This is a genomic window from Gilvimarinus sp. 2_MG-2023 (assembly GCF_030547685.1).
Taxonomy (GTDB): domain Bacteria; phylum Pseudomonadota; class Gammaproteobacteria; order Pseudomonadales; family Cellvibrionaceae; genus Gilvimarinus.
The window spans coordinates 1-55,330 of record NZ_JAUOQM010000025.1; the positions used below are offsets into that span (position 1 = coordinate 1).

Annotated in this window: 58 protein-coding genes; 36 read left to right on the top strand and 22 right to left on the bottom strand. The window is 51.4% G+C overall.

Translation table 11 applies throughout. The annotated features are described in order from the left end of the window. Window positions 1-48 precede the first annotated feature (48 nt). Window positions 49-798 carry a twin-arginine translocase subunit TatC gene (tatC, locus tag Q4526_RS05780; RefSeq protein ID WP_215976024.1) on the top strand — a complete coding sequence of 250 codons (750 nt, stop codon included), beginning with the start codon at window positions 49-51 and terminating at the stop codon, window positions 796-798. A gap of 16 nt (window positions 799-814) precedes the next feature. Here tatC and Q4526_RS05785 read toward each other — a convergent pair whose 3' ends face one another. Continuing rightward, window positions 815-1,027 carry a DUF2061 domain-containing protein gene (locus tag Q4526_RS05785; protein ID WP_215975974.1) on the bottom strand — a complete coding sequence of 71 codons (213 nt, stop codon included), beginning with the start codon at window positions 1,025-1,027 and terminating at the stop codon, window positions 815-817. Window positions 1,028-1,377: 350 nt separating this feature from the next. On the opposite strand from Q4526_RS05785, the gene Q4526_RS05790 reads away from it, so the two are divergent. Genes Q4526_RS05790 through Q4526_RS05800 form a run of 3 tightly spaced genes read left to right on the top strand, consistent with a single transcriptional unit; the run spans window position 1,378 to window position 4,619 of the window. Then, window positions 1,378-2,979, top strand: a complete 1,602-nt coding sequence (locus Q4526_RS05790; protein WP_215975975.1) for a methyl-accepting chemotaxis protein — start codon at window positions 1,378-1,380, stop codon at window positions 2,977-2,979. A 25-nt stretch (window positions 2,980-3,004) separates the two neighbouring features. Beyond that, on the top strand, window positions 3,005-4,201 hold the full coding sequence (locus Q4526_RS05795) for a hypothetical protein (RefSeq protein WP_215975976.1): 1,197 nt from the start codon (window positions 3,005-3,007) through the stop codon (window positions 4,199-4,201). 13 nt (window positions 4,202-4,214) lie between these two features. Next, on the top strand, window positions 4,215-4,619 hold the full coding sequence (locus Q4526_RS05800; RefSeq protein WP_215975977.1) for a phosphate ABC transporter substrate-binding protein: 405 nt from the start codon (window positions 4,215-4,217) through the stop codon (window positions 4,617-4,619). A 97-nt stretch (window positions 4,620-4,716) separates the two neighbouring features. Here Q4526_RS05800 and Q4526_RS05805 read toward each other — a convergent pair whose 3' ends face one another. The 7 genes from Q4526_RS05805 to Q4526_RS05835 form a co-directional block, all read right to left on the bottom strand. Continuing rightward, window positions 4,717-6,441, bottom strand: a complete 1,725-nt coding sequence (locus tag Q4526_RS05805) for a bifunctional protein-serine/threonine kinase/phosphatase (RefSeq protein WP_215975978.1) — start codon at window positions 6,439-6,441, stop codon at window positions 4,717-4,719. 45 nt (window positions 6,442-6,486) lie between these two features. Then, window positions 6,487-7,299 (bottom strand): formate/nitrite transporter family protein, encoded by an 813-nt coding sequence (locus Q4526_RS05810; protein ID WP_215975979.1) that lies wholly within the window; start codon window positions 7,297-7,299, stop codon window positions 6,487-6,489. Window positions 7,300-7,587: 288 nt separating this feature from the next. Beyond that, the gene (locus tag Q4526_RS05815) at window positions 7,588-11,130 is read right to left on the bottom strand and encodes a translocation/assembly module TamB domain-containing protein (RefSeq protein WP_215975980.1); all 3,543 of its coding nucleotides are present in this window, start codon (window positions 11,128-11,130) and stop codon (window positions 7,588-7,590) included. After that, entirely contained in the window at window positions 11,127-12,854 is a 1,728-nt protein-coding gene (locus Q4526_RS05820) for an autotransporter assembly complex family protein (RefSeq protein ID WP_215975981.1), read from the bottom strand. The genes Q4526_RS05815 and Q4526_RS05820 overlap by 4 nt, the downstream gene beginning before the upstream one ends. Window positions 12,855-13,106: 252 nt before the next feature. Then, a complete protein-coding gene (locus Q4526_RS05825) occupies window positions 13,107-14,843 on the bottom strand; it encodes a SulP family inorganic anion transporter (protein ID WP_215975982.1) in 1,737 nt (578 codons plus the stop codon). Beyond that, entirely contained in the window at window positions 14,843-15,322 is a 480-nt protein-coding gene (locus tag Q4526_RS05830) for a TIGR01244 family sulfur transferase (RefSeq protein ID WP_215975983.1), read from the bottom strand. The genes Q4526_RS05825 and Q4526_RS05830 overlap by 1 nt, the downstream gene beginning before the upstream one ends. Window positions 15,323-15,353: 31 nt before the next feature. Further along, window positions 15,354-16,256, bottom strand: a complete 903-nt coding sequence (locus tag Q4526_RS05835) for an MBL fold metallo-hydrolase (protein WP_215975984.1) — start codon at window positions 16,254-16,256, stop codon at window positions 15,354-15,356. Between the two features lie 191 nt (window positions 16,257-16,447). Here Q4526_RS05835 and Q4526_RS05840 point away from each other — a divergent pair, with 191 nt between their 5' ends. Further along, window positions 16,448-17,758 carry a sigma-54-dependent Fis family transcriptional regulator gene (locus tag Q4526_RS05840; RefSeq protein ID WP_215975985.1) on the top strand — a complete coding sequence of 437 codons (1,311 nt, stop codon included), beginning with the start codon at window positions 16,448-16,450 and terminating at the stop codon, window positions 17,756-17,758. Here Q4526_RS05840 and Q4526_RS05845 read toward each other — a convergent pair. Next, the gene (locus Q4526_RS05845; protein ID WP_215975986.1) at window positions 17,755-18,171 is read right to left on the bottom strand and encodes a DUF6691 family protein; all 417 of its coding nucleotides are present in this window, start codon (window positions 18,169-18,171) and stop codon (window positions 17,755-17,757) included. The two genes, Q4526_RS05840 and Q4526_RS05845, sit on opposite strands and share 4 nt — an antisense overlap. 9 nt (window positions 18,172-18,180) lie before the next feature. Next, window positions 18,181-18,591, bottom strand: a complete 411-nt coding sequence (locus Q4526_RS05850) for a YeeE/YedE family protein (protein ID WP_215975987.1) — start codon at window positions 18,589-18,591, stop codon at window positions 18,181-18,183. A gap of 171 nt (window positions 18,592-18,762) precedes the next feature. Between Q4526_RS05850 and Q4526_RS05855 the strand changes: the two genes are divergently transcribed. From Q4526_RS05855 to Q4526_RS05880, 6 genes are all read left to right on the top strand, one after another. Then, a complete protein-coding gene (locus Q4526_RS05855) occupies window positions 18,763-19,230 on the top strand; it encodes an RDD family protein (RefSeq protein ID WP_215975988.1) in 468 nt (155 codons plus the stop codon). 60 nt (window positions 19,231-19,290) lie between these two features. Continuing rightward, complete coding sequence (gene ubiE / locus Q4526_RS05860) at window positions 19,291-20,040, top strand: bifunctional demethylmenaquinone methyltransferase/2-methoxy-6-polyprenyl-1,4-benzoquinol methylase UbiE (RefSeq protein ID WP_215975989.1); 750 nt, start codon at window positions 19,291-19,293, stop codon at window positions 20,038-20,040. Then, the gene (locus tag Q4526_RS05865) at window positions 20,040-20,666 is read left to right on the top strand and encodes an SCP2 domain-containing protein (protein ID WP_215975990.1); all 627 of its coding nucleotides are present in this window, start codon (window positions 20,040-20,042) and stop codon (window positions 20,664-20,666) included. Before ubiE ends, Q4526_RS05865 begins: the two co-directional genes overlap by 1 nt. Before the next feature lie 3 nt (window positions 20,667-20,669). Further along, window positions 20,670-22,328 (top strand): ubiquinone biosynthesis regulatory protein kinase UbiB, encoded by a 1,659-nt coding sequence (gene ubiB, locus Q4526_RS05870; RefSeq protein ID WP_215975991.1) that lies wholly within the window; start codon window positions 20,670-20,672, stop codon window positions 22,326-22,328. A 107-nt stretch (window positions 22,329-22,435) separates the two neighbouring features. Further along, the gene (locus Q4526_RS05875; RefSeq protein WP_215975992.1) at window positions 22,436-24,103 is read left to right on the top strand and encodes a S41 family peptidase; all 1,668 of its coding nucleotides are present in this window, start codon (window positions 22,436-22,438) and stop codon (window positions 24,101-24,103) included. Next, entirely contained in the window at window positions 24,100-24,483 is a 384-nt protein-coding gene (locus Q4526_RS05880) for a hypothetical protein (protein WP_215975993.1), read from the top strand. Before Q4526_RS05875 ends, Q4526_RS05880 begins: the two co-directional genes overlap by 4 nt. A 46-nt stretch (window positions 24,484-24,529) precedes the next feature. On the opposite strand, the gene Q4526_RS05885 is transcribed toward Q4526_RS05880, so the two are convergent. The 5 genes from Q4526_RS05885 to pip all read right to left on the bottom strand — a co-directional run bounded on the left by Q4526_RS05885 (window position 24,530) and on the right by pip (window position 27,469). Beyond that, window positions 24,530-24,889, bottom strand: coding sequence for a glutaredoxin family protein (locus tag Q4526_RS05885; RefSeq protein WP_215975994.1), 360 nt, complete (start codon window positions 24,887-24,889; stop codon window positions 24,530-24,532). A gap of 33 nt (window positions 24,890-24,922) precedes the next feature. Continuing rightward, window positions 24,923-25,102, bottom strand: coding sequence for a hypothetical protein (locus Q4526_RS05890; RefSeq protein WP_215975995.1), 180 nt, complete (start codon window positions 25,100-25,102; stop codon window positions 24,923-24,925). A gap of 24 nt (window positions 25,103-25,126) precedes the next feature. Then, window positions 25,127-25,999, bottom strand: a complete 873-nt coding sequence (locus Q4526_RS05895; RefSeq protein WP_215975996.1) for a TraB/GumN family protein — start codon at window positions 25,997-25,999, stop codon at window positions 25,127-25,129. A 61-nt stretch (window positions 26,000-26,060) separates the two neighbouring features. Next, entirely contained in the window at window positions 26,061-26,498 is a 438-nt protein-coding gene (gene dtd / locus Q4526_RS05900; protein ID WP_215975997.1) for a D-aminoacyl-tRNA deacylase, read from the bottom strand. Beyond that, complete coding sequence (pip, locus tag Q4526_RS05905) at window positions 26,498-27,469, bottom strand: prolyl aminopeptidase (RefSeq protein WP_215975998.1); 972 nt, start codon at window positions 27,467-27,469, stop codon at window positions 26,498-26,500. The genes dtd and pip overlap by 1 nt, the downstream gene beginning before the upstream one ends. Window positions 27,470-27,742: 273 nt before the next feature. Here pip and Q4526_RS05910 point away from each other — a divergent pair, with 273 nt between their 5' ends. Further along, window positions 27,743-28,873: a PQQ-dependent sugar dehydrogenase gene (locus Q4526_RS05910; RefSeq protein WP_215975999.1), complete on the top strand. Its 1,131-nt coding sequence runs from the start codon at window positions 27,743-27,745 to the stop codon at window positions 28,871-28,873. A gap of 3 nt (window positions 28,874-28,876) precedes the next feature. On the opposite strand, the gene Q4526_RS05915 is transcribed toward Q4526_RS05910, so the two are convergent. Next, on the bottom strand, window positions 28,877-29,245 hold the full coding sequence (locus Q4526_RS05915; protein ID WP_215976000.1) for a thiol-disulfide oxidoreductase DCC family protein: 369 nt from the start codon (window positions 29,243-29,245) through the stop codon (window positions 28,877-28,879). A gap of 381 nt (window positions 29,246-29,626) precedes the next feature. On the opposite strand from Q4526_RS05915, the gene hemH reads away from it, so the two are divergent. Continuing rightward, the gene (gene hemH / locus Q4526_RS05920) at window positions 29,627-30,637 is read left to right on the top strand and encodes a ferrochelatase (protein ID WP_215976001.1); all 1,011 of its coding nucleotides are present in this window, start codon (window positions 29,627-29,629) and stop codon (window positions 30,635-30,637) included. On the opposite strand, the gene Q4526_RS05925 is transcribed toward hemH, so the two are convergent. Together Q4526_RS05925 and Q4526_RS05930 are read right to left on the bottom strand one after the other, a co-directional pair. Further along, on the bottom strand, window positions 30,638-31,432 hold the full coding sequence (locus Q4526_RS05925) for a sulfite exporter TauE/SafE family protein (protein ID WP_303609552.1): 795 nt from the start codon (window positions 31,430-31,432) through the stop codon (window positions 30,638-30,640). Beyond that, complete coding sequence (locus tag Q4526_RS05930; RefSeq protein ID WP_215976002.1) at window positions 31,429-31,635, bottom strand: peptidase S14; 207 nt, start codon at window positions 31,633-31,635, stop codon at window positions 31,429-31,431. The genes Q4526_RS05925 and Q4526_RS05930 overlap by 4 nt, the downstream gene beginning before the upstream one ends. An 83-nt stretch (window positions 31,636-31,718) precedes the next feature. On the opposite strand from Q4526_RS05930, the gene trmH reads away from it, so the two are divergent. The 3 genes from trmH (at window position 31,719) to Q4526_RS05945 (ending at window position 33,790) form a co-directional block, all read left to right on the top strand. After that, the gene (gene trmH / locus Q4526_RS05935; RefSeq protein ID WP_215976003.1) at window positions 31,719-32,411 is read left to right on the top strand and encodes a tRNA (guanosine(18)-2'-O)-methyltransferase TrmH; all 693 of its coding nucleotides are present in this window, start codon (window positions 31,719-31,721) and stop codon (window positions 32,409-32,411) included. Between the two features lie 106 nt (window positions 32,412-32,517). Next, on the top strand, window positions 32,518-32,850 hold the full coding sequence (locus Q4526_RS05940) for a hypothetical protein (protein WP_215976004.1): 333 nt from the start codon (window positions 32,518-32,520) through the stop codon (window positions 32,848-32,850). A 244-nt stretch (window positions 32,851-33,094) separates the two neighbouring features. Further along, the gene (locus Q4526_RS05945; RefSeq protein ID WP_215976005.1) at window positions 33,095-33,790 is read left to right on the top strand and encodes a hypothetical protein; all 696 of its coding nucleotides are present in this window, start codon (window positions 33,095-33,097) and stop codon (window positions 33,788-33,790) included. Between the two features lie 112 nt (window positions 33,791-33,902). On the opposite strand, the gene Q4526_RS05950 is transcribed toward Q4526_RS05945, so the two are convergent. Then, on the bottom strand, window positions 33,903-35,165 hold the full coding sequence (locus tag Q4526_RS05950; RefSeq protein WP_215976006.1) for a hypothetical protein: 1,263 nt from the start codon (window positions 35,163-35,165) through the stop codon (window positions 33,903-33,905). A gap of 188 nt (window positions 35,166-35,353) precedes the next feature. Between Q4526_RS05950 and minC the strand changes: the two genes are divergently transcribed. From minC to minE, 3 genes are read left to right on the top strand one after another with little or no spacing between them, the layout of a single operon-like run. Continuing rightward, window positions 35,354-36,058, top strand: coding sequence for a septum site-determining protein MinC (gene minC, locus Q4526_RS05955; RefSeq protein ID WP_215976007.1), 705 nt, complete (start codon window positions 35,354-35,356; stop codon window positions 36,056-36,058). Window positions 36,059-36,086: 28 nt separating this feature from the next. After that, a complete protein-coding gene (gene minD / locus Q4526_RS05960) occupies window positions 36,087-36,896 on the top strand; it encodes a septum site-determining protein MinD (RefSeq protein ID WP_215976008.1) in 810 nt (269 codons plus the stop codon). After that, the gene (gene minE / locus Q4526_RS05965; RefSeq protein WP_215976009.1) at window positions 36,896-37,150 is read left to right on the top strand and encodes a cell division topological specificity factor MinE; all 255 of its coding nucleotides are present in this window, start codon (window positions 36,896-36,898) and stop codon (window positions 37,148-37,150) included. The genes minD and minE overlap by 1 nt, the downstream gene beginning before the upstream one ends. 83 nt (window positions 37,151-37,233) lie before the next feature. Here the strand turns inward: minE and Q4526_RS05970 are convergent, their stop codons facing one another. Both Q4526_RS05970 and Q4526_RS16470 read right to left on the bottom strand, forming a co-directional pair. Continuing rightward, on the bottom strand, window positions 37,234-38,217 hold the full coding sequence (locus Q4526_RS05970) for an integron integrase (RefSeq protein WP_215976010.1): 984 nt from the start codon (window positions 38,215-38,217) through the stop codon (window positions 37,234-37,236). Window positions 38,218-38,598: 381 nt separating this feature from the next. After that, window positions 38,599-38,814, bottom strand: a complete 216-nt coding sequence (locus Q4526_RS16470) for a DUF2798 domain-containing protein (RefSeq protein ID WP_190332756.1) — start codon at window positions 38,812-38,814, stop codon at window positions 38,599-38,601. Window positions 38,815-38,917: 103 nt separating this feature from the next. On the opposite strand from Q4526_RS16470, the gene Q4526_RS05975 reads away from it, so the two are divergent. The 5 genes from Q4526_RS05975 (at window position 38,918) to Q4526_RS05995 (ending at window position 42,027) form a co-directional block, all read left to right on the top strand. After that, window positions 38,918-39,805, top strand: a complete 888-nt coding sequence (locus Q4526_RS05975) for a LysR family transcriptional regulator (protein WP_190332757.1) — start codon at window positions 38,918-38,920, stop codon at window positions 39,803-39,805. Window positions 39,806-39,919: 114 nt separating this feature from the next. Continuing rightward, entirely contained in the window at window positions 39,920-40,279 is a 360-nt protein-coding gene (locus tag Q4526_RS05980) for a hypothetical protein (protein ID WP_215976011.1), read from the top strand. A 132-nt stretch (window positions 40,280-40,411) separates the two neighbouring features. Next, the gene (locus Q4526_RS05985; protein ID WP_215976012.1) at window positions 40,412-40,816 is read left to right on the top strand and encodes a helix-turn-helix transcriptional regulator; all 405 of its coding nucleotides are present in this window, start codon (window positions 40,412-40,414) and stop codon (window positions 40,814-40,816) included. 60 nt (window positions 40,817-40,876) lie between these two features. Further along, the gene (locus Q4526_RS05990; protein ID WP_303609553.1) at window positions 40,877-41,266 is read left to right on the top strand and encodes a VOC family protein; all 390 of its coding nucleotides are present in this window, start codon (window positions 40,877-40,879) and stop codon (window positions 41,264-41,266) included. Window positions 41,267-41,448: 182 nt separating this feature from the next. Then, entirely contained in the window at window positions 41,449-42,027 is a 579-nt protein-coding gene (locus Q4526_RS05995) for a glutathione S-transferase family protein (RefSeq protein WP_215976013.1), read from the top strand. A gap of 534 nt (window positions 42,028-42,561) precedes the next feature. On the opposite strand, the gene Q4526_RS06000 is transcribed toward Q4526_RS05995, so the two are convergent. Beyond that, the gene (locus tag Q4526_RS06000) at window positions 42,562-44,043 is read right to left on the bottom strand and encodes an amidohydrolase family protein (protein WP_215976014.1); all 1,482 of its coding nucleotides are present in this window, start codon (window positions 44,041-44,043) and stop codon (window positions 42,562-42,564) included. A gap of 122 nt (window positions 44,044-44,165) precedes the next feature. Between Q4526_RS06000 and Q4526_RS06005 the strand changes: the two genes are divergently transcribed. From Q4526_RS06005 to Q4526_RS06050, 12 genes are all read left to right on the top strand, one after another. After that, entirely contained in the window at window positions 44,166-45,182 is a 1,017-nt protein-coding gene (locus Q4526_RS06005; protein WP_215976015.1) for a helix-turn-helix domain-containing protein, read from the top strand. 150 nt (window positions 45,183-45,332) lie between these two features. Further along, complete coding sequence (locus Q4526_RS06010; protein ID WP_303603775.1) at window positions 45,333-46,535, top strand: MFS transporter; 1,203 nt, start codon at window positions 45,333-45,335, stop codon at window positions 46,533-46,535. A gap of 164 nt (window positions 46,536-46,699) precedes the next feature. Next, window positions 46,700-47,275 carry a YdeI family protein gene (locus tag Q4526_RS06015; RefSeq protein ID WP_215976016.1) on the top strand — a complete coding sequence of 192 codons (576 nt, stop codon included), beginning with the start codon at window positions 46,700-46,702 and terminating at the stop codon, window positions 47,273-47,275. Window positions 47,276-47,393: 118 nt separating this feature from the next. Beyond that, the gene (locus Q4526_RS16475; protein ID WP_368411095.1) at window positions 47,394-47,657 is read left to right on the top strand and encodes a GNAT family N-acetyltransferase; all 264 of its coding nucleotides are present in this window, start codon (window positions 47,394-47,396) and stop codon (window positions 47,655-47,657) included. A gap of 173 nt (window positions 47,658-47,830) precedes the next feature. Further along, window positions 47,831-48,967, top strand: a complete 1,137-nt coding sequence (locus tag Q4526_RS06020) for a DUF748 domain-containing protein (protein WP_215976017.1) — start codon at window positions 47,831-47,833, stop codon at window positions 48,965-48,967. A gap of 168 nt (window positions 48,968-49,135) precedes the next feature. Next, window positions 49,136-49,813, top strand: a complete 678-nt coding sequence (locus Q4526_RS06025; protein ID WP_215976018.1) for a hypothetical protein — start codon at window positions 49,136-49,138, stop codon at window positions 49,811-49,813. 97 nt (window positions 49,814-49,910) lie between these two features. Continuing rightward, entirely contained in the window at window positions 49,911-51,584 is a 1,674-nt protein-coding gene (gene ilvD, locus Q4526_RS06030) for a dihydroxy-acid dehydratase (protein ID WP_215976019.1), read from the top strand. 731 nt (window positions 51,585-52,315) lie between these two features. Beyond that, window positions 52,316-52,564, top strand: coding sequence for a CopG family ribbon-helix-helix protein (locus Q4526_RS06035; RefSeq protein ID WP_215976020.1), 249 nt, complete (start codon window positions 52,316-52,318; stop codon window positions 52,562-52,564). Window positions 52,565-52,699: 135 nt separating this feature from the next. Then, on the top strand, window positions 52,700-52,798 hold the full coding sequence (locus tag Q4526_RS16480) for a hypothetical protein (RefSeq protein ID WP_368411096.1): 99 nt from the start codon (window positions 52,700-52,702) through the stop codon (window positions 52,796-52,798). A 517-nt stretch (window positions 52,799-53,315) separates the two neighbouring features. Then, window positions 53,316-53,888 (top strand): hypothetical protein, encoded by a 573-nt coding sequence (locus Q4526_RS06040; protein WP_215976021.1) that lies wholly within the window; start codon window positions 53,316-53,318, stop codon window positions 53,886-53,888. A 145-nt stretch (window positions 53,889-54,033) separates the two neighbouring features. Then, window positions 54,034-54,765 carry a DUF4145 domain-containing protein gene (locus Q4526_RS06045; protein ID WP_215976022.1) on the top strand — a complete coding sequence of 244 codons (732 nt, stop codon included), beginning with the start codon at window positions 54,034-54,036 and terminating at the stop codon, window positions 54,763-54,765. A gap of 9 nt (window positions 54,766-54,774) precedes the next feature. Then, window positions 54,775-55,287: a hypothetical protein gene (locus Q4526_RS06050; protein ID WP_215976023.1), complete on the top strand. Its 513-nt coding sequence runs from the start codon at window positions 54,775-54,777 to the stop codon at window positions 55,285-55,287. Window positions 55,288-55,330: the final 43 nt, after the last annotated feature.

The window sequence follows — 55,330 nt, forward strand, 5'->3', positions numbered from 1 at the left end:
ACCCGTAACACGCGACTCAGAACACGCAACCACAGACAGCGAAAAATCATGAGCAACTCAAACGATCAGGAGCTACCGCTGGTTCAGCATTTAATTGAACTGCGCAACCGCCTGCTCAAAGCTCTGCTCGTGATCGGCGTAGTCTGTGCCTGCTTGCTGCCCTTCGCCAGTGAAATTTATCAGTTTGTCTCGGCGCCGCTGCAAGCTTATTTGCCCGACAACAACAGCATGATCGCCACAGATGTGGCCTCGCCTTTTCTGACCCCGTTTAAACTGACGCTGTTTACCGCCTTTATTGTGAGCGTGCCCTTTGTGCTCTATCAAATATGGGCGTTTATAGCGCCGGGCTTATACCGACATGAAAAACGCCTGGCTTTACCCATTTTGGCTTCGTCGGTGATGTTGTTTTATCTGGGTATGGCTTTCGCGTATTTTGTGGTCTTTCCATTGATATTTGGTTTTTTCACGTCGGTGGGACCGGCCAATGTCGCCATCATGACCGACATAAGCCGCTATTTAGATTTTGTATTGAAGATATTTTTTGCCTTCGGCGTAGCCTTCGAAATACCCATCGCCACTATCTTATTGATACTCGCAGGCGTTATCTCTGCCGACGGCATGGCTCGCAAACGACCCTATGTCGTGGTGGGCTGTTTTATCATCGGCATGCTTCTCACCCCGCCCGATATCATTTCCCAAACTCTACTGGCCCTACCCATGTGGGTATTATTTGAAGCCGGTATATTCTTTGGTCGTATTTTGCAAAAAAAGCGCGAAAATCCAACATCCCCGTCATAGCAGAAGCTCACACTCTTTACGCTATACGTTGCGCAAACACCTCTGCCACTACGGCTCGATTTTCCACCCAGCGCTGCCATACCTGCTCGTGAAAATAAAACGCTACCGTATTAATAGCCGGCTCAATTAAAGCAACAGCACTGCCAATCAAAAGATCGCCGGTCAGGGCGTAGGTCACCAAAAAGGCGACGCTAAAGTGTAAAACGGCAAAAGTCATTGTCTTGGTCATATCAGTTCCTCCACCTCATTAAGCATTAAGCATTAATGCACTAAGGAAATAATAACCATTCTCAAGACGCTAGTTAAGACAATCAAACCTATAATCTTGATAGCTTAGAGCTATTCGCGACAAATATGTAAATGAGCCTATATGTCACAGTAACACTATAGACTTCCTATATTTGGTCGATAACGAATCAATCGCACACTGCGCCGAGTAAGACGACGTTGATGATATAGAACAGAGCGAAGGGCCGTTTAGAGCAATATTGTTATAAACAAACGCACATTTATTGCCTTTCTTGACTATTCTATAATCAGGGCGCGTCTTATATAGGCATAACCACAAAGGAAGTTAGCGTGTTTGGTTTAAAAATCTCCCATAAATTACTGCTTATTGTCGCTATTGCGCTGCTGGCCTTTGTTATTAGCCAGGGCTATTCACTATTTGTCGAACGCAACAATGCCGAGCGATTAGCCGAGGTGCAAGACAACCTCTACCCCTCACTGGAACTGACCACTATCAACTTAGGCACCTTGCTGTCGATGGAGCAGAATATTAACTCGGCCGTAACCACGGGCGATCCAGATATTTTGGAGCAAGCCCAAGAGCAGCGCGAGCTAATTTCAGACAATTTATATCGATTGGGTCAGCTGGGCACCGCTGGGGTCAATCAGGCCGAAAGCCAATTAACCAGCTGGTTTAATACCGCCACCGAAATTGCCACAGGCTTTATCAATGGTACGGTGGATTTCTCCAAGGTCGCTAACGATGCCAAACAAAATGCGCAGCGGTTGCAAACACTCAGGGCCTCGCTGGAGAGCATGAAAGCCAGCACCGAGAGAAGCTTTACCAACACCATTGCCGATACTCTGACCAGTGCATCCAGCGCGTCGCGTATCTCTCTAGCCATTGCCGTTATTGCCATCATAGTCTTGATAGTGATGAGCCTTATTATTGGCCGCTCTATCACCCGCAACTTAAATCAAGTCACCCAATCTTTGCACGACATGGCATCGGGCGAGGGGGACTTAACGTGCCGCATTGATTACCCAGGCCAAGATGAAATTCAGCCGCTGGCCGAAAACTTCAATCGCTTTGTCGAAAAGCTGCACAAGTCTTTCGGGGAAATTTTGCAAGACGTGCAGGCACTATCACAAGTATCCGCCCGGCTAACCGATACCAGCGGCAAGAATGTCAGCGAAATTAGCGCTCAGGCACAAGCCATTTCAGCCACTCGCAATGCCATTGAAGAGTTAATGAGCAGCGTGCAAGAAGTTGCTCAACTGTCCAGCAGTGGTTCGGAAAAAGCCACCGAAATTAATGCCACTGCCGCACAGGGCAAAGCCACCCTAAACAGAAATGTCGATACGATTACCGCTCTGGCCGAAGATGTAAAATCAACAGCCCTGGTGGTCAATAAGTTCGATACTTTCAGCACCGATGTCGGACAATTGCTCAACACCATTCAAACGGTGGCCGAACAGACCAATTTACTCGCCCTCAATGCCGCCATTGAAGCCGCCCGCGCCGGGGAGCACGGTCGGGGTTTTGCCGTGGTGGCCGATGAAGTACGTGATTTAGCAGTGAGAACCCGCCAGGCCACCGAAGAAATTCACTCGGTGATCAGTGAGCTGCAAAGCGTTTCACAAAGTGCGGTTGAGTCCATGGAAAACAGTGTAGACCGCGTCAATAGCGGTGTCGAAGCCACACAAGAATCAGAAGTAGCACTGGCAACCATTCTATCCAGCGTGCAAGAAATCAGTGCTTTTAACGATCAGATCGCCCGCGCCACACACGAACAAAGTTCGACGTTCGATCAGGTGCTACAACACGTGACCGACATCCATAAAAATACCGAAACCGTCACCGAAAGCACCGGTACTACGAATTCTATTTGTCAGGATATAGACAATATTTCCAAACGACTGGGAGATGTCGCCTCTCAGTTTAAGGTGTAATCATTATGCTTCTTAGGAGAGAGCTATGACCCTTAACCACCCTAAATTCTTGATTGCCAACGCGTGTATCGCAGGGCTCACTCTAGCCTGCGGTCAAGCTATGGCCGACGATCAAGCCCGTTTAGATAACCTGGAGCAACAGATTCAGGTGCTGCAGCAACAAGTGAACAAACCTATTCAAGAGCGTTTGCGTTTTAATGGTTTTATGAGCCTCGCCTATGGTGTTGCCAGTAACGACAGCGGTTTCGCCGGTTACACCGAAGACGGCACTTTTTCCAACGAAAGCTTGTTTGGCTTACAGGGCAGCTTCACGATCTCGGACACCACGGATATCACCATGCAATTGGTTGGCCGTGGCAATGATGAGTGGGATCCGAATTTTGAGTGGGCCTACATTAGCCACCAGTTTTCTCCCAATTTAAAAATGCGCGCCGGCAAAATGCGCCTGCCGCTTTTTATGTACTCCGACTCGCTCGAAGTGGGTTACGCACAGCCATGGGGCCGCCCACCGATTGATGTTTACGGCGGCATTCCCATTACCAGCTATACCGGGGTTGACGCACTGTACGATATAAATTTCGACACATCGACTCTAAGCCTACAGGGGTTTGGTGGCGAAACCGACGACAGTGTGGATATCGCCGGACAACTGGTTGATGTCAATGTTGACAACCTGTACGGCGGCGCTGTTAGCTGGACCGATTTTATTTGGACTGTGCGCAGTAACTATGCCACAGCAGAATTAGCGGTTAGTGGCGATACCTTTGACACTCATTTTTACGGTGTTGGCTTAAGCTTCAATAATGGCACCTGGCAAGTTATCTCCGAGCTGACCCGCTTTGAAGTGGATGGCCCGATTGTCGATAGCGACTCGGCCTATATTACCGTGGCCCGTACCTTTGGCAGCTTTAGCCCTTATGTAACACTCTCAGTAAAAGAGTCCATCGATGACGAAGAGCGCCCGCTTACCCGGGCACAAGTCACCACACCCGGCAGCCCGGTATATGGGTTAGTCGTCGCCTCAGACATTCAAAATATCGAGCGCACCTCGCAAAGTGTCGGCGTGCGTTGGGATGCAATGAGCAATATCGCGATTAAGTTTGACTTGAGCCGTGTATCTGGCTTCGGTGATACCGGAGGCAATTTAAATGGCAACATTGGCCCAGTGATTAATTATGACGATGCCGATATATTCTCGATTAAACTCGACGCAGCCTTTTAAGGGAGGATCAGCCATGAAATATTTTCTACTGACATTGTTGCTAGCATCCTCTGCGGCTCTAGCCGAGGTAGTGGTCATTGTGCACCCCTCCGGCCCCGACAGCATGGAGAAAAATCAGATACGCGACCTATACATTGGCCGCAGCAAACAACTGCCCGGCGGACAAACGGCCGACCCGATTGATCTTGCTCAGGGGCAGCAACTGCGCGATGAGTTCCACACCAAAGTCACTGGTCGCTCACAGGCTCAGCTCAATGCGTTTTGGTCTAAGCAGGTTTTTACCGGCAAGGGTCAGCCACCGCGTATGCTCGACTCTTCCGCCTCGGTAAAAGCGGCGGTAGCCAGCACACCAGGCGCGATTGGTTACATTGAAGCCAGCGAAGTAGACGGCAGCGTTAAGGTGACCTTCACCCCCTAGCCTCCTACAATGTAACAGTGCCATTAATAAAAACGGCGAGCCAATGCTCGCCGTTTTTATTTCCACGCAAAAACTTCCAGTTCCTGTTAACTTGCCTTCAGAGGTAATCCCCACCCCACTGCCAGAGTAAAAGAATTAACAACAAAAGTGATACCCCTTGCCAAAACCTGACCGGATTACGCTCAATAAACGGGCGCTGGGTTTGGCGTAAAAACTCTGGATTAGGGCGCTGTAAATCTAAGGCAAACTCGCTCAACTCGGCGTAGCGTTTGAGCGGTGTAATAGCGACTGCCCGCTTAAGCGTTTCATCCAACCAGCTAGGTAGATCTGGCCGGTGCGAAAGCAAGCTGGTGTATTTTAATCGCCTTTGCGCGGTCACTGAATGCGCCCTGGACACACTCGCACCATAGGGCAAATGGCCACCACTTAACATTTGATAGGCAATCACGCCCAGAGCAAAAATATCTGAGCGCTGGCTCGCTCTGGCCTGAATAAAGTATTCCGGCGCTGTGTATTGCGCCGTACCAACAATCTTTTGTGATGCTTGTGTTAACTCTTGCACACCGGCCACTCGCACCGCGCCAAAATCGATGATTTTTACCATGCCTTGATTATCGACCATGATATTCGCAGGTCTTAAATCCTGATGCAGCATCTCTTGCCGGTGAAAAGCCTGCACACCCCGTATTGCTTGCTCGAGTATATTCCGCACATCGACGGGGCTGGGCGAAGGGTGATCTTGCATCCACTGGGTCAATGTCTGACCTTCGATATACTCGCTCACTAAATATAAATATTGTCGAGCCCGAGTCGGCGTAACGCACCGCAACACATGGGCATTATCGATACGCTGTGCTATCCAATCTTCCGTTAAAAAACTTTCTAAATAAAGCGGATCAGTGCGCATTTCTTGCGATGGTGTTTTAATCACAACGCGCTCTTGCGTATCCATATCTTGCGCTAAAAACACATGACTGCGACTACTGATATAAAGCTCACGCAAAATTTTGTAGCCATCAAATTCCATGCGCGCTTGCAACCTAGGCGGCGGTCGCAATTGCGTGACTTGCTGCTGAACCTCAGACAACTGTCGTTCGGGAAGGTGTTCAATCTTTATCAATTGGGCACTGAGATTATCCTGACTACCACGCGAAAGCGCCAACTCGGTTAATGCCCGTGCCGCTGCATTCAAATCCGACTGCTCATCAATAGCACGGCTCACATCACCCGTCTCTATATATTCATACACCCCATCAGTGGCCAGAAAAAATATATCACCCACGGCTAAATCCCGCTCACAATAATCTAATTCAACATGATCATGAATGCCTAAAGCTTTAGTTAAATAACTGTTGTTGCGTGATTCATAGCGGCGGTGGTCTTGAGTTAACTGCTCTAGGGCACCGCTAGCAACCCGATAAACTCGACTGTCGCCACTGTGAAAAATATGTGCGCTGTGTGACTTAAGAATAAGAGCGGCAAAAGTGCAGACGTACCCTTTGTCTTTGTTATAGCGATGGGGGCTGTTATAGGTTTGGCCGTGCAGCCATGAGTTGGTTGCCTGCAGAACACGCACTGCCGACTTTTTTACCGACCAGGCCTCTGAAGTGCAATAGTAATCGGTAAGAAAACTGGTGACTGCCATATCGCTGGCGATCTGGCTGACATCGCTACTGCTGATGCCATCGGCAATCGCAACCACCACACCTTTATAGCCTAGTAACGGCTCTTTAGGTATGCAGGCACCCATCGCATCTTGATTAACCGACTTAGCCCCGGCGCACGTGTATTGGCCGAGGCTTATCTTTAATTGTTTTGGCATGCTAATAAGCGCTTACTGCATTCATCGGGCAAGCGCTTAAGCTCCTTATACAAGCTGCCTTTCAGGGCTGGTTTTAACGTGAGTTAGGTAGAGCGGTAAGCCCACCAATAAGAGGCCACCAGCCAAGTTCCCCAAAACCGTGGGCAATTCATTCCACAGCAGGTAGTCACTAACGGTAAAGTCGCCGCCCATAATCATTGAGAAGGGGAATAAGAACATATTAACGATTGAGTGTTCAAAGCCCATAAAGAAGAAGAGCATAATCGGCATCCACATGGCGACCATTTTACCGCCAGCCGAGCTGGAAATCATGGCACCCACAACACCCATGGATACCATCCAGTTACACAACATGCCGCGAATAAAGATAGTTAACCAACCGGTAACGCCGTGCGCCTGATAGCCTACCGTACGCGATTCGCCGATAGCACTAACTTTCGCCGCGAGTAAACCACCATCCACTTTGTACCCATAGGTCAAGATAAACGACATAAAAAAGGCGACCATCATAGCGCCGGCAAAGTTACCAATAAACACCAACCCCCAGTTGCGCATCACACCGGCGAAGCTAACGCCTGGGCGCTTATCCAACAACGCCAGTGGCACCAAGGTAAACACACCGGTTAACAGGTCGAACTTCATCAGATACAACATGATAAAACCCACTGGGAATAATAACGCCCCAACCAGTGGCGAGCCGGTTTTCACGGTAACGGTGATCGCAAACATGGCCGCCAGCGCCAAAATGGCACCAGCCATAATGGCCCGTATTAGCGTGTCTTTGGTGGACATAAATACTTTTTGTTCGCCCGAATCAACCATCTTGGTAACGAATTCGGAGGGTTCTATATAGGCCATTGTCTTTTCCTTAGAAGTTTGCTCAGAGTTGCAATGACGTTAGCAACGGCTATGCCAAGCTCCGAAAAAAACAGCCAACCTATTGTTATTATTAAATTTTGCTAACACGTCAGGCAGCTAACAGGCATATAAAAACGGCTTAATGGCACCAACTTAACGCACAATGCACCACCAAACGCCTCACTACTAACCCGACAATAATTTGAACCCAACCAATAAGCACCACTTTGGGGCTTGCGCGTGCACCAAAATATTTTACCAACCCAATATAGGGCAATCTCACTGGGATTAGCGCTCTAATGTGTAAATTAGATCCGCACTTTGAACCACCCCAGACTCTGCCTCAATTTGAAAATTATCGGATATAAAATAGGTCAGCCCTAAAGTCGAGACACTATCAAATAATCCGATGGCGTAATGAATGTAGATGTCTTTCGTCAAATACTTCCCCAGCCACAACTGACTGTTATCAACACTGTCTTCGGATTTGATGGTCAACTCATCCAGCCCAAATTTATTGGCAATGTCATCTGCCAAGAATTGGCCCTGCTTGACCCCCAATTTCGCTACTGCATTAATCAACATGCCTGCTTCACCCGATGAGGCAGAATTCAGTTTTTTGCCCGTGAACAACATCGACAACGCATTGCTTTCGGTTTGCTGAGGGCTGGAATAGATTTCAGTCGCTGGCTTTTGCAATGTGCCACCGATGACGATACCGACCTCTACATCCTCAACTTTGCGTGTAGCCGTGACGTTTAGCCCAGGGTTGTCCAGCGGACCTTGAAATGAGACCGTGCCTCGCTCAATAGCAAGCTGTTGACCATAAGCTTCGTATTTCCCATCGAGCACAACAATATCGCCTGTGGCGTAGAGTGCTCTTGTCGGCGTTTTATTTAAGGTTAACTTCCCTCCCAGCCCCGCTTTAAAACCGCTAGCCTCCACCTCAATTTCATCCCCAAGTGCAACTTGCAGGTTCATGTTAATAGGTAGACTCGAGCCTGTTGACGCCTCATCATCCAACACCACAACATCATTCGATACTTTAACCGCCCCCGTAGGCAGTGTCTTAATCACCGCTTTTGCTTTAGGAATAGTGGCAGAACCTTTGATGTTCACCGACTGCTCAGACGCGACAAGGGTGATGTCAGGGCTGACCCATAAATTTAATTCAGGCAACTGAACGACTTTGGCACGCTCGCCATTTAACTCGCCATCAATTTTCCAGTCACTGCCCAATGGATTTTCCACTTGAGCATGCAACTTCAAAGCCCCCTCACTAGGGCTGGCACTGGCATCGAGCATTAAACTATTTTGATCGCCGCGCAGACTGGCATTAACGGCTGATAACTGAATACCCAAGGGCGGCAAATCCATCGAGGCTTCGTTAAGATCAACAGTGAGTGCCAGCTCTGGCTGAGACAAAAGCCCGGTAAGGCTGGCGTCAACCATAAGCTCACCGCGCAAATTTCTCACCCCAGGGGCGAACGCCATAAAGGGTCGCAAGTTATCAACATTGGCATCCAACTGGGCCTCGACTTTACCCGAGGCCAGCTCATAATTAGCCAGAGCTTTAACCTCGGCAAAACCCTCCACCGTGGTTATTGCCTTAGCCGCTATGGAGGTGTCGTCGCCTTGAATATCAGCTCGAATTTGACCCAACTTATAACGCTCGGCCTTACCTTCACTGGCAACGTGAATTATTTCTGCCTCAAAAGAATCAACGTGGACACTCACTTGGTTCTCATCACCCAGCCAATCAACTTCACCAGCACCGTGCAGATACCCAGCTAGACTCATGTCTTTTTGTACCCAAGGGTCAAACAGCGATAGCGCCAAGCGCTCCAAATTGAAATGCGCTTTTATACCTGAGGCCGTCTGCCAGCTCCCTTCAAAGCAGGCGGCCAAAAGCTTGTTGTTGGCTTGAGTGTTAGCCGCATCACTGGCAGGTAGCATTTGCAAACATAAGGCTTCCAGTGATGCCTGGGTAGAAGAAAGCTCAATGGCGGCTGGTGCTGCTAGAGTGACATCTTCAACATAGGGAGAGCGCAAGCGCAAGGACTGCAAGTTACCAGCCCACTGAGATTGTTGCCACGCACCTTGCACACTGACCTGCAGCTGATTATCGAGATTGGTTTCCAGCTCTAGATCAAGTTGATGCTGACCGGCATCACCTTGCGCATTGAGTGATGCCGACTGTAACTTTCGACCATTTAAGTTAATGCCAAGGGCGCGAGCTTGCAGCCTCAAAGACTGAGCACTTACATCATCTGAGCCCGACTGCAACTGTAAAGACTCAACCGAATATCCCTGCCAACGAACATTTTCTGCATTGGCTTCACCGGTAAATGTTAGGCTGGGAAATGTTCCTGACAGCTGACCATTCGCTTGCAATTGACCGCCGAGGGCGGGGTCTATTTGAGCAAGCAATGGAGCGTTAATATTCCCCGTCAATTCAACAGTTTCCCCCCAAGCACCCTCAATATTCAATTGATTACCACCCAGAGATGCCATTAGGTTTTGTATCTGCCACTGGCCAGAAGCAAACTCAACCTGCCCTGCCCCCGCGACCATTAATGAGCGAAGCCGTCCCTCCAAATTTTCGATGTTGGCCGACATCGATAAGGCTTGCTCAGTCTTATGCCCTTGCGACTGCAAGGCAAACTGAATATTGCCCGGCCAGTCACTGACGTATACGCCGGGGTTTATATTTTCACCTTGCACGTTTAGTTGCCAACGAACGCCTTGCTGCCAACCTAGCTCGCCGGTTGCCGACAGCGACGCCTGCCCCAAGGACAACTCAAATAATTGCGCAGTCATTCGCTCAAGGTTACCGTTAGCGCTTACCTGCAGCTGCAATGGGTCGAGTTCGGGCAAGCTTGCATTAACATCGGCGTTTATTTGGTAGGCAGGCAGCCAGCCTTGCAGTTGAACCTCGCCCGCTATTAAGTCCGGTTGCTGCTCACCTAAGTCAATAATCGTTTGGGGTAGACGTTGTTCAGGCAAGCTCAACTGAGCTGCCAGCTCAGGATTAAATTCGATCTTATGTTGGCTCGCCGCCGTCATTAAATCGCCCGATAAATTGGCAACAAGCGGCATGCGGGTATTCACCGAATATTGTAAATTGCGCAGGTCACCACCGAGCGTTAGCTCTCCTTGCCAGATATTATTGTTCACAATCTCTGGCAGCTTTGAACGCCAAGACTCAACATCGGCGTCAAGCGATGGCAACTGCCACTCTAGGCTTGCATCCAAAGCATAGGGAAAGGCCAATTGAACACTCCCGTCCAACTGGATATGGCTCTTATCAATCTCGATACGCAATCGCCTGACGTCAAGCTCGCCGACGCCGTAACTTGCCTCAGCCGCGATATGATCAACCACAACAGCATCGGCCTCGGCACTTTGCACACTTAGCTCACGGACATTGAGTTGTTTTAAGATAACTTTAAACGGCAGGTCTGGTTCGGGCCATTGCGCACTAGGCTCAGACGACGACTCGGTTGCACTGAGTTTTATTGCCACACCATGGACATCGAGCTGATCGATATACAGTGCGCCCCAAAAAATTCTATTAGGATGCCAATCCAGCGTGAGCTTTTGCAGCGAAAGATCCAAGCCCGGCGTTTGATAACGAACATCGCTTAAGCGCACCCCTCGAATCAAAGCCCCACCTTGGTAGGTAAACTGTACACCGGTAAAGCTTTTCACCTGTGTTAACAACCAGTGTGTACCGAGCTCAGTCGCCAGCACAGAACCAATAATAAGCAGCGTCGACATTAAGAATAATGCAACACTCAGCAGGACACGCTTCAACCAACGTTTAATCATAAATCCGGCCCCACACTTAAGTGCAATCGCCAGCCTTTATGACCATCAAGTGCTTTGGCGATGTCCGCACGCACTGGCCCAACAGGAGACAACCAACGCACCCCCATCCCCACACCGCGATAGGACTCGACATAGCTTCCATAAAAAGCACTGCCTTCATCCACAAATGCCGCCAAGACAACATCACCATAAACTTTGCGGTCGTACTCAATTGAGCCCGTCAGCAAGCGCGAACCACCGATGACGATATCATCGTCGTTGAGCGGCCCCACATTTTTGTAGTCATAACCGCGAATACTGGCATCGCCACCAGCAAAGAAACGCTGCGATATAGGTAACTTCGAAAAATCATCAACCTCGGTTATGCCCCCATCAAGTCGGAATAACAACCGCCCCTCCCCCGCGGGCAATATAAATTTGAAGCGGCCAAATGCCTGTGCAAAGTTAGTGCTCGAACCCGTTGATTCACTGGCGCCTTTTAAGCGAACAAATACACTCCAGCCCCGCCGAGGGTACTTCACACTGTCAGTTGTTGTGGTGTAGGTGGTGCTAAACATAGGAATGATCAGCTCCGATGTCGTGATGGGGCCATCACCAAAATAGAATTCTTCTTCCTCTACGCTCAAGCCATAATGATTAAACCAATCGCTGTTATTCCAGCTAGAGTAATTGACGCCACTGGCCAAACGATTACTCACACTCTGATTAATATCCTCTTGGCTAAAACCGGTGTACAAGCGTAATGTCTGATAAGCTGGGCGCCACATCGGGATAGAGTAATCCACCTGATAAGTGGTAATCACCTCCGATGCATTTACATTAAGGTTTAAATGGTGACCTGCGTCGTTTATGTATCGATTTTCATAACCTAAACGCACTCTTGCCCCAGTGTCGGACGAATAACCGGCACCAACTAAATAGTGGTGTTTAGCGCCGGATTGCAAATCAATATTGATAGGTACTTTACCGTCGGCCAGCTCATCCAACTGCGGCTCTACAGCCACCGAAGAAAAATACTGACTGGCTTGAAACTCACTTTTTAAATCCACCAAGTCGCCGGACCGATACGCCTGGCCGGACTCTAAATTCACATAGCGGTCGATTAACGAGCGGCTGAGAATGTCGTGCGAAATAGAAATATCACCAATACGGTAGCGCGGGCCGGTGTCCAGCACCAGACTGACCCGGGCACTGTTATCCTGCTGAGACACCAGCGCTTGCGCACTAACAAACGAGGCATCGAAAAAGCCCTGCACGCTGGCCTGTTGCAACAAAGCACTTTTAAAACTTTCGTATTGGCCGTGATGGAAATAACCACCCTCCACCATAGGGTTGGATGCCAGCGCTCGCTGCATAGCAGCATTCGTTTTACCTTCACCTTCAAGCTGAGCCGTCACACTGGCATAAGTAACGCGCGGCCCGGGTGTCACCTCTACCTGCATCACCCAACAATCATCGGTTTGCTCAATCTGCATTTGAGACGTGAGCTGGTAATAGCCTAAAGCTCGGCCGGCATCCCGTATTTCTGTATCGGCTTGATTTGCGTAAGAGGCTAAACGCCAAGAGGTCGCCTCGCAGTCCTGCCCACTGATACCAAGATAAGCGTGGATATTATCGCGCAGCGATCCTTCGGCACCGGTCAATTCGAGAGAGGGGGTGGCGGCCAGAGCGCAGAGCGGCATCAAAAAAGCGAAAATCAAACTGCGGGAAAACGCTGGCGACATATAACTCCGAAACCCTGCTTATAAAAACGATAAATGGCGAGAGGCACTTGCAAGAGTTGCGCATTGCAGGCGAAATCCACACACTCACGACTGCCCGGGAAAACACGACGATAACACCTCGCCCAGCCGATAATACGTTGCACAACACAGGTAGGATCAACGCCAAACAGGGTTGCATGATAACACCCGGCCTCTGTCCTCGCCCAGCGCCGTATGATTGTTGGATCAGACCGCCCACTCAGAGTTCAATGCTTAAATAACAAAGTCCTCCTCATCCAGCGCCGCTACCGCTTGGTGATGTGACAAATAAACATTGCCAGTTAAAGCCGTTAAAAAGTGACTGCGCTGCAATCGATCCATCACCGGCCCCTTAACCTCAGACAAATGCAGCTTAATGCCGCCGTCCGCCAGCCGCTGGTTTATCGCCTCCAGCGACTCCAGCGCGCTTAAGTCCACCGCATTCACAGCGTTGCACTGCAAGATAACGTGGCGAATCTGCTGGTTGTCCGCCACCTTGCGATAAATCTGCTCTTCCAAAAAGCGAGCGTTGGCAAAAAACAAACTCTCATCGACCCGAATGGACAACACATGCGGCTGAGTAATCACCTGATGGCGCTCGACATTGCGATAATGCTCGGTGCCCGGCACCTGACCTACCACCGCCAAATGGGGACGCGAGGCTTTTATTAAGTAGACGCCTATGGAACTCAGCACACCGACACTTACCCCCCACTCCACGCCGGCCAACAAAGTGATCACAATGGTCGAGGCGACCGCGAGAAAGTCGGCCCGCGAAAAACGCCAGGCACGGCCTAAAATCGACAAATCCACCAGTGATAAAACCGCCACCACAATGGTGGCCGCCAGCGTGGCTTTAGGTAAAAAGTACAACGCGGGGGTTAAAAACAGCACCGCCAACGCCATCCCTAGTGCGGTAAAAATACCCGCCGCCGGGGTTTGTGCGCCGGCGTCAAAATTGACCACGGAACGGGAAAAGCCACCGGTAACCGGAAAGCCCTGACTGAGGCCGGCGGAGATATTAGCCGCCCCCAACGCCATTAATTCCTGGTCGGGATCGATGCGCTGGCGCCGCTTGGCCGCCAGTGTTTGTGCGACAGAAACCGACTCAACAAAACCGATTACCGCAATCAAGATGGCGGGCACAGCTAACTGCTGCCACAGTGCCCAATCCAGTTGCGGCCAACTCAGAGCAGGTAAGCGCGCGGGCACCTCACCCACCAGAGCCACCCCCTGGGAAGCCAAGTCAAACCATCGGGCACACACCACCCCGGCGACCACCGCAACCACTGGGCCGGTCTTGGCCAGTATGGCAGCACTGCGCGCGCTCAAACCCCACTTTTGCAGCAGTGGGGCGAGCGCTGCGCGCACCCAAAATAAAAACAATAAGGTTGCGCTTCCCAGCAACAACGTCGCCAAATTGATTTGATTTCGGGCCAGCCATAGCCCCTCCAGCAACTCCGGTAAGGTGTCACCGGCGACACTTGCCCCAAGCAAATGCTTCACCTGGCTCAAAGCAATCAGTATTCCCGAGGCCGTTATAAAGCCGGCAATCACAGGGTGAGATAAAAAATTGGCTAAAAAGCCCAACTTAAGCAAGCCCAATAACAATAAGAAGCCACCGCTGGCCAGAGCCAAGACAGCGGCCGCGGCAAGCTTTTGCTCAAGGCTAGCCAAGCCCAAACCACCCACTGCGGCTGCCGTCATCAGTGACACGACCGCTACGGGGCCCACAGCCATGGTGCGACTGGTGCCCAACAAACCGTAGCAAAGCAGTGGCAATAACGAGGCGTACAACCCCACCTCCGGCGGCAAACCCGCTAGCAGCGCATAGGCTAACGACTGCGGGATCAACATAACGGTGACAATACTGGCCGCCAGCATGTCATCCATCAGCGTCGCTTTGGTGTAGGTGCGCGACCAATCCAGAATCGGCAAATAATGCCCAATGGTTTGCAACAAGCCCCCCATTACGATTGCCGGCCCGGTGTTTTAGAGGCAGACACTTCTGCCGCTTCACACCCTGTAATGTCATCCCGATTAAACAAGGTCAGCACCTGGCTTAAGTCAAACCCTGCCCTCTGCCCCAGTTCTTCCAGCTCGCACTGATTAACACCTCGCAACAACTGGTCGATTGCCCATAAATGGCTACTGCGATTACCGGTGCGACAATAACCCAGCACCTTGCCCTTTGCACTGGCAATGATACGGCCAACACTAATAGCATCCTCGGCTTTAAATTGTCCGGGGGTTACGGGTACATAGTGCACAGTCAGGCCACAATCCGCTGCACTCGCCGCTATTTGTTCCGCACTTGGCTGCTCGTCAGACTCACCGTCCGGCCGATTGCAAATAACATCGCTGAAGCCCTGCCCAACCAAAGCGGCTAGGGTATTGCTGTCAATTTGACCACTGACAGCGAAGTCCGAACTCAGAAATTGATAGCTCATATGATGACGCCTTTTATGATTATCGATCGATTTACGACAGCGTGTTAAGTGGCACTTTTAAAAACACCTGGCCGCTGTCTTCCGCCGGTGGTAAGTGACCGGCCCGCATATTGACCTGCAAACTGGGCAAAATCAGTTTGGGCATACCCAAGGTTGCATCGCGCTCTTCACGCATGGCGACAAACTGGTGCTCACTAATACCCTCTTTAACATGGATATTGTACGCACGCTGCTCTCCCACTGTGGTCTCCCAAGCCACCGAGCGGCCGTTGGGCATATAGTCGTGACACATAAACAGCCGCGTATCATCGGGCAATGACAGGACCCGAGCAATGGAGCGATAGAGTGTTTTGGCATCGCCACCGGGGAAATCGGCTCGCGCTGTGCCGCCGTCGGGCATAAATAACGTATCTCCGACAAAGGCGGCATCACCAATCACATGGGTCATGCACGCAGGAGTATGGCCAGGCGTATGCATCGCGTAGGCAGTCATGCCGCCAATCGTGTAGGCATCGCCATCGGCAAACAGGCGATCGAACTGCGAGCCGTCGCGGGCGAATTCGGTGCCCTCGTTAAAGATCTTGCCAAAGGTTTCCTGCACCACCGTGATTTGATTACCGATGCCAAGCTTGCCTCCCAGCTCGCCCTGAATATAAGGGGCCGCCGATAGGTGATCGGCGTGAACATGCGTTTCGATAATCCACTCCAATGTCCAACCGTTATCGCGAATATAATCGATAATCTTATCCGCGCCATCGAAATTGGTCCGGCCCGAGGCGTAGTCGATATCCATCACCGAGTCCACCACTGCGCAGTAATCCGAATCCGGATCTTTAACGATATAAGAAAATGTATTGGTGGGCTCATCAAAAAAGGCGATCACCACCGGATGAACTTGCCTATTAGCCGCAAAGGGCAGGGTGACTTTTTCCATGTTTGCCTCCTGTTGATTCTGTTTAGTGTCGTTACTACAACTATATTGCAACCCTCAGGCCAAGATTCAGGCTCGCAAATGAAACAGCAACTCTTTGATTTTTATAGACTTTAACTATTCTCGCTTTTAGCTGCAGGAAAAACCCACCGCCTTCTGCCATAATTGACATAAATTCAGTCAGGTTTGACACAATGCAGATAATCGCTCGCGACACCACTCAGGATATAGCCCGTATGCTGGAGGGCTACGACTGCCCTGCTATTTTAATGAGCGGAGAGTATCGGGTACTGGCCGCCAATGATTTATACACCTCCACCTTCGGCGCGATAGACCCAGATCGTACACCACACTGCTATCAAGTATCCCACGGCTATGATCGCCCCTGCGACCAGGCGGGCGAATCCTGCCCGCTGACTGCCTGCAAGGAATCTGGGCGCAAGGAGCGAGTGCTGCACATTCACAATACTCCGCGCGGGCGCGAACATGTCGATGTCCAGATGATTCCCATCAAGGGTGATAACGGCCAGCTCAAATACTTTATCGAGCTGTTAAAGCCGATCTCCACCGCCAGCGTCGACACCACCACAAGCAAAATGGTGGGTACGAGCGCCGCCTTTAACAATGTAGTGGACTTAATTAACCGTGTCGGCCCCAGCGATGCGTCCGTATTGCTACTGGGTGAGTCCGGCACGGGCAAGGAGCTGGCGGCGCGCGCCGTACACGACGCCAGCAACCGGCACGACAAACCCTTTGTCACTGTTGAGTGCTCCGGGCTGACCGACACCTTGTTTGAAAGTGAATTATTTGGCCACCTTAAAGGCGCCTTTACCGGTGCCAGCTATCGCAAGCAGGGGCTTGTAGAGGCGGCCCAAGGTGGCACCTTGTTTTTGGATGAGGTGGGCGATATTCCGCTGCACCTACAAGTGAAATTGCTGCGTCTGATAGAGTCCGGCACCTATCGCCCCATTGGCAGCGTGCAACCCCAGGCGGCTAATTTTCGTCTGGTGTGTGCCACCCACAAAAATTTAAAAACACTGGTGGCCGAAGGCCAGTTTCGCCAAGACCTGTACTTTCGCATCAATGTCTTTCCGATTTGCCTGCCGGCGCTGCGCGACAGGCGCGAGGACATTCCGCTGATTGCCCGCGCCCTGTTGCACAAACTGCACCCCCAGCTAACCCTTAACGCCAAGGCGGAGGCATGGCTGCAGGATCATCCCTTTGCCGGCAATATTCGCGAATTGCGCAACGTACTGGAAAGGGCCAGCTTGCTGGAAACCGACCGCACCATCAGCATCGCAACGCTGGAGCGATCGGTCGCGGCCGACCGCGCCTGCGAGCGCCACCACCAGCAGTCTGATCCAACTGCGCAGCAAGGCTTTAAATCCCTGCAGGCGCGGCACTTAGAACAATTACTGCAAGAACACGGCGGCGACAAAAAAGCCGCCGCCCAAGCGGCGGGTATCAGCGTGCGCACACTCTACCGCAAACTTAAAGAGCGCTAGCGCGCAAGTCTCTGCACTAGCGCCACTGAGGCCATTCCCACCAGCATGGCCGCCACAAACGCGAAGGTCTGGACGTCCAGATACACCAGTGCCGAAAGCGCAGGCCCGGGGCAATAGCCATAAATGCCCCAGCCCACACCAAACAGAGCGGCCCCGGCCAACAGCTTGCCGTCAATCTGGCGATTACTCGGCAGCATAAAGCGGTCTTCACACACCGGGCTGCGACATTTGAGCACAAGGGGAAAACCCACCACAGTGGCGGCTACAGCGCCTCCCATCACAAACATTAAAGTCGGGTCCCAGGCGCCAAACAAATCCAAAAAGCCCAGCACTTTAGCCGTATCGGTCATACCAGAGATAGCCAGCCCGGCACCAAACAGCGAACCACACAACAACGCCAATACATTTTTCATAATCGCTCCTTACCAGACGTGGCGAATCAAATAGACCGCGACAATACCGGTGGCCATAAACACTGCGGTGGCGACAATAGAGCGCGGCGACAAGCGGCCAATGCCACAGACTCCGTGCCCACTGGTGCAGCCGCTGCCAAGCTTTACGCCCACACCGACCACCAGCCCACCCAAAATGGCCTGCCATAGCGGCAACTCACTCGGTGACGGGTAAGCGACGCCGGTCAAACGATGCCCCAGCCAGGCACCCATCAACAAACCGGCGACAAACAGCCAGCGCCAAAGCGTATCGCGCGCGCTGCTAAGCGCACCCCATAAAATACCGCTGACCCCGGCAATACGGCCCAACCAGTAAAGTAGGCCCACCGCCGAAGCGCCAATTAACAAACCGCCAAGCAAAGCGGGGATAAATTGCGTCATAATGTTTTCCTAGTAAATCGTGTAACACCCATCCCTAAGGGTAGAGCAACTTTAGGGCCAATGCGTCAACCCCCATAACGACAGGGCTGGCGGGGCGCTATACTGCCGATCTTGGCCAATAGCGACACAAGCGCGACAGACCGACTGACAAAACTGACAAACGAGATATCTATGACCGACCCGACTCCAGCCGCCGCAACTCCGACCTACACAGGCTTTGGCCTGCGCCTGCTCGCCTCTATCATTGACTCGCTAGTCATTACCCCTTTGCTTATCGCCCTTGCTATTGGCCTGTATCAACACTCGGGCAGCTGGCTCAATATGCTGATGGCGAGCGCCGAAAACCCCTGGCTCAACTATGGCGTACCGGCCGCGTTTACGCTGTTGTTTTGGCTGGTGAAATCCGCAACGCCGGGTAAAATGCTGTTGGGCGCGGTCATTGTCGATGCAGCAAGCCTGCAGCCACCCCAGCGCTGGCAACTGGCGGTGCGCTACCTGGGCTACTATGTATCCCTCATACCGCTGGGCCTCGGCTTTATCTGGATCGCTTTTGATTCAAAAAAGCAGGGCTGGCACGACAAGCTGGCGCGCACGTTGGTGATTCAAGCCGCCTCACAAACACCGTCCAGAGAAAACTGACGCTCGGGCGCAGTCAATGTACAATAGCCTCCCCACAAAGAAGCCCAACACAGGCGAGTTATGAGCGAAAAGAAAACCACCCACTTTGGGTTTGAAACCGTCGACATCGACCAAAAAGCCGAGCGAGTAGCCGGGGTTTTTCACTCGGTCGCGGGCAAATACGACCTGATGAACGACTTAATGTCGGGTGGCGTACACCGCCTGTGGAAACGCTTAACCATTGAAAAAGCCGCGGTACGCCCCGGCCACAAGGTGCTCGATATCGCCGGGGGCACGGGGGATTTGTCCTACCAGTTTGCCCGTCAGGTGGGTAAAGACGGGCTGGTCATTCTGGCCGATATTAACGATTCCATGCTCAAGGTGGGACGCGACAAACTGCTCGACAAAGGCGTGGCCGGCAACCTCGAAGTAACCCAGGCCGATGCGCAATTCTTGCCATTTGCCGACAACACCTTCGACCGCATTACCATCGCCTTTGGTTTGCGCAACGTTACCGATAAAGACTTGGCGCTAGCCTCCATGCTGCGCGTGCTCAAACCCGGTGGTAAATTATTGGTGCTGGAATTCTCCAAGCCCGGCAACCCGCTACTGCAAAAAGCCTACGACACCTACTCGTTTAAGCTTTTGCCCAACATGGGCAAATGGGTTACCGGCGATGCCGATAGCTACCGCTATCTGGCCGAGTCGATTCGCATGCATCCGGATCAAGCCACCTTACAAGGCATGATGGATAACGCCGGTTTTGCTCTGACCGAATATCACAATATGACCGGCGGTATCGTCGCGCTGCACACCGGGATTAAGCCCTGATGCTCGACCGCACCGCGATCGCCGCTCTGGCGGTAGCCTTTGAGGCCATCACGCACAAAGCGCTCGCCTACGACCCGGCCAGCCGACAGCGCTTAGCCGCTATGCAGGGCCAGTGTTTGGCCATTCACTGTACAGCGCCTGCGCTCACTCTTTTTATTCTGCCGGGCGAAACGCTCAAACTGGCCCAGTTTTACGACGGCCCGGTCAGCTGCGCACTGCACGGCAGCGCCAATGACTTATTAAAAGTCGCGGCCGCCAGCGATGCCCACAGCCTGTATGGCACCGGCGTTAGCCTAGAGGGTAGCCCACAGCTGCTGGCCGATTTACAGGCTATTTTCCAAACCTTAGACGTAGACTGGGAGATGTGGCTGGCCGACACTATTGGCACCCTGCCCGCGCACTTTATCGCCCAGCGCTTTCGCCAGGCCATGCAGTGGAGTCGCGATCGCGCCCAGAGCGCCGCCCATTTAGGCGCCGAATATGTACGCGAGGAAAGTGGCGCTGGGCTCAGCCGCACCGAGTTTGACCTGTTTGCCGATGATGTTAACCAAACCCGTTTGGCGCTCGATCGCTTGCAAGCGCGCGTAGACCAACTAAGTCTTGCTCACCCTAAGGAACAGCCCTGAGTCATGAGCCGCTTTTTTCGCCTGATAAAAATCATTGCCACCCTAGCGCGTTTCCGTCTGGATCTATTACTGCCACGTCAGAGCTTGCCCTGGTGGCTGCGTTTATTATTGCTACCGCTCAGTATCATCCCCCGTGGTGATTACAGCCGCGGCCAACGCCTGCGCCTGGCAATGGAAGCCCTGGGCCCCATTTTTATTAAATTTGGTCAACTGCTTTCCACCCGCCCCGACTTAGTCCCCGAAGACATCGTACGCGAACTAAGCGCACTGCAGGATCGGGTGCCGCCCTTTGCCAAAGAAGAGTTTTTAGCACTGGTAGAGAAGTCACTGGGCGATAACGTCCATACGATATTTCAACAGTTTGATCGCGAGCCACTGGCCTCGGCCTCAGTCGCGCAGGTCCATGCAGCCGTTTTACACGACAACCGCGAAGTAGTGGTCAAAGTGGTGCGCCCGGGTATCGAGCGGGTGATCGCGCAGGACACCAGCCTGCTCGGCCTATTGGCCGAACTTATAGAAAACCACAGCGCCGATGGCAAGCGCTTGCGCCCGGTCGAAATTGTCGATGACTACCGCACCACCATTTTTGACGAGCTGGATTTACAGCGCGAAGCGGCCAACGCCTCGCAGTTGCGGCGCAACTTTCTGCACTCGCCGCTGCTCTACATTCCCGAGGTCATGTGGGATTACACACGCAACAATGTCCTGGTGCTGGAGCGCATCTCCGGTATTCCGGTGACCAATTTAGATCAGTTGCGCGAACAAGACACCGACATGAAAAAACTGGCCGAACGCGGGGTAGAGATTTTTTTCACCCAGGTATTCGACCACAACTTTTTTCACGCCGACATGCACCCGGGCAATATTTTTGTCGCCCGTGAGCACCCCGCTCAACCCAAATACATCGCCGTGGATATGGCCATTGTCGGCTCACTCAACCGCGCCGACCAATACTACCTAGCGCGCAATATGCTGGCCATGTTCCGCCGCGACTACCGCCAAGTGGCAGAACTGCACATTCAAAGCGGCTGGGTACCCGAAGACACCCGCACCGAAGAGCTGGCCGCTGCCGTGCGCACGGTGTGCGAGCCCATTTTCGAACGCCCCTTAAAAGAGATTTCATTCGGCCACGTACTGCTCAACCTGTTTCGCACCGCGCGCCGCTTTAATATGGAAGTGCAGCCGCAGTTAGTGTTGTTGCAAAAAACCCTGCTCAACATCGAAGGCTTGGGGCGCCAGCTCTATCCCGACCTCAATTTGTGGGAAACCGCCCACCCCTTCCTGGAGCGCTGGCTCAAACAGCGTTTTCACCCCAAAACCCTTTGGGCCGACTTTAAGCGCTACGGGCCGGAGTGGATGGAAAAATTCCCCGAAGTACCGCACTTGGTGTTTAACGCCCTGCAACAAGTGCAGCACCTGGATGAATTGCGCCTGGAGCTTGCCGATCAGCGTGAATTGCAGGCTAGGCAGGCCCGTCGGGCCAGTGTCAGGCGCCGCCTCACACTGGCCAGTATCGCCGCGTTTAGCGGCGCAGCGCTCTGCTTGCTGCCATACTGGCCCCATATTACCGCCCAAGCCGACCCGGTAAATCTTACGCTCGTCCCCACGGCGAGCTGGCTACTGGCCACGACCGGAGTCCTACTCTTGGTTTTCAGACGCTAAAACGGCCGATATTTCCATCATTATCAGGTGTTCAATGCATCGACATCTGATAATGTTAGAAGTACCCCCAACTCATACAGTTTCTGCGGCAAGGAGAATAGCGCGCTATGCTGAAATCAGCCCCAACACTGGCCCTAAGGCACTTAACCTCATGGGGCGTTTTTGCAGCGCTCACCCTAACAGCCTGTGGCGGTGGCGACAGCGGCTCCCTTAACGATGTGATCGGCACTGTCAGTTCATCCAGCTCGGTCAGCAGCGCGGCAAGCTCAATCAGTAGTAGCAGCGCCAACACCGGTGACACATTCGTCTGGGAAGAAGGTGTTTTTCCCAATTTGGAAGACTATTGGTCACTGTGTGAAAACCCACGCCAAGGCATTGCGCCCTACAACGGCCAGGCCTACCCAGACATGGCCGGCAGCTATATCGATGAGAATGTCTTCCTGCGTTCGTTCAGTAACGAATACTATCTCTGGTACGATGAGATTGATGATCGCAACCCGATTCTGTTCGATACCCCAACGTATTTTGACTTGTTGGTGACGCAAGAGCGCACGCCATCGGGTGCCTTGAAAGATCAATTCCACTGGTCGGAAAATACCGATACCTACCGCGCCCGACAGGACTCCGGTATCGCCGTCGATTACGGTATGGAGTGGGTGATTCTGTCCAGTGTGCCGCCGCGCGAAGTCGTAGTGGTTTACACCGAACCCAGCTCTTCGGCCGGCCTGGCGGGGGTAAGCCGCGGCGCCAGCATTGTCAGTATTGACGGCATTGACTTAATTAACGATGACAGCGCCGAGGGCATCAACCTTCTCAATATGGCGCTAATTCCTACCGTGGCCAACCAAAGTCACACCTTTACTTTCCAGGAGTTGGGCAGCACTGAAACCCGTGATGTCGTGCTCACCGCCACAGAAGCGGCCATTGCTTCTGTCAACAAAACCAACATTATTAACACCGCTACCGGGGATGTGGGCTATATGCTGTTTAACAGTCATATTGCCACCGCCGAGACCGAACTCATAAACGCAATTGAAAGCTTTGCCAATACCGGCGTTAGCGACTTGGTTTTAGACTTGCGCTATAACGGTGGCGGATTTCTCGATATTGCCAGCGAATTGGGTTATATGGTGGGCGGCACCAATGTTGCTGATAAAGACTTCTACTTTTTGCGGTTCAATGACAAGCATCCGGAGACAGACCCCTTTAGTGGCGAGAGCCTGGCGCCTATTAAATTTCATTCAACCACGCAAAATTTCTCTGAACCTGAAGGACAACCTCTGCCAACACTGAACTTAAATCGTGTTTATGTGCTTACCGGTAGCGGCACTTGCTCGGCATCTGAGGCTGTAATCAACGGTTTGGCCGGGGCGGATGTAGAGGTTATACAAATCGGTAACGCCACTTGCGGCAAGCCTTACGGGGCCTATGTCATCGACAACTGCGGCAAGTCTTACTTTACTACTCAGTTTAGTGGTACTAACGCCAAAGGTTTTGGCGACTATGCCGCAGGCTTTTTCCCAGGCGCCGCCGATAGTGCCGACGCCTCTGAACTGCCCGGCTGTATGGTGAATGATGATTACACCCACGCACTGGGCGATAGCAATGAAGCCCGGTTAGCCGCGGCACTTTATTATCGCGATCATGGCAGCTGCCCGGCCGATACCGCCGCCAAAACATCGGTCTCTGCCAAAACACATCTAAACACACCCAACGACGGCATTATGTTCCACCCGCCGGGCATGGGTGATGCGATTTTACGCACTGAGCCTTGAAAATAGCGGCCACTAGCACGGCGCCCAAAGGGCTGTGCCTGATCGCCGTCTGGCTGCTCACAGGCTGCCAACACTTACCAGGTGGGCCACAACCGGCCCGGCTGGTATCGCCGGAGCAATCTGTTCAGCAAGCCTTGCAAGAGCGCGTATCCTCTGCCCTGGGCACGCCTGTGGTTTTGTCCCCCCGCGCGCTGACCGAAACGAGCCGGTTGATTGTTGAGGCCCCGCCAAGCCCACGAACCAGCGAGCAAAACAAAGCGTTCAAGCTGGGCCGGCCCGATCACTTTACGCTGTGGAAGAAAAAACAACAGTGCTGGTTAAGACATGAAAAAAGCGGGCGGGAATGGGTACTCGCTAATGCTCGCTGCGCACCCAAGTAGACTGGCGTAAGGCTGCCTCCGATTCAGTGAAAGCTAGCACTAAGACTTAAAGGTCGCGCTGCTTTTGCACCGCCAGAGCACTTTGCAAAATAAGGTCGGGCTTATAGCCGCGAATAACCTCACCGTCGATCACCATCAGTGGAATACCTTTGCCCTCTAGCGCATTAAATTCACGCGAACCTCGCGCCGAATTTTCCACATCATACTCAGTGAATTGAATATTGTTATCGCGCAACAGCTTTCGAGTTTTCTTGCAGTAACCACACCATGAGGTTGCGTATAGCACCACCTCATTAGGGTATTGATTTACCTGCTCGGGAGCAGCATTAGCTGACGGGTCTCCACCCAGAAATTTAACACCTAACAGCACCGCAAGCGCCACTGCAAACCACAATCCACCTTTCATACATCACACTCCTAAACTTTACGTGCGCCGCGTTTAACCGCCACCTAACTTGCGGGTGACCTCTTTAATAAGATCGACCAAATCCCGCAATGGGTCGAACGCTTCGGTGGGCGATAATTCATCACTGGAAAATTGTTGCACAAATTGTGGACCGCACAGCCTGATAATCGCCAACATAATTATAAAAGTGGCGAGTATAATACGTACGGACATCAATCATCCTTAACAAATGCGTGTTTAAAACCGTTTAACAGTAATCCCTTTTTGGGCCAGTAGCGCCGGCAAACCGTCCGGGCCGGCCAAATGCAGAGCCCCAACCATCACTAACTCGGTTTCCGGGGTTGTTAAATACCCCTCAATGTCGGCCACCCAGCTTTGGTTACGCTCGGTCAGAAGCGTATCGTAGAGTGCGCGAGAATAATCAATCATCGGCTCTGCCCCCAATCGATACAGCATCTCGGCGTCACCCGTTTTAAAGGCGCTGACCATCTGCCCCATCAGCTCGGGCAGGGTTGTGATATCGGCTAAGGAATAACGCATAAAATCATTGGCATCGAGCTCGGCCATGGCCAACATAAAGCCCAGCTGCTGCTCGGGCGTCTCTAACGCGGCCAACACTTTGCCCGCCTCGCTCGCTTTGTTTGCGTATTTTGCATCAACACCTTCGGCAAACCCTAGTGTCTGCAATTCCATAACATAGAGCGTTAATGCCACAAAAGCTGGTTGATAGTTAGCGAGCGCCTGCAGCGGTAGACCGCGTTTTTCGGCGGCAGCCTGCACCTGAGCGTAGACCTCTTCATTGAGCACAGTAGACAGTGACTGTCCGGCGGGCAGGCGCATTTTTTGCGACATTAGCATGGCAAACTCAGGCGATTGAGTGGCCTGCATATCTGTTTCCAGCACAATCGTATCGGCCTTGGCAAAGACTTGCTCATACTCTTCGGGTAAAGGGTAATCACTGGGTTTGAGCATATGAATGGTGCCGGCTAAATACACCGTTTTATCACCCAAGCTTGCCTGCCAAACTAGGGCGTCGGCCAAACTCAGTGGCGCCACGGCAAGAGCAGCCAGCATCAATGTGTTCGACACGATTTTTTTCAAGGTTTTCATCGTAGATCCCTTACTCATAGTTCGTATTATTTGCAAAACTCTCAGGCTTTTATTATGAATATTAACCTTGCAGCAAAAAAGTGACCGGCCCGTCATTGACTAAGGATACCTGCATGTCGGCGGCAAATTCGCCCGTGGCTACGATAGGGTGAACGGCGCGCAACTGCGCGACAAAATACTGATATAGCTCAAGGGCTAGATCGGGACTGGCAGCGCTGGAAAAGCCGGGCCGCAAACCTTTGCGAGTATCGGCGGCCAAGGTGAATTGCGAAACCGCTAGCACGCCGCCGCAGACCTGCCCGACGTTCAAGTTCATCTTGCCCTCGGCATCGGAGAAAACCCGATAGGCCAGCATTTTTTTCAGCAGCTTATCAGCGTTAATTTCACTGTCTTCACGCTCCACCCCCAGCAGCAGCAATAAGCCCTGATCGATAGAACCAATACACTTGCCATCGACCTCAACAGCCGCACGCTGTACGCGTTGAATCAGACCTTTCATTACGCCATCTGGTCGGTATCATTGCGCAGCTTGCGCGCCATGGCATCGGTGGCGCGAATGAGAGCATCGACAATGCCCGCCTCACGTGAGGCGTGACCGGCGTCGCGAATAATTTGTAACTCGGCCTCGGGCCAGGCTTTCTGCAAGGCAAAAGCATTATCCAGCGGGCAAACCATATCGTAGCGGCCGTGCACAATCATGCCGGGAATACCCGATAACTTATCGGCGTTAGCCAGAATCTGGTTGTCTTGTAAAAATGCTTTATGGGTAAAGTAATGGGCTTCGATTTTCGCCAGAGCCAAAGCTTTAAAAGGGTTGGAAAAAGCATCCACCACGTCTTGGTTGGGACGCAAGGTAGCGCAACGGCCCTCCCACAGTGACCAAGCCTTAGCCGCCGACATCATTTGCAACTCGTTATCGCTGGTCAAACGCTGGTAATAGGCGCTCATTAAATCGCCGCGCTCGCCTTCGGGAATGGGGGCCAGGAAATCTTGCCAGTAATCGGGAAAAATCGAACTGGCACCATGCTGATAAAACCAGTGCAGATCCTGATCGCGACACAAAAATATGCCCCGCAAAATTAAGCCAAGCACATGCTCGGGATAGGCTTCGGCATACACAAGACTTAACGTTGACCCCCAAGAACCACCGAACACGACCCACTTATCCACCCCCAGCTGAAGACGAATTTTTTCAATATCCGCAACCAGCGCTTGGGTATTGTTGCCGCCCAGCTCGGCGTGCGGCGTTGATCGGCCGCAACCGCGCTGATCAAACAAGATGATGCGATAGAGTTCGGGGTCAAAAAAGCGCCTGTCATACTTGCCGCAACCCGCCCCCGGGCCACCGTGAACAAATAACACCGGAATTCCATCGGGATTACCGGATTCATCCACATAGAGTTCATGGGGTGCATCAACCGCAATTTGGTGACGCGCATAGGGTTTGATTTCAGGATAAAACATCAACATGTGGGCTTAACCTAACCTCTACTTTTGAAGATCCCAAGTTAGCATACATGCCCAAGCGGTACGACCGTTTTGTAGCGGTTTTTACGACCTTTAGCGGCACCGGCAGCATGGCCCGAGACAGGCTAAGCTCATTGCCAAATCTCCTTAGCAAGCCCAGTGGGCCAAACAAGCACCGGGCAGGCAGGCACAGCAACAAAACGGCCAGCGCTGCGTTGCTCGCTTAGGCTGCTCTTGCTACTCTTGCCATACCATCCTTATTTACAGGAGTATCCCATGGGTTTTCGCACTCTCTGCGCCGCAGCCTTCGCGGCCTCGCTGGCTTTTTCACCCGCTATTGTCGCCAAGACCATTGAAAGTGACCGGGAGGATTTTAAACTCGAAATCCTCACCGACGATCTAACCAATCCGTGGGGGCTGGCATTCTTACCCGACGGCTCCATGCTGGTGACCGAAAGAGTTGGCAATATTCGCCGCGTGAACACGGACGGCACACTGAGCGAGCCTCTGACAGGCCTGCCGGAAATCGTCGTTAAGGGGCAGGGTGGCTTGCTCGACATCGCCACCGACCCCAACTACAACGACACCGGTTATATCTATTTTAGTTATGCCGAACCCGGCCCCAATGGCACCAGCAGTACCGCTCTCGCCCGCGCCCAACTCCAAGACAACGCCCTGCAGAACCTTGAAGTGATTTTCAGCCAAAAGCCCAAATTTAAAAGTAACTCCCACTTTGGCTCGCGCATTGTGTTCAAAGGCGATGGCACCGTGTTTTTAACCTTGGGCGATCGCTATTCACGCATGGATGACGCCCAAACGCTGGATAACCACCACGGCAAGGTAATCCGTATTAACACCGACGGCAGCGTACCGGCCGACAACCCCTTTGTGGACACCGAAGAGGCCCTGCCCGAGATTTGGTCTTACGGCCACCGCAATATGCAAGGCGCGGCCTTGCACCCGGATACCGGTGAGCTTTGGAGCGGTGAACACGGCGCCCAAGGCGGTGACGAGGTCAATATCGATCGCGCAGGCCTCAACTACGGCTGGCCGGTGGTTACCTACGGTGAAAACTACGGTGGCGGCAAAATCGGTGAAGGTTTTAAGAAAGAGGGAATGGAAACACCGGTATATTACTGGTTACCGTCTCTGGCCACCGCGGGTATGACCTTCTACACCGGGGATAAATTCCCCGCTTGGCAGGGCGATCTATTTGTCGCCAGCTTGCGCGCCGAGACATTGTCGCGGCTCGATGTGGAAAATGAACGCGTTATCTACGAAGAGCGTATGCTGGCCGATGATTTGGAAGAGCGCATTCGACACGTCACTCAGGGCCCCGACGGCTACCTCTATCTGCTGACCGACCAGCGCGGTGGGAAAATTATACGCATTGCCCCGGCAGATTAACGATCACTCACCGCCTCGTTTTGGACGAGGCGGTATAGCCGGAACCCAGTCGCAGCGTTGGCTGCGCCGCCACGCCCAATGATTGTAAGCCCGCCTTGCCAGCGGCCGTATAACCGGCCAGCGCAAGGGCGCCCACAAGAAGCCCAATGCCGTGTATTGCCAGGCGCCGACATTGGCCTCCAGCCCCGTTAACCAAGTTCCATCTGGTTGCTTTAGGTGCAGCCACTGCAGCATCGCCGTGCGCTCCGTTTCTGACACAAGCGCACGGTGAACATCGACAAACTCGAGCCTGTCGCCCGCCAGTGCCTTTAACCAGCGAACTTCGCGCCGACACAGAGGGCACTTACCGTCAAAATACAATTGTGGCTTCATAAAACCCAACATCCCCCGGACTGATCGTTTTATGCATTACGACGTACCACTACAGGGCGATCACCACAGCCCCGAACTTGTTACACTAGGGCCTGCTCACACGAATGAATACAACCTGTCGCGATTAAAAATTCGCCAACCAAGGCGCCAGGTGAGAGATTTGGTTACCCCAAATGAAAAACGAGTAACGCACAGCGGTGGATTTTTAGCCCCCCGAAAGGCTGGAATCAGTTTTGCCACCAGCGTTGTTGCCACTCGTTTAATTGGAATAACCAAACAGCACTAACCGCGCCTAGTTGAAAGCAAAACTGGCTTCCAGCAGGTGGATTCCATTAATGTGAACAGGTTCTGGCGACAATTACACACGGAAACAGTCCCTCTATGGCCAAGTACTCTGCCCTCACCGACAACGCTCATGATACGGTTAAACAATCTCCCAAAGTCGGTGTGCTGCTCACCAACCTGGGCACCCCCGATGCGCCCGACGCGCCCGCACTGCGGCGCTATTTAGCGGAGTTTTTATCGGACCCGCGCATTGTGGAGATCCCCCAAACTCTGTGGAAGATTATTCTGCACGGCATTATTTTGCGTGTGCGGCCGAAAAAATCGGCTGCGCTCTATGCCAGCATTTGGACAGACGAAGGCTCGCCACTGCTCGCCATCGCGCAAAAACAACAGCGCAAAATTGCCGAATCTCTGGCCGGTAGAGCCCAGGTCGCCCTCGGCATGCGCTACGGCAATCCATCAATCGCCTCGGCCCTGCAGCAGCTGCAACAAAACGGCGTACGCAAAATTATTGTCTTACCGCTCTACCCGCAGTACGCCGCCGCGACCGTAGGCTCCACCTTCGATGCACTGGCGCGCGAACTTACCCGCTGGCGCTGGGTGCCAGAGTTGAGTTTTATTAGCGGCTATGCCGAAAACGACACCTACCTAGAGGCACTGGCCGCCACTTTGCGCGAACATCAAGCGCAGCACGGCACACCGCAAAAGTGGGTATTCTCCTATCACGGCACCCCCAAGTTCAGCTTAGAAAAAGGCGATCCCTACTACTGTTTTTGCGTAAAAACCACGCGTCAGGCCGCTGCTCGCGCCGGGCTCAACCCGGATGACTGCCTCACTACCTTTCAATCGCGCTTCGGCAAAGCCGAATGGCTTAAGCCCTACACGGACCAAACCTTGACTGAGCTGCCACAAAAGGGCGTAAAAAATATTGCCATTCTCAGCCCGGCGTTCAGCGCCGACTGCCTGGAAACGCTCGAAGAGCTAGAAGAGGAAAACCGCGAAACATTTATTGAGGCGGGCGGCGAGCAGTACCACTATATTGCGGCACTGAATGATCGCGACGACCATATTCGCGCACTGGTGGAGGTGATTGAACAGCGCTTGTAACTACCAAACGCCATGCAGCATTTTGGCCGCCAGCGCGACCATCACCAACGCAAAAATCTGCTTGAGCCGCCGCACCGGTAAACGGTGCGCCAAGCGAGCCCCCAGCGGCGCGGTCATAAAACTCATACTGGCCATAGCCAACACTGCGGGCCACACCACGTAGCCAACCGTCGGCAACGCCGAGGCCGCCTGCCAGCCGTTGACCATATAACCCAGGGCCCCGGCCGTCGCAATGGGAATACCGAGAGCGGCCGATGTGCCTATGGCCCGCTGCGGCGTTTGGTTACACCACACCAAAAAAGGCACCGACAGCGAGCCACCACCAATCGCCACCAGCGACGAAACTCCGCCAATCCCCGCCCCTGCGGCTGCTAACCCGGGCGCGTGCGGTAAGGCTCGATCGGGCCTGGGGGGGCGGCCCCAAATCATGTAACCGGCAATACCGGTCATAAACAGAGCAAAAAATACCGCCAGCGGTTTGGCGGGAATATAAGTGGCGACAAAAGTAGTCAGAAACGCGCCGAACAACACGCCGGGGGCCATCCATAAGACTGCCCGCCAGTAGACCGAGCCGCGCCGGTGGTGTGCCAGGGCCGAAGAAATAGCCGTGGGCACAATCGCCGCCATTGAAGTACCCAGTGCAAAGTGCACCATATGCTCCGGCGCAACCCCTTGCCAGGAAAACAACATCACCAGCACCGGCACCATAATTCCGCCCCCGCCAATGCCCAATAACCCGGCCATATAGCCGGTAGCGGCACCCAGCAGCAGGTAACTTAACAGCCAAACGATCACTTTTTTCCCGGCCCCTCGCGATCCATACGGGCTAACTCTTTTTTGTACTTTTCGAGGTCTTCCCAGTCGTAGGGACTGCCCACATTCAATCCCTCTTCCAAGTGGGCCGCCCGCTCGCGGGCCTGATGCTGCAGTGAGTGTTCTTCGTCTTCTTTTTGCGATTGCTGTTGTTCGTACTTTTTCAAAAATTCAGATGCTTTCATATCAAACCTCCAGACGATGGATGCTCTCGATTCACCCATCCACTATAATGGCCACCCGCTCCCCTGACCACCATAGAAGAATCATGAGTCGCGAACGCTTCGAGAAATTTAAACAAGTACTGAGACAGCGCCAGCCCGATATGACCGTGCTGACCGATAAAGTCCACAAGGCACAGAACATCTCCGCCATTTTGCGCACCGCTGAGGCGGCGGGCATCGGCACCCTCCATATGGTCAAACCCGAACGCGGCCATTTGGTGTATCACAACACAGCAGGCGGTATTGGCCGCTTTACCGAACAGGTCGTACACGAGAATATTGAGCAGGGTATGGCTCACCTAAAGGGTCAAGGCATGGCACTCTACGCCGCCCACTGGTCCGACCGCGCCATCGACTACCGCGAAGCGGACTACACCCGCCCCTTTGCCCTGGTGATGGGCGCAGAGAAGCATGGCTTGAGTGATTACGCCTCGCGCGAGGCCGACGCCCATGTGACCATTCCCATTATCGGTTTGGTAGAGAGCTACAACGTCAGTGTCGCCGCCGCCATTATTTTGCAAGAGGCGATGCAACAGCGGCAAAAAGCCGGCCTGTATGAGCGCGAAGTCAACGAAGACGAGCACTACCACACCACACTGTTTGAGTGGATGCACCCCAAAATGGTCAGATACTGCAAGGCGCACAAATTACACTACCCCGCTATTGATGAAGACGGCGATATCATCCCCCCCAAAGATGAGCGCTACCGCCGCCCCTTCGATTCACACGAAAAGTAAAAACGGGGCGAAAAGTGAGAACTAGGCGATATATTAGCCACCCACCGCTACCGCACCCGCGCCATGGACTAAACTCAAAGAAAGTCCCTGCGGCAGGAGGCACATCATGGCACTTAAATCACGGAAAACCCTAACTGCGCTCTGCACATTAGCGCTTGCGGCTGGCTTTCATTCAGCGCTGGCGCAAAGCGATAACGAGCGCATTATCGAAGAAGTGGTGGTTTCGGCCCCACGCGCACCCGGCCCCACACCACCTGCGGCTATAACCGAGTCAACCGGCGAACAAATCAGCGATGAAACCCGACAAAAACTCGGCAACCGCCTGCAAGTCGGCTACGACCCTGAGCTAGAAGCCATCCGTCACCGCCCGCCGGCCTCTCACAGAAACAATCGAACAAATGAACCGATCCCCGTCACCGTGGTGCACGTTGGTTTTTAGCAAGCGATACCCCCAGACTGGGCCGATGCTCACCCGTCGGCCCCGCCCATCCTTTATGCAGGCGTTACAGATCGGTTCTCACCGCCAAGCGGCTGGGCCTCACACCCTATTGTTTCTCTAACAGCCAAAATTAGCATGATTTTGTGAACCCTATTAGAGGCACCCTATTGTCGACAACAGGCTTGCTAGCTATGCTATGGCGATTGCATCAAAACTAACTAAAGACTGAAATAGGGACAGACCAATGACCATATGGAAACCTTTATTAACCGCCACACTGGCCGCCAGCGCTACCCTTTTAATCGGCTGCAGTGACACCGGCCCAGAATCAAGCCAAACCAGCAGCGCCTCTGCCTGCCTACTAGACGCCGCCCAGTCGCCCTGCGACCTACTCACCATCGAGCGCGCTCGCACCGTATTCCCCATGCTGCCAGAAAAAATCGATATCAATGAAAACCTCACCAAATACAGCTCAAGTTGCCGCATTAGCTGGCAAACCGGACGCAAATCAACGGTGGGGTCAGGCAACTTCGCCATGGAGGTTGATGTAGACGACGCCTTGGAGCTGAGCAACATTCGCCAGGTCAATGCCGATACCTTTATACGCCAACACCGGACCCTGAGCGACGAAGAGAAAGCACAGGCGGCCAAGCAGGCAGCTCAAGCCGTTGACGCTAAAGCCAAAGATGGCACGATCGATAAAAAACATGTCGATATGGGCAAAGACTTTGCCAAAAGTCTGGTTAATAAAATGCAGTGGGACCCCGTTACCGGCTTAGGCGATCAAGCCGCCTGGGGCGGAGTCGGCCGATTTAAAACATTGAATGTACTGCTGGGTGACGCCATGTTTAGCGTACGGGCCGAAGTCAGCAACGAGGAAACTAAAACGCTGGAGGCCAGTAAGTTGGCCGCACAAATGATCGTCGATACCTGCCAGTAGAAGACCTAGAAAGTACGGCGCAATAGCAACGAGTAACCTCTAACGTTTAAGGCCCCGCCATACTCAATCGCTGGCGGGGCCTTTTTTTATGCGCATTGATCGAGCCCTAAAATTAGGGGGAGCTGATAACCTCACTCCAATGACGGCCGGCATCAATCGACACGAAGTTCGACCCTTGACGACAATCTAACTTTATTTCTGGCGCTTGAACCTCAATATCGCACTGGCGATTGGGCAGCCTTACCTCATCCCAGTCCGCGTCCTCTTCATCATAGCGAAATAAAAACGTTGTGCGTCCATCTAAATTAACGGGGTCAAATATATAATCATCACCAACGCGGAAAAAACGCGTTTTTTCCGTCACATACTCTGACCACCCAATCGCCGAAGACTCTCCCGTTTCAACATCAAATATAACGCCACGTGGCCGGGCGTCTGCGGCTTTGTAATCATGCGTCAAAGGTCCGGCAAACAAGAGGTCGTCATGAAATGAAAAATGCGGGGCCGTGTACGTCTGGCTGAGCCTTACAGAGTGTGTCGCCCAGTCGCCGCCCTGATTGGAGGACACCTGCAACCCACCAACGCCATCGCCCGCCACCCACAGAGATGGCGCGACCGCCAATGCCGCCACCGGCTGATCTGGTGCCCGATTAAGCGGCACTATGTCATTGTCACAATAGCAATAAATATCGCCAAAGCTATCGACAAAATAATGCTCACCCACGGCACTATGTTGAACTGCCGGCTGCAATGCGGCTAATGTTTGAGTGGGTACGATGCGACGCGCCCCCGATTGGCCTACAGCCACAATACCCAACTCACCAAAGCTCACATCGCCCTGCGACTTCAACGCTAAAAGATTGGTATTGGCGAATGATAGTCGAAAATCCGAAAGCTTATCTTCCGGCAAATATTGAATATCAGCCTGCTGGTAATCCGATGCGGCTAAGTGCGAGCCTAACTCGGGGTAATGCGACTGCAAATATCGCTCGGCCATACCTGGATCGGTCAATGCCACAATAGCTCGCTTCGAGCCAGCCTTATAAATAGCCAACTTACCGAGAGACGTCACTTTGCCCGCCTCGACGGTAAAGGGAATATTCATCGACAAGCTCCTCCAGTACTTACCTTGATACCCATAGTTTCGTGTAAAGCCCGTCAACCTATAGTGACCTGGGGCCAATCGAATAGCTGAGTAATTGTTACTCATCCAGCCACGCACCTCTGCATCAACCAGCACATTTCCGTACGACCACTCGCCAGCGGTTGAAAAAAACAAAAGCCCGTCTTTGCCTAGGGGCTTATCTTGCAATGGCTGAAAAGAAGAGCATCCGCTCAAAAGGAACAAAAAGCAGAACCAATAACGCTGAAACATACGACAATCTCCTGAATATAATTATTTTCCTAGTGGGACTATCGCGACTGCCAGCGCCCCTGTCAAGGCAGACGCCAGCAAGGTTTCCAACATTGCCCGAAGAGTTCATATTAAGCGACCCGCATTTTTGGTATATTAGCGGCCTAAACACCCATCCGAACAGATTTCAACCAGCCGCAGAGGGCTTGATGGCAGATCAGAATTTTCAAATCAAAGGCACCAACGTCACCTCTATGGTGCTTGACCTCTACCACTACCAAGCCGACGAATTTGCCGCGGCACTGCGGGCCAAGATTGAAACCGCTCCGCTGTTTTTCACAGGCTCCCCACTGTTCTTGAACTTGGCATCTTTCAACGGCGAGCTAGACAAAGCCCAACTGCAGAGCATTGCAAACCAGTGCCGCAGTGCGGGCTTTCAGTTGTACGGCTTTCGCGGCGCCGAAGAGTCGGTGGCACAACTGGCAAAAGATGTGGGGCTGGTGCATTTGCCCACCCCGCGCCCGCGCACCGAGGCCGAAGCCCCGCCTGCTGAGCCGGCAGCCGCTCCTGCGGGAGTGAGCAGCAGCTTACCCGCCAAGGTTATTCACAAGCCGGTGCGTTCGGGTCAACAGGTTTACGCCGAGGGCGCCGACTTAATTTTACTGGCTCCGGTCAGTGAAGGGGCTGAAGTCATTGCCGATGGCAATATCCACGTATACAGCGCCTTGCGCGGCCGGGCACTGGCAGGGGTGCGCGACAACCCCAAGGCGCGTATATTTTGCCAAAAGTTGGAAGCCGAGTTGGTCTCGATTGCCGGGCAATTTATACTGCACGACGGCATCGCCGCCGAAGTATGGAAAAAGCCGGCCCAGATTTTTTTACAAGACGATTCTATTGAAATTGCCGCACTGTGACAGTGCCAACACTTTTTGAGGAAACACCGTGGCTAAAATAATTGTTGTAACTTCCGGTAAGGGTGGCGTTGGTAAAACCACATCGAGCGCCGCTATTTCGACCGGCCTTGCCCTGCGCGGACACAAAACCGTGGTTATTGATTTCGATGTAGGCCTGCGCAACCTGGACCTGATTATGGGTTGCGAGCGCCGCGTGGTGTACGACTTTGTTAATGTCATTAACAAAGAAGCCAGCCTGAAACAGGCACTGATCAAAGACAAACGCACCGAAGGGCTGTTTATTCTGCCCGCCTCGCAAACCCGCGACAAAGACGCGCTCACCTACGAAGGCGTAGAAGCGGTGTTAAACGAGCTGGCCGAAGACTTCGACTATATTATTTGCGACTCCCCCGCTGGTATTGAGCAGGGCGCGCAAATGGCGCTCTACTTTGCCGAAGAAGCCATTGTAGTGACCAACCCTGAGGTTTCCTCGGTGCGCGACTCCGACCGCATATTGGGCATACTGCAAAGCAAATCGCGTTTGGCCGAGCAGGGCAAACAAGTCAAAGAACATCTGCTATTAACGCGCTACAACCCCGAGCGCGTCGCCAGCGCCGAAATGTTAAGCGTGGCCGATGTAGAAGAAATTCTCGCCATTCCGTTGCTGGGTGTTATCCCCGAATCTGAAGCGGTACTTAAAGCATCCAACCAAGGTGCCCCGGTCATTCTCGACGAAGAGTCGGAAGCCGGCCAAGCCTATTGCGATGCCGTCGCCCGCCTGGAAGGCGAAGACGTTGAACACCGCTTCCTGGAAATGCAGAAAAAGGGCTTCTTGAAGCGCCTGCTAGGAGGAAAGTAATGGGCATAATTGATTACTTTATCAACAAAAAGCAGCCCTCCTCGGCCTCTGTCGCCAAGGAACGTCTGCAAATTGTAGTGGCGCACGAGCGCAATCACCGCAACCAACCCGATTACCTGCCGCTAATGCAACAGGAAATCATCGAGGTGATTCGCAAATACGTCGACATCGACCAAGATCAGGTGTCGGTCCAGCTCGATGATGACAACGACTGCTCGGTACTAGAGCTAAACGTCACCCTGCCCGACCGCTAACCGAGCGGCCCTTGCCTCTATGGGGTAAGGGCCAACCGCGTTATAAACGGCCAGCACTTCCAACGGCAAGCACCAAGCCCCCATTATTCATCCACTGGGCTTTTGACGCCTCGCTGCTCAATACTCACCACGTGAGTGTAAATCTGAGTGGTTTCCAGACTGGTGTGGCCTAACAACTCCTGAATGTTGCGAAGATCCGTTCCTGAGCGCAATAACTGAGTTGCAAAGCTATGGCGAAACGTGTGGCACCCCGCCTTTTTATGAATATTGGCCGCTTGCAAAGCACGCTTCACCTGCCGCTGGACCTGTTGCTCACCAATATGGTGGCGTCGCTCTACACCAGAACGCGGATCAATGGAGCGGTGGGCAGCGGGAAATACATATTGCCAAGCTGACTCTTTAGGTGCCTTGGGGTATTTTCTTGCTAAGGCATCAGGCAAATACACCGCACCATAGCCTTCACCTAAATCTTGGCGGTGAATCTCCAGCGCACTTTCGATTTGCTGATGTAAAGGTTCCAACAACTTCGCTGGCAAGAGCGTTCTACGCCATTTGCGCCCCTTAGCTTCTCGCGCAATTAAACAATTATTGGCAAAGTCAATATCCTGAACTCGCAAACGCACGGCCTCCATTACCCGCAAGCCACTCCCATACATAAGCGAAGCACATAACCATGCGACACCCTCCAGCTGATCAAGTACCTGTCTAGCCTCATCGTGACTTAACACCGTTGGTAATGTTTTCGGGCGTACTGAGCGCTGAAACTCAAGTTTACCAAGGAGTTGATTAAGAAACTGGTTGTACAAAAAAGCCAGCGCATTCAATGCCGTTTTCTGAGTATTTGCCGAGCAATAACGCTTAGTAGCAATGTGGCACAAATAACGGTCTACGTCTGCGCTATGCAATTCTTCCGGCTTTTGCATCTTATGAAAACGAATATAATCCACCACCCAGGTACAGTATGTTTTTTCGGTTTTATACGCCAACCCCTTAGCGCGGATAAAAGCACGAAACCGGTCCATAAACCGAACAGGCTTACTGGGCAGCACTTTTGGAATATCGTCCATCCCCACACCTCAAAGCTGTATATTCATACAGGTTAAGAGTAGTACGGTCTATCCGGATAGTCAAAATAGTCCGAGTGACGTCTATCTCGGCTGACTATTACCAATGTTCGTAATAAATGTTTATGATTCAATTGCTTAGCAATGACTGTAAAGGCCGGGATAGGCGTCAACTCTGCGACGTCTATCCCGGGTTAAATTAGGCGACAAACAGCTTGAAACCTTGACCAGCCATAGGCTGTGAGATAGTGTCGATTTTTAATTAACCGAGATAGATGTCTGGGGGGCGGTTTTTTGCCCCAGACACCTATTAAAATGTTATGAGAATTCCAGCTAGGAGCGTACTCTTTTTTGATAGAGTCAGTTCAACTACATAGTGGAACCTTAAACTTTTTCCGATATTTGATGCGCTAGTTTATGAATCCTTGGTCCAGAAATGAATGAAACCAGTCCCGCAGCAGGCCATGCTAATATCCATGCCGACATCCAGTAGTTAACAAAATCATTTATTAAACCGACGTTTATAAACGTAACCCATGCCGACATAAAAAATGTCAGAACAAATGACATTAATATTGCGAAAATAAATCTGTGCTTCATTTTGGTTTCCTCGTGTCTTTAAATCATGGGATACAAGATACTTGCTTCCATATTTGCCGTATATGTGTATTATTAATAACCTCATTCTCAAATTTGTAAAGCCATGTTGGATAATCTTAAAATTTTCATTTCTGCTGCGGAGCAGCGAAGTTTATCTGGTGCAGCCGAAGATCTGGGAATGACTATTGCCACGGTGTCGCGGCGTGTGAATGAGTTAGAGCAAAAATTACAATGTGAATTGTTCCATCGATCAAATAAAGGGCTCCGTCTAACCTCTTCAGGACAAGCTTATTATGAGGAAACTGCTGATTTCATTCATGCGTTAGATTTGCGATTGTTGAATTTAGAAAGATCCCTCAACAGCTTGGAGGGGGAGCTTAGAGTCATGGCACCCACAAATATCGGCAATGGCCCGCTTAACCAATTCTGGCGTTCGTTTGTGGAAAATAATGCTGGAATTTCATTGAATATCTTACTGGGTGATCCGGGTGATGATGTAATTTCTAACCAAGTTGATATTGCTATACGGTCTGGCCCACAGCAAAACTCGTCGCTGATTCAACAAAAACTCGGTACGATTAAACCGATTTTGGTGGCTTCGTCTGCCTTTAAAGACCGTATGCCCAAAGACCTCTCAACTTTGGAATTACTTCCAAGCATTGCCGCACAGCTATTCAGTGAATGGACGTTAAGTAACGGCGACGAAGAGCGATTGATTAATAAAAAACATAACCACATAAGCAATGATATGGCTGTTACTTTAAACTTGGTTAATGCTGGTGCGGGAATCGCTCTTTTACCAATGAGTATGGTTTATCACGAGATTGAAAATGGCACTTTGATACGAATATTGCCAACATGGAGTGGAGTTCCGCGTGAAATATCGCTTCTTTGGCCGAAAAAGCGAACGCTTTCGGCCCGCTCTAAAAGATTTCGAGAAGAGTTAATTGAATTTCTTAGAAAGCAAGCCTGGTTTAGTATGGCATTTTGATGGTTATCGTAGATAATCATTATAAATAGGGATTAAATCTCATAACAAGAAAATGCAGCCGAACGCTAACGCGTCGGCTGATTTAGGCGTTAGTTGCCCAAAGGAGAAGTTCTGATGTCGCGTGTAAACCGCAGTGCGGATTGTGGTAATTCGCCTAAAAACAAGATGACAGAGGATATTGCAGTGGCACTGGAAATTCGAAACATTGAATTTCTTGCTACGATCCTGGATTCAGAGGCTACATGGAACTATGTGGGCGGCTCTGTGACGACCGCAGAAAATATCCTTGATCACGTTGGCGCCCTAAATAAACCGACCAGTCTGACGATTGATCGTGTCATGTCTCACGGCAAGGTCGGCGCCGTCAACGGAGAGACCAAACAAGGGAAAAGCCCGCAACGATTCTGCCATGTCATAGAATTCACCTCTGTAAAGTGTAACAAGGTTTTTCGAATTGAGTCATATGGTGGCTAAAGTGACATGGGCAACTAACAAAGCAATTAACTACGCGCCTGCGGCGCCGGACGCTCGTACCTCGCGCCGGTTATTGCGGCGTTATGTGCCAAGATGCATGATCTCACCTGACACGATAGTGTAGATATTAAAATGTCAGAAAACTCAAAAACATACTTTAAAAGTGAGGTGGATCGTCTTTACGGCGAGGAGTTATTTCGGCCTGAGTTATATGTCCAGGTAAGGCAATCAAGAGATTTTATGGAGAAATACCATACTGAAAAAATTAAACTAAATGATTTAGCTGCGGCTGCATTTATGTCTCGATTTCATTACGTCAGAATATTTCAAAGAATGTATGGTTTAACACCAAGATGTTATTTAAGGGATTTTCGTATTTCAAATGCCAAAAAGCTTTTAAAAAAGGGGCTGCCAATCACTCAGGTCTGTTTCGACGTCGGTTACGAGAGTTTGCCAACATTCTCTGCAGTCTTTAAAAAGTGTACGGGTTATACGCCAAGTGAATATCAGAGAATTCAAAAAAGCAATCTAGAATAAGTATTTTTACACACTCAAGCTATCATTGATTTTTCTTAACTGATAAAGAGCCTATAGAGAATGATCAAAATATACGTAACAAGTGTTCCAGTTGAAGTTCAAGAAAAGGCATTGAATTTTTACACAAGTGTTTTAGGTTTTATAAAGAAAAAAGATATTCCCCTAGGAGAGCACAAGTGGCTAACCGTAGTGTCTCCAGAAGAGCAGTCTGGAGTTGAACTTTTGCTGGAACCTATGAGGTTTGAGCCAGCAAAATTATACCAACAGTCATTGAAAGAGGCCGGTATCCCTTGGACATCCTTCGCTGTTGATGACATAGATAAAGAGTATGAGCGACTCGCAGAGCAAGGAGTAGAATTTTCAATCCCTCCTAGGGAAGCTGGAACCGTCAAAATTGCTGTGTTTGATGATACATGTGGAAATTATATCCAACTGGTGCAAGAGCTGTAGAGGCATAAGTTTGGTGGAATTAACACATAACAAAACCAGCCAGCAGGAATCAAATAACCGCCGCTTCGCTTTGGTTTTTCGGCTCCTGCTGGCGGCGTTAGGCGTCTTTACGAGAGAGTTGAAAAATTAGTGAATTGACAATTTGGACATTAGACTGGGTACCTGAGGGGCCTCGTGGATATGTGCGCGATTTACGCTTGCGATGGGCGTGCGAGGAAGCAGGACTGCCGTACAATGTGCAAACGATTCCGTTTGAGGATCGTGAGACTAACCACCTGATGCTCCAGCCCTTTGGGCAAGTGCCGTTTATGAGCGATGGTGAACTTCAGTTATTCGAAAGTGGCGCTTGTCTCCTTTACCTTGCACAGAAAACCGAGAAGCTGATGCCGCGTTGTGCAATCGAGCAAGCGCACACAAATCAATGGATATTTTCAGCACTGAATTCAATTGAGATAGTCAGTGTTCCTTGGTGGTTTTTGAATATTTCTGGTAATGCCGAGAATGATCTAACGAAGTGGTTGAGCAACCGACTCGATCAACTCGAGGCTATTCTTAGTGAGCGAGATTGGTTGGTAGCTGATACATTCACGGTAGCTGATTTATTGATGGCTGATGTACTTCGAGTGCCTTCAGTGCGCGCTTACGGTAACCGTCCAGCAACAGAAGCTTATATAATTCGCACAACTGATCGGCCCGCTTTTAAGAAAGCTTATGCAGACCAGATGGTACATTTCGAACTCGCAGACGCGAGTCGGGCTTAATGGGTGCCACACCCGCTTAACAAGCGACTGTGGCGCAATACTGTAAGTATTACAGTATAAAAAGCCAGTTTCCTATTCCAAGTCATCTAAATCGCTGCGCGTGGCGTATTGACTTGAAAGAGGAAAATACTGTGAACGATTTACTTAGCGAAGAAACCACCCAGCGAAACCCACACGGTTCAACTTTAGACCAGAACCTTTCCGGCTCTGGCCAACATTCACCGCGACTGCCCTGCCGGGGTTGCATGAAAAGCTGCAAAAACTACGCAACCTGTAATGGCAAACCCTGGCAAGAAAGCAAGGTACATGGCGCTTAGAAAGTGAAGAGCCAGGTCGAACCGTTTTTCTTAGGAAAAGCTCTGCATGCTTGTTTATACCCTTGCCTGTGGCCTAAACCGGTATAAATGGCCTTCTTAATATTAGGATAAAAGCCGCATTAAATAATCTCGATACAACAATATTTGTTTTACCAGACCCTCATTGTTTTTATAGACTCGGCTAAACAGAATCTGGGCAGCTTTGTGGCCGCGGTCATTAATGCGCGGCAAGCTGAGCTCGCTTGATTGCTACACCCTTCACAACTACCCACTCAATCGAGTTATAAGCTTCGACAGATTCCAGCGGATTATCCGCCATCAGTAATAAGTCGGCGCGCTTACCCTCGGTCACCGTCCCCAGAGTATTGGTTAAGCCTAAAAGCTCGGCATTGCGCACGGTCAATGCGGCAAATATATGTGTAGGCGCAATCCCCTGCCCGACCCAGTGCTGTATTTCCTGGTAGCCATTCAAGCCGGGAAACTGGGTGTACACCGGGCCACTGGGCGTGTCGCTGCCAAAAATCAAGTCGCCACCGGCCTCGCTAAATACCCGGGTAAATGTTTGTACACCCGCGATTGGCTCGGCCATTACGGCGTTAACGGTGTCGTGCAGATGTGGCGAATCTGGCCCACCAAAACCATGGCTCATATCTTCAACAAACCACTGCCCGGCTTCCGATTGATACCACTGCCTTAACGCTTGGGGCATTGCAGCCTTTACCAGCGCCTGCTCAAAGAAGTTGGCACTAAACAACTCGCGCTCACCACTAATAACCTGAATAGTGGGTTGCACGCCGATACCGGCCTGGGCGATGCTGTTCGCCAGCGCCCGCAGAGCGCTGATATCACTGACACTCACGCCGTGCCAGGGGCCGTGCGCCAACATGTCGACCCCAACCTCTAGGGCAAACTCATACGACTCTCTGCTGTTTCCATGTAAAAAAACCGGCAACTGATGCTTGTGCGCTTCGCGAATGAGCGCCTTCATAGAGTCAGGTGAAGGCACAGGTAAATTGCGTAATCGACCAAAGCCCTTCTCATAAAACGTTTTAATGCAGCGGGCTTTGGTGTTAGCAATACGCTCAACCAAAGCTTTGGGCTTATGCTGATCACTGCCCGGCGTGACGGCCATTAAGTCAGGCTGATTTTCATCGTATAAGTAGTACTCGGCAACGGGGGATGTGAGTTGCTCCTCGGGTGCCAACCACGCCATTGGGTAGCCTCCCGGAATCGGGGTGCCCACGCAGTGGTAAGCCGTGGGGGCTAAGGGCTGGCGGTTCCACTGCGCCATAAGCTCATCGGTGCTGATTAAATCCAGCACCGTGGTAAAACCAAAGTAAAGATAACTTTTCGGTATTTGCGCGAGCGCTTGGTCGCGAACCTTAGCCGGCAAGGCGTCAGACTCTCCCGGCACTCCCAGCAGGTGTACGTGGCTATCGATAAGACCCGGCGCCAGATATTGCCCGCGACCATCAATTACTTGCACCGAGTCTCGCCTGCCGGGTGGGTGCTTTGCACTGCCAACACCGATAATAGTACTGCCTTCAATCACAACATCGGTTGGCTTACTAACCCCATTGACTGACACAATTTTAACATTCTCAATAATCAACACATCGGCTTCGGCCCACGCGGTATAGCTACCCCCTAGCGCGAGGCTCAGCAATGTGATGAGCGATAGGTATTGCAAGAACGGCATAGGTTACTCCCTTTAAATTTGTGAATGCCTGTGCCTCCACATTGCCCCAAAAGCCGGTATGATGCGTCCCAAAACGCAATTTAGGACGCGTAAAACACGAATCAGGACATCCCGCATTTACTATGAGCTTCTTAGTTATCTGTTTTAGTGTGTCGGCCGTGATGTGTGCGATTATCGCCACGGGGTTTCTCAGCAGTCGCGCGCTTAACCCCAGCTGTGCGCGCTGGCTCGGGTGTAATTACTCGCTGTTTGCCGTCCAAACGGCATTAGGGGTTCTGGTATTCACCAATGTATGGCCCGAGGCGGCTTTTGTTCGCGCGCAGTGCGCCATGCTGCTCGGCCCGGCGCTTTATGCTTATTTTGCCAGTGTACTGAGGCCCGGCTTAACACCCTCCCTGTGGCACTTGGCTCCGGCACTGGCGATGTTCGCCGCCTTAATAACCCATTGGGGGGTTGCCATCGACCCTCTAATTATTGCCAGCTTCAGTGCCTACTGGCTGACAGTGCTCTGGCAATTATTGGCACACCGTGCAGCGCCAGCGCCCTCGGCGGCCAAGCGCTGGCTGTGGATACTGGTGCTATTTCTGCCCATTAACATTGTGGTAGAAACGGCCACCAGCCTTGAAATTAAATGGGGTACGCCACCAGAACAAAGTATCGCGCTGCATATTGGCAGCGTGGTGTTCATGCTTTTTCATACCGTCACCTTATTATTTATGGTGGCGCGAGTGCCGCTTATTGAATGGATGCACGAGCTAAAACTGCCCTCTGGCCGCCCGGCAATGACTATTGACGATAAACGCCAACTGTTTGCGCGCTGGCAAATACTGGTGGAAGAGAGATCACTGTATAAGGCAGACCCGGCCATTACCGTCAGCCGTGCCGCCCGCCTGTTAAGCGTGCCCGCGCGCCAGCTATCACAGGCAGTGAATGGGGTACACGGGGCAAGCTTTTCACAATACCTAAATGACGTACGGGTGGATAAAGCCAAAGCCCTACTGAAAGGTCAACCGCCTATCGGTATGACCGAGGTTTACCTCGAGGCGGGTTTTGGCACCAAGTCACAGTTTCATCGGGAGTTCAGTCGAGTTACCGGCCTTACCCCCAGCGCTTATCGGGATGGCCCTGAAAATTCTTAACGGTCACTTTACACTCATGGGCAAAAGCCTCAGGTACAATAGCGCCACCAGTAATTGTTAAATTTCAGTAAGCACTGACGCCTTCGGACCGGTCGCGCCCAGCGTGAAACCGGGTTCTCCCTTTTTTATTTTTTAAGAGCCTACTTAAACGTGCAACACGACAACGAATCAACTCAACCCAAGCTTAGCAAGGGCGCCATGTGGATGATTGAGATCGCCTTAGCGATAGGCGGTTTTGGTATTGGCACCGGGGAATTTGCCGCCATGGGTCTTATGCCTCCTATTGCCGAAGGGTTGGGAGTCTCGGAGCCGCAGGTGGGCCATGTGATCAGCGCCTATGCGTTTGGCGTGGTAGTGGGCGCGCCGCTGTTGGCTGTATTTGGGGCCAAGCTTTTTCACCGCAACTTATTGCTACTGCTGATGGGCTTTTACGCCATCGCCAATATTGCCAGCGCCCTGGCCCCCAATTATGAAACTCTGCTCGGTTTTCGCTTTATAGCCGGCCTGCCCCACGGCACCTACTTTGGAGTGGCAGCACTGGTGGTGGCAAGTTTAGTGCCGCCCAGCCAGCGCGGTAAAGCCGTTAGCCGTGTGATGGTGGGGCTGACGGTAGCAGTACTGATTGGCAACCCTATGGCGACCTGGCTGGGGCAATCCATTAGCTGGCGCTACGCGTTTGCCTTGGTGGGGGTTATCTCGGTGCTTACCGTCATACTGATTTATATCTATGTGCCGCTCAATCACAATCAACTGCGCAACAACCCCATGGCCGAGCTAAAAGCCTTTAACAAGCCCGAGGTATGGCTGGCATTGATGATTGGCGCCACGGGCTTTGCCGGTGTGTTTTGTGTATTCAGTTATCTGGCCCCGACCTTACTGAACGTCACTCAAGTGCATCAAAACTGGATTCCCATCACCATGGCCACCTTCGGTCTAGGCGGGTTCTGCGGTAACTTTTTAGGCGGCTGGCTGTTCGATAAATTTCAATTTAAAGCCGTAGGTGGCCTTCTGCTGTGGAGCATTGTCGTACTGCTGCTTTACCCACACACCACCGCACACCTTTGGAGTATTCTGCCCGCCGTATTTTTGGTCGGCACCATTGCTGCCATATCGCCCCCACTGCAGACCCATTTAATGGACGTTGCTGTTGGCGCGCGCACACTGGGCGCCGCCTCCCACCACGCCGCCTTTAACACCGCCAACGCCATAGGGCCCATGCTGGGGGGCTTTGCCATATCGGCTGGGTTGGGTTGGAGTTCTACCGGCTACATGGGCGCGATCACTGCGGTGCTCGGTTTAATGTTTTATGGCTTGGCGGTAAGACGTGAGAAGAGCGATGGGCGATTGTCATAAATCGCAAGCTATGCCAATACCAGCGTAACGACCTATCCAATAGTTTATCGTTTAAAAAACTGCCATTGTATGGGTCAAAATTTATACCCATCTAGAAAATTAATTAACTCAACAGTATTGCGCTTGGATAATATGAAACACCATACCCAAGAGAATCGAAACTGATGCATGAGCTCGACTCTTTACAACCTCTGTCATTTACAACTCCGATAGACCTCGGGGAATGGCTACAAGAAAACCACAACATCAAGAATGAGCTTTGGATTAAAATATTCAAGAAAAATTCCGGGATTCAAAGTGTGACTTGGGATGAGGTAGTAATCGAGGCTTTATGTTGGGGTTGGATTGATGGCGTCAAAAAGTCAGTCGATGAACAAGCTTACGTGCAAAGAATAACGCCCCGAAAACCCCAAAGCAACTGGTCAAAAAGAAACACGAAGCACGTGGAACGCTTGATAAGCGAAGGTCGAATGCAAGAGCCAGGGCTTGCACACGTGCGTGCAGCAAAAGCCGACGGCCGCTGGGATAACGCCTACGTTGTCAGTGAAGTCGAAGTACCAGCCGACTTCTTAGCCGCGCTAGAGAACAATCCACCGGTAAAACAATTTTTTGCGACCCTTAACAAGTCGAGTCGCTACGTAATCGCTTACGGATTAATCAGCGCAAAAAAAACTGAAACACGACAAAGGCGATTCACAAAATACATGACCATGCTTAGCAATAGACAAAAGCCTATATAGATTGCATTCGAGGGCCAATTGATCCGTAAATACAATCTAACCCGAGACATGGTTAGTCATACGGAATATTGAATATAGTACCTATACAAAATTCGACTATAGTCGCCGCGAAGACCAAATAAATGAAGCTGTACTGCTCGTAGTAAAAAGCGGCTATCAAGGAAGTAAGATAGGAAAGAAGCTATGGCTGAGAATTAAAAAAGCCTGTAGTGCAGACAGTCAGGAACAAATTCTCGTAAAAACCAACAAGAAGGGTGCTGGAAAATTCTACGAAAAGCTCGGCTTTAAGCATTATATGGACTTTGACTCTCCTCTGCATAAATTGGTAACACCCAGTAGCCAAGCGTGCATCTACCCTGTACCTAATACGTTTAAACTGTAGATCATACCCTCATTCTTGATTATCTCTCGTCTCAATCCATATTGACAACTCGCCCCTAAAATTTCAGATTTTGTAACCACATTCAAGAAGTGTTAAGTTTATCGATAACTTCCGCTTAATTATTACCTACAATGCAAAAAAACATTCGGCAATTCACAGAGAGTATATAGACCATGAGTCCGTCACAAAAACGGCATAAATGGAGTAAAAAACGTATAGCGCTAACAATCGCTCTGGTGTTCGCCACCTTGCTATTAATCATACGGGTGAGCCTGCCAGTTGCCATTGAGTGGGGGCTGAACGAGCGTATTCTCAATAATTTGGGCGATTACAGCGGCCATGTGGAAGACGTGGACCTGGCCCTGATAAGGGGCGCCTATGTCGTTGAGTCACTCACCATCACCAAAAACGGCGGCGAGCAATACAAACCCTTTTTAAGCGTGCGACAAACAACCATAGGCGTAGACTGGCGCGCACTCACCCAAGGTGAATTGTTTTTAGAAATTATTATTCGCGAGCCCAAGGTAAACTTTGAAGATGCCGCGAACGCCGAAGATGCCCAGTCGGGCCAAGGTGGTAACTGGCAAACTCTGCTGGATGAACTGACCCCTGTCGCTATCAACACGCTCCACATACACAACGGCGAGCTTAACTTCTTTAATCGTGATTCCGACCCCAAAGTCCACCTAAGCGCCGATAAGATTAACCTCAGCGTTGCCAATTTAACGAACATCAAAAACGCCAGCGGCGAACGTATCGCCTCGGCAGCGTTAAACGCTCGCCTGTTCGGAAGCTCACCGCTCAGCGCAGAGGCACGATTTGACCCCTTTGATTTTAACGACTTCTCGGTGGCGGTAAAAACCGACAACTTTCAGCTAAAACAAATTAATGACTTTGCCAGGGCTTACGGCAACCTTGATTTTGCCCAAGGCCACGGCAACATTTACGCCGAACTGCAAGCCAGCAACGCGGAACTTAACGGGTATATCAAACCCTTTTTTGAAGATGTTGAAATTCTCGATTGGCAACAAGACGTAGAACAACAAAACGATGGCGTACTGCAGTTTTTGTGGGAAGGTGCGGTCGATATTGTCGAGTCAATTTTCAATAACCAAAAAACCAATCAACTGGCCACTCAAATTGATATTGAAGGCACGCTAGACAACAACGACGTTCAAACCTGGGGCGCGGTATGGGGTGTGGTTAAAAACGCATTTTTTGCCGCATTCGAAGAGCAGTTTAATCGTATAACACCGCTAACCCCCATCGATGAAGACGCTAATGCTGAACGCACAGGTGGCGAGAGCTAAAACCTAGAGCCGCGCCGCGACAACGCTCGCAAACTTATATACGCCCTATTGCCCCTGACGATGACACACTGCACGATGTATGTCATCGCCCGACACTACGCACCAAATACAACGTCCGCCGGCTGCAATCTGTTAAGATTGTCGGCCACCCCCTTATTGTGTATTGATATGACCCCTTGGCAATTACTGGGCACCGCTGACATTCCCAACAACGGCGGCACTCTGCGTTTGGCGCAGCGCGATAAAGAGTTCTCTATTTCTCTGCAAGGTGTGCGCGGCGAGTTGATGAACAGCCGCATGCACAGTTCGGAACTGGCACTGGCCGACTTAGGTTGTGCACCTATTGCCAATACCGAAAACGCCGCCGTTTTAGTGGGCGGCATGGGTATGGGTTTTACTTTAGCGGCCGCGCTTAAGGCAACGACCGAGTCCACCAAGGTTATCGTGGCCGAGTTGGTGCCCGAGGTTATCGAGTGGAACAAAGGCCCGCTGGGCGAGTGCGCGGGGTTTCCACTTAACAATCCCCGCACGCTTGTACACCTGGGGGATGTCGCGGAATTATTCCAAGATCAAAAACCGGCCTTTAACGCGATACTGCTGGATGTAGACAACGGCCCCGAGGGCTTTACTCGCGCCGACAATACCAGCTTGTATTCACTCGATAGCCTACACGCCATTCGCAGCACGCTGCACAAAGGCGGTGTACTGGCGGTGTGGTCAGCCTGGCACGACCCGGCGTTTACCACGCAGCTGAAAAAAGCCAAGTTTAAGGTAGATGTAAAGACTGTGCGGGCGCACAAAGGTAAAGGGAGTAAGCATACGATTTATTTGGCGGCAAAGGGCTAAGGTTTTGCCTTGCAGAGCTGTATCTCGGGCGCTTGTACCTTGTAAGCTATGCTACTGAAACAACCCGACGCACGCTTGCAAACCATAGGGGCACCTGATGACAGATAAACGCAAACACTCGTCCAAAGTAGTCGACGGTATTGAAAAAACGCCCGCCCGCGCCATGCTGCGGGCCGTGGGCTTTACAGACGATGATTTTAAAAAGCCCCAAGTCGGCATTGCCTCTACCTGGAGTATGGTCACGCCCTGCAATATGCACATCGATAAACTGGCTGATGAAGCCTGCGCAGGTGCCGACCAGGCGGGCGGCAAGGGCGTGGTGTTTAACACCATTACTATCTCCGATGGCATATCCAACGGCACCGAGGGCATGAAGTACTCGCTGGTGTCCCGCGAGGTGATTGCCGACTCTATTGAAACCGTGGCCGGTTGCGAGGGCTTTGACGGGCTGGTAGCCATTGGCGGCTGTGACAAAAACATGCCCGGCTGCATGATCGGCCTGGCCCGACTGAATCGCCCGTCGGTGTTTGTCTACGGCGGCACCATTAAACCCGGTGCCAACCATACCGATATTGTCTCGGTGTTCGAGGCCGTGGGGCAGCACGCCCGGGGCGACCTATCCACCATAGCCGTTAAACAGATCGAAGAAACCGCCATACCCGGCCCCGGCTCTTGCGGCGGCATGTACACGGCCAACACCATGGCCTCTGCCATCGAGGCGTTGGGTATGAGCCTGCCGGACAGCTCCGCGCAAGAGGCGGTGTCGAGTTCCAAAGCCGAAGACTGCCGCCGCGCCGGCGCCGCTGTGCTCGATCTGCTAGAGCAGGACATTAAGCCCACCGACATCATGACTCACAAGGCCTTCGAAAACGCCATTACCATTGTGATTGCCTTGGGCGGCTCGACTAATGCTGTGCTGCACTTACTGGCTATGGCCCACGCCGTAGATGTGCCGCTTTCGCTGGATGACTTTTCGCGCATCGGCCAAAAAGTCCCGGTACTGGCCGACCTGCGTCCCAGCGGGCAGTACATGATGTCCGAGCTAATCGCCGTAGGCGGCATTCAGCCGCTAATGAAAATGCTGCTGGATAAGGGGCTGCTGCACGGCGATTGCCTGACCGTGACCGGCAAAACCCTGGCCGAGAACCTGGCCGATATTAAGCCCTACCCGGCCGAGCAGGATATTATTCACGACTTTGACAACGCCATTAAAGCCACCAGCCACTTGGTTATCCTTAAAGGCAATCTGGCACCCGAGGGCGCGGTGGCCAAACTGACCGGCAAAGAGGGGTTGGTGTTTACTGGCAAAGCGCGGGTCTTCCACTCGGAAGAAGAAGCGCTAGAGGCCATCCTGGGCGGCACCGTTATTAAAGGCGATGTGATCGTCATTCGCTACGAAGGCCCGCGCGGCGGCCCCGGCATGCGCGAAATGCTCAGCCCCACCTCGGCCGTTATGGGCAAAGGCTTGGGTAACGATGTCGCGCTAATCACCGACGGGCGATTCTCCGGCGGCAGCCACGGTTTTGTGGTGGGCCACATCACCCCCGAGGCCATGGACGGCGGCCCCATTGCGGTTATCGAAAACGGCGACGAAATCACCATTGATGCCGACAGCGCTCAAATTACCCTGAATATTCCCGAGGCAGAAATTAAAGCCCGGCTGGCCAAATGGCAAGCGCCCGCGCCGCGTTATACGCGCGGGGTGTTGGCTAAGTTTGCCAAGACGGTGTCGTCGGCTTCGGAGGGGGCGGTGACGGATAAAGAGTTGTGATGCGCGCTTGCCCGGCGCTCACCGAAAGTCAGACTGCAGAAAAAGCCAAGGATTGATCTTTGGTTTGGATATCGCTAACGCGGGCTTTGGTTGATATGCCCGTGTCGCCGGGCGTGGCCCAGGCCGGCTTCTCTGCCTCCGGCATTCACCTTCTCCATGGCGTGGCGATGCTTGCGCACACGCAGCCCAGGCTGCCCTCTCTGTCGCTTCGCGCCATTCACCTTGTCCTGTGTGCTTACCCCCTAAAAAAGGCCTGCGCTCGGCTGGCTGCAGGGGAGCCAAAAACGGCGCTTCGTAGTTGGTTGAGTCGCCGCGATATCACATTCATTGGTCTACATCGTCATACCGGCCTTGAGCCGGTATCTAGTGGCTTTTTGGCTACGGAGTGCTTTGGGTTGAATTGGTGGGTTACCACCTCGCTGGCCGAGAAGCTCCGAAAAACAGTTCAAAGGTTGTAACCGTAACCACAGGTTTAGTTCGTCCATAAGGCCAAATAATAAATGCTAGGACTCGGGGGCGTAGTTAGCTTTGGCCGCTTCCTTTGCTAAAGCCATTCAAATAAACATTAATTAGTGAGTCATTGGGCCGTTAGTTGGGCTTTGTGTGAACGGCAGGCACTGATGCCCGACAGGCTGTAGTCGCGCTCGCTCTGTGCCGCCTCGGTTCAAATAATGTACAACCTAAGGCTGGCCAGATATACTAAGAATCTTTGAGAGCCTCGGAGAACCGTTATGCCTCTTAAAGCCACTTCAGTAAGGCTGGATGACGAAACCCTGGCCCGAATCGGACAAATAGCAGAAGCCATGGACAGGCCTCGCGCCTGGTTAATGGCCGAGGCCATTAAACAATATGTCTCCCGGGAAGAATGGTTTATCCGCGAGGTAGAGCAAGGCCTGGCCGCCGCTGACGATAACCGCGCCATCGACCACGCCGACTTAAAAGCCCGGTGGGAGGCCAAGCGTGTAGCTCAAATGGACTGACCTCGCCGCGCAAGAAAGCAGCTCTATTATAGCAATAGATGTTGTACTGTCGATTATTAACACCGCAGAACTGATTTTACCCGCCACCCACAAGCAGGCCGCCAAGGTCGAGTTAAAAGCACGCGTGAACTCGTCATCGACGGCCTGCCCTTTTTGCTCGTCTATCGAGAAGCGGCTAGCAGAATCGACGTGCTTAGAGTTTTGCATAGCTCGCAGCAGTGGCCAACGGCATAGGCAATTCCCGGTTGCCAACACCACCGAACCGTGGCACGATTTACCACGCAGCGCGTAAGGACTATGGTTGAACTTCAAGCTTGCCAGAGGGCAGGTCGCCATAACCTTAGATTTAGCCAGTCAGGAAGGTGAGATAATAAAGGGCAAAGCCCGGAGTGCAGCGCAGTCAGTCTTTTCTCTCCTTTCAGCCCGTTAAATCACTCGCGAGAAATTTAATATAGAGCGGGATGGTTTATGCATTTTTATTGTGTGAAATTTAAGACTCGTAGTCTGTGTTGTTCCACATGCATTTCTATAATCCTCTGAAAACTTTGGGGTTTTTATTGCGTTTCGGGTGCATAAAAGACCTTGCCGGGTCTCGTTAAACACAGCGGCTTCTTTTTAACGGGTGTAGGCTGTACGAGCGCGGCGGATAAGCATCTGATTTTTATAGGGATTTGTAAAAAATAAACGATAAAGAGGCGTGATTTCGTGCTGTTTAAACGAAATTCCGCCTAATATACTGTTAGGCTTACATATGAAATCTTTTATCGCATCTATGAAGAGTAATATTTTAGTCATCTTTAGCTTACTTTTTCTATTAGCTATTGGTGGCCTTTGCGTAGGTTCGTTTTTCCATACTTTTAGTGGTGGCGTTTCATATGATCAGCAAGACTGGGGTAATTTTGGCAGCTATCTTAGCGGAACAGTTGGTGTCCTAGCTGCATGTCTAGCCGTAATATGGCTTATGATCTCCGTACATTTACAAAAAATAGAACTTAGCAGTTTAAAGGCTCAGTTAGAGGAATCTGAAAAAGAGCAACAAAAACAAACTCATATCAGTGCGCTCACTGCTATGTTAAATTCAAGTGCTCAAGCGCTTGCCCTGTATCAGAGCGATCTTATAGCTTTAAATGATGGTGATGCGCACCTTGACCCGATGGATAATAGAACTGGTGTTCATTCAAAAATTGATCTCCATTCAAGAATGCACAAAGAATTAGATAAAATAAACTTCTATAAAACTAAAATGGAAGCTTATTTATTGGAGAAATATCCTGAGCCCGAGGTGCCTTCCTTTGAGCCTGAAGATGACGATTTACCATTTTAAACCCATCCTAACAAGCGGCTGCAGGCTGACAGCTGGTGCTACGCGCCTTTTGCGTTACTCGCTGTCGCTCAAACAATAACACAAAATACGCTCCACACCAGCCGCAGCTGAGCCGGGCGTTATACGAAAAAGGCAATCACACTAAATGAATTTGGGTAAGTACTCCAAGCTTGTCGATCTAGAAGCAAAAAATGAGCTTCAAAAATGCCTATATGTGGCCTTTTATCTTAAGGCTACAAAGGGGCATATTGAGTTTTCAGTCTCAGATATTGTTGCGGTTTTTGAAAAGCTACATTTTTCCAAACCTAATATATCTAGGTTAAAGAGGAATATTTCATCCTCCAGAGACTTTATTCGCGGTAGTGCCACGAGTCTATACAAAGTTCATGGTAAGACCCTGACTCAGCTGGAAAAAGAGATTCCGGAAGTGTCTGAGAAATCCGAAGAAATAGTATCTGATGATTTAATACTGCCTGAATCGCTATTTTTGGGTACAAGAGGTTTTATCGAATCATTATCCAAGCAAATAAATGCATCGTATGAAAACAACCTTTTCGATGGCTGTGCTGTGTTAATGCGGAGGCTCTTGGAGATTCTGCTTATACTTTCATATGAAAAACAAGGTATAGAGTCTCAAATAAAAAATAGCGATGGCAGTTACAAGCTCCTCAATGGCATTGCTGCTGATGCCAAGGCCAATTCCACTTTAGGCCTTTCAAGAAAGACCAAAGATAACCTTGAAAAGTTTCGATTAGTCGGGAATTTTTCAGCACATAAAATTTACTATACCGCAAAGCGTAAAGATATTTCCGGAATCTCTCAGGAGTATAGAGCTTCAATTGAAGAGCTTTTGTATAAATCAGGTTTAATCAAATAGGATATATAAATGGAAACTACACGGGTAAAAATAAATCTTCACTCTGGCGAAATTGAGCTAGAAGGCAGCGAAGAATTTGTAGAGAGTCAAATGGAAAACCTCGATTCAATTATTGAGCTTCTTTCGTCTGTACGGAAACCTGAATCTACTGATACTAACAATGATATTATTGGCGAAACTGAGGATGAAACACCTCAACAAGAAGGCCAGAGCCAAGGGAATATATCAGTTCCTAACTCTTTCGGAGAATGGATGCATAAATTCAAAGATGACGTCAATGATCTAGAGAAGTGCCTATTAACGGCATACTATGTCCAAAACGGCTCTCCGCAAAATGATTTCAAAACACGAGAGGTTAATAACTCTCTTAAAGAGCATGGAATTAAACTATCAAATCCATCCACGTCATTAAGACGGCTAGTTGAGAAGAAGTTACTATTCCAAACAAGAAAAAATGGAGCCGTGAAATTTATGCGAGTATCGCAAGATGGCATGCAGCTGCTTAAGTCCCTGCTACGGTAATTGTATAACAAGTTGCGCAAGCGGGACATGAACTTGCCCCACT

What these genes read in the sequence shown, in the direction of transcription:
- tatC (WP_215976024.1), top strand. Translation starts at nt 49, where the DNA reads ATGAGCAACTCAAACGATCAGGAGCTACCGCTGGTTCAGCATTTAATT.
- Q4526_RS05785 (WP_215975974.1), bottom strand. Translation starts at nt 1,027, where the DNA reads ATGACCAAGACAATGACTTTTGCCGTTTTACACTTTAGCGTCGCCTTT.
- Q4526_RS05795 (WP_215975976.1), top strand. Translation starts at nt 3,005, where the DNA reads ATGACCCTTAACCACCCTAAATTCTTGATTGCCAACGCGTGTATCGCA.
- Q4526_RS05800 (WP_215975977.1), top strand. Translation starts at nt 4,215, where the DNA reads ATGAAATATTTTCTACTGACATTGTTGCTAGCATCCTCTGCGGCTCTA.
- Q4526_RS05805 (WP_215975978.1), bottom strand. Translation starts at nt 6,441, where the DNA reads ATGCCAAAACAATTAAAGATAAGCCTCGGCCAATACACGTGCGCCGGG.
- Q4526_RS05810 (WP_215975979.1), bottom strand. Translation starts at nt 7,299, where the DNA reads ATGGCCTATATAGAACCCTCCGAATTCGTTACCAAGATGGTTGATTCG.
- Q4526_RS05815 (WP_215975980.1), bottom strand. Translation starts at nt 11,130, where the DNA reads ATGATTAAACGTTGGTTGAAGCGTGTCCTGCTGAGTGTTGCATTATTC.
- Q4526_RS05820 (WP_215975981.1), bottom strand. Translation starts at nt 12,854, where the DNA reads ATGTCGCCAGCGTTTTCCCGCAGTTTGATTTTCGCTTTTTTGATGCCG.
- Q4526_RS05825 (WP_215975982.1), bottom strand. Translation starts at nt 14,843, where the DNA reads ATGGGGGGCTTGTTGCAAACCATTGGGCATTATTTGCCGATTCTGGAT.
- Q4526_RS05830 (WP_215975983.1), bottom strand. Translation starts at nt 15,322, where the DNA reads ATGAGCTATCAATTTCTGAGTTCGGACTTCGCTGTCAGTGGTCAAATT.
- Q4526_RS05835 (WP_215975984.1), bottom strand. Translation starts at nt 16,256, where the DNA reads ATGGAAAAAGTCACCCTGCCCTTTGCGGCTAATAGGCAAGTTCATCCG.
- Q4526_RS05840 (WP_215975985.1), top strand. Translation starts at nt 16,448, where the DNA reads ATGCAGATAATCGCTCGCGACACCACTCAGGATATAGCCCGTATGCTG.
- Q4526_RS05845 (WP_215975986.1), bottom strand. Translation starts at nt 18,171, where the DNA reads ATGAAAAATGTATTGGCGTTGTTGTGTGGTTCGCTGTTTGGTGCCGGG.
- Q4526_RS05850 (WP_215975987.1), bottom strand. Translation starts at nt 18,591, where the DNA reads ATGACGCAATTTATCCCCGCTTTGCTTGGCGGTTTGTTAATTGGCGCT.
- Q4526_RS05855 (WP_215975988.1), top strand. Translation starts at nt 18,763, where the DNA reads ATGACCGACCCGACTCCAGCCGCCGCAACTCCGACCTACACAGGCTTT.
- ubiE (WP_215975989.1), top strand. Translation starts at nt 19,291, where the DNA reads ATGAGCGAAAAGAAAACCACCCACTTTGGGTTTGAAACCGTCGACATC.
- Q4526_RS05865 (WP_215975990.1), top strand. Translation starts at nt 20,040, where the DNA reads ATGCTCGACCGCACCGCGATCGCCGCTCTGGCGGTAGCCTTTGAGGCC.
- ubiB (WP_215975991.1), top strand. Translation starts at nt 20,670, where the DNA reads ATGAGCCGCTTTTTTCGCCTGATAAAAATCATTGCCACCCTAGCGCGT.
- Q4526_RS05875 (WP_215975992.1), top strand. Translation starts at nt 22,436, where the DNA reads ATGCTGAAATCAGCCCCAACACTGGCCCTAAGGCACTTAACCTCATGG.
- Q4526_RS05885 (WP_215975994.1), bottom strand. Translation starts at nt 24,889, where the DNA reads ATGAAAGGTGGATTGTGGTTTGCAGTGGCGCTTGCGGTGCTGTTAGGT.
- Q4526_RS05890 (WP_215975995.1), bottom strand. Translation starts at nt 25,102, where the DNA reads ATGTCCGTACGTATTATACTCGCCACTTTTATAATTATGTTGGCGATT.
- Q4526_RS05895 (WP_215975996.1), bottom strand. Translation starts at nt 25,999, where the DNA reads ATGAAAACCTTGAAAAAAATCGTGTCGAACACATTGATGCTGGCTGCT.
- dtd (WP_215975997.1), bottom strand. Translation starts at nt 26,498, where the DNA reads ATGAAAGGTCTGATTCAACGCGTACAGCGTGCGGCTGTTGAGGTCGAT.
- pip (WP_215975998.1), bottom strand. Translation starts at nt 27,469, where the DNA reads ATGTTGATGTTTTATCCTGAAATCAAACCCTATGCGCGTCACCAAATT.
- Q4526_RS05910 (WP_215975999.1), top strand. Translation starts at nt 27,743, where the DNA reads ATGGGTTTTCGCACTCTCTGCGCCGCAGCCTTCGCGGCCTCGCTGGCT.
- Q4526_RS05915 (WP_215976000.1), bottom strand. Translation starts at nt 29,245, where the DNA reads ATGAAGCCACAATTGTATTTTGACGGTAAGTGCCCTCTGTGTCGGCGC.
- hemH (WP_215976001.1), top strand. Translation starts at nt 29,627, where the DNA reads ATGGCCAAGTACTCTGCCCTCACCGACAACGCTCATGATACGGTTAAA.
- Q4526_RS05930 (WP_215976002.1), bottom strand. Translation starts at nt 31,635, where the DNA reads ATGAAAGCATCTGAATTTTTGAAAAAGTACGAACAACAGCAATCGCAA.
- trmH (WP_215976003.1), top strand. Translation starts at nt 31,719, where the DNA reads ATGAGTCGCGAACGCTTCGAGAAATTTAAACAAGTACTGAGACAGCGC.
- Q4526_RS05940 (WP_215976004.1), top strand. Translation starts at nt 32,518, where the DNA reads ATGGCACTTAAATCACGGAAAACCCTAACTGCGCTCTGCACATTAGCG.
- Q4526_RS05945 (WP_215976005.1), top strand. Translation starts at nt 33,095, where the DNA reads ATGACCATATGGAAACCTTTATTAACCGCCACACTGGCCGCCAGCGCT.
- Q4526_RS05950 (WP_215976006.1), bottom strand. Translation starts at nt 35,165, where the DNA reads ATGTTTCAGCGTTATTGGTTCTGCTTTTTGTTCCTTTTGAGCGGATGC.
- minC (WP_215976007.1), top strand. Translation starts at nt 35,354, where the DNA reads ATGGCAGATCAGAATTTTCAAATCAAAGGCACCAACGTCACCTCTATG.
- minE (WP_215976009.1), top strand. Translation starts at nt 36,896, where the DNA reads ATGGGCATAATTGATTACTTTATCAACAAAAAGCAGCCCTCCTCGGCC.
- Q4526_RS05970 (WP_215976010.1), bottom strand. Translation starts at nt 38,217, where the DNA reads ATGGACGATATTCCAAAAGTGCTGCCCAGTAAGCCTGTTCGGTTTATG.
- Q4526_RS16470 (WP_190332756.1), bottom strand. Translation starts at nt 38,814, where the DNA reads ATGAAGCACAGATTTATTTTCGCAATATTAATGTCATTTGTTCTGACA.
- Q4526_RS05975 (WP_190332757.1), top strand. Translation starts at nt 38,918, where the DNA reads ATGTTGGATAATCTTAAAATTTTCATTTCTGCTGCGGAGCAGCGAAGT.
- Q4526_RS05980 (WP_215976011.1), top strand. Translation starts at nt 39,920, where the DNA reads ATGTCGCGTGTAAACCGCAGTGCGGATTGTGGTAATTCGCCTAAAAAC.
- Q4526_RS05985 (WP_215976012.1), top strand. Translation starts at nt 40,412, where the DNA reads ATGTCAGAAAACTCAAAAACATACTTTAAAAGTGAGGTGGATCGTCTT.
- Q4526_RS05990 (WP_303609553.1), top strand. Translation starts at nt 40,877, where the DNA reads ATGATCAAAATATACGTAACAAGTGTTCCAGTTGAAGTTCAAGAAAAG.
- Q4526_RS06000 (WP_215976014.1), bottom strand. Translation starts at nt 44,043, where the DNA reads ATGCCGTTCTTGCAATACCTATCGCTCATCACATTGCTGAGCCTCGCG.
- Q4526_RS06005 (WP_215976015.1), top strand. Translation starts at nt 44,166, where the DNA reads ATGAGCTTCTTAGTTATCTGTTTTAGTGTGTCGGCCGTGATGTGTGCG.
- Q4526_RS06015 (WP_215976016.1), top strand. Translation starts at nt 46,700, where the DNA reads ATGCATGAGCTCGACTCTTTACAACCTCTGTCATTTACAACTCCGATA.
- Q4526_RS06020 (WP_215976017.1), top strand. Translation starts at nt 47,831, where the DNA reads ATGAGTCCGTCACAAAAACGGCATAAATGGAGTAAAAAACGTATAGCG.
- Q4526_RS06025 (WP_215976018.1), top strand. Translation starts at nt 49,136, where the DNA reads ATGACCCCTTGGCAATTACTGGGCACCGCTGACATTCCCAACAACGGC.
- ilvD (WP_215976019.1), top strand. Translation starts at nt 49,911, where the DNA reads ATGACAGATAAACGCAAACACTCGTCCAAAGTAGTCGACGGTATTGAA.
- Q4526_RS06035 (WP_215976020.1), top strand. Translation starts at nt 52,316, where the DNA reads ATGCCTCTTAAAGCCACTTCAGTAAGGCTGGATGACGAAACCCTGGCC.
- Q4526_RS06040 (WP_215976021.1), top strand. Translation starts at nt 53,316, where the DNA reads ATGAAATCTTTTATCGCATCTATGAAGAGTAATATTTTAGTCATCTTT.
- Q4526_RS06045 (WP_215976022.1), top strand. Translation starts at nt 54,034, where the DNA reads ATGAATTTGGGTAAGTACTCCAAGCTTGTCGATCTAGAAGCAAAAAAT.
- Q4526_RS06050 (WP_215976023.1), top strand. Translation starts at nt 54,775, where the DNA reads ATGGAAACTACACGGGTAAAAATAAATCTTCACTCTGGCGAAATTGAG.